The sequence below is a fragment of the Ornithinimicrobium tianjinense genome (genome assembly GCF_014636495.1).
GTDB lineage: Bacteria > Actinomycetota > Actinomycetes > Actinomycetales > Dermatophilaceae > Ornithinicoccus > Ornithinicoccus tianjinensis.
Map to the genome: position 1 here is coordinate 114,814 of NZ_BMEM01000001.1, position 56,437 is coordinate 171,250.

Annotated in this window: 52 protein-coding genes, 2 tRNA genes and 1 pseudogene; 38 read left to right on the top strand and 17 right to left on the bottom strand. The window is 73.5% G+C overall.

Annotated features, from left to right (window positions below; all coding sequences use genetic code 11):
- Nucleotides 1-43 precede the first annotated feature (43 nt).
- Nucleotides 44-1,192 (top strand): cytochrome P450, encoded by a 1,149-nt coding sequence (locus IEV65_RS00510; protein ID WP_229734754.1) that lies wholly within the window; start codon nt 44-46, stop codon nt 1,190-1,192.
- Here IEV65_RS00510 and IEV65_RS00515 read toward each other — a convergent pair.
- Entirely contained in the window at nt 1,135-1,569 is a 435-nt protein-coding gene (locus IEV65_RS00515) for a hypothetical protein (RefSeq protein ID WP_188427684.1), read from the bottom strand. The two genes, IEV65_RS00510 and IEV65_RS00515, sit on opposite strands and share 58 nt — an antisense overlap.
- Before the next feature lie 41 nt (nt 1,570-1,610).
- On the opposite strand from IEV65_RS00515, the gene IEV65_RS00520 reads away from it, so the two are divergent.
- Complete coding sequence (locus IEV65_RS00520) at nt 1,611-2,738, top strand: lycopene cyclase family protein (protein ID WP_188427685.1); 1,128 nt, start codon at nt 1,611-1,613, stop codon at nt 2,736-2,738.
- A 32-nt stretch (nt 2,739-2,770) separates the two neighbouring features.
- Here IEV65_RS00520 and idi read toward each other — a convergent pair whose 3' ends face one another.
- Together idi and IEV65_RS00530 are read right to left on the bottom strand one after the other, a co-directional pair.
- Nucleotides 2,771-4,432, bottom strand: a complete 1,662-nt coding sequence (idi, locus tag IEV65_RS00525; protein WP_188427686.1) for an isopentenyl-diphosphate Delta-isomerase — start codon at nt 4,430-4,432, stop codon at nt 2,771-2,773.
- Between the two features lie 26 nt (nt 4,433-4,458).
- Nucleotides 4,459-5,691 (bottom strand): glycosyltransferase, encoded by a 1,233-nt coding sequence (locus IEV65_RS00530; protein WP_188427687.1) that lies wholly within the window; start codon nt 5,689-5,691, stop codon nt 4,459-4,461.
- Between the two features lie 491 nt (nt 5,692-6,182).
- Here IEV65_RS00530 and IEV65_RS00535 point away from each other — a divergent pair.
- Nucleotides 6,183-7,067: pseudogene (locus IEV65_RS00535) on the top strand (integrase core domain-containing protein); the annotation flags it as partial.
- 39 nt (nt 7,068-7,106) lie between these two features.
- On the opposite strand, the gene IEV65_RS00540 reads toward IEV65_RS00535, so the two are convergent.
- A tRNA-Pro gene (locus IEV65_RS00540) sits at nt 7,107-7,183 on the bottom strand.
- A gap of 82 nt (nt 7,184-7,265) precedes the next feature.
- Nucleotides 7,266-8,225, bottom strand: a complete 960-nt coding sequence (locus tag IEV65_RS00545; RefSeq protein WP_188427689.1) for a metallophosphoesterase — start codon at nt 8,223-8,225, stop codon at nt 7,266-7,268.
- A gap of 63 nt (nt 8,226-8,288) precedes the next feature.
- On the opposite strand from IEV65_RS00545, the gene IEV65_RS00550 reads away from it, so the two are divergent.
- Nucleotides 8,289-8,753, top strand: a complete 465-nt coding sequence (locus IEV65_RS00550; RefSeq protein WP_188427690.1) for a GatB/YqeY domain-containing protein — start codon at nt 8,289-8,291, stop codon at nt 8,751-8,753.
- Between the two features lie 96 nt (nt 8,754-8,849).
- Here IEV65_RS00550 and IEV65_RS00555 read toward each other — a convergent pair whose 3' ends face one another.
- Together IEV65_RS00555 and IEV65_RS00560 are read right to left on the bottom strand one after the other, a co-directional pair.
- The gene (locus IEV65_RS00555) at nt 8,850-11,444 is read right to left on the bottom strand and encodes a transglycosylase domain-containing protein (protein ID WP_188427691.1); all 2,595 of its coding nucleotides are present in this window, start codon (nt 11,442-11,444) and stop codon (nt 8,850-8,852) included.
- A gap of 37 nt (nt 11,445-11,481) precedes the next feature.
- Nucleotides 11,482-12,246: an alpha/beta hydrolase family protein gene (locus IEV65_RS00560; RefSeq protein ID WP_188427692.1), complete on the bottom strand. Its 765-nt coding sequence runs from the start codon at nt 12,244-12,246 to the stop codon at nt 11,482-11,484.
- 48 nt (nt 12,247-12,294) lie between these two features.
- Here IEV65_RS00560 and sp36 point away from each other — a divergent pair, with 48 nt between their 5' ends.
- The 4 genes from sp36 to IEV65_RS00580 all read left to right on the top strand — a co-directional run bounded on the left by sp36 (nt 12,295) and on the right by IEV65_RS00580 (nt 14,782).
- Nucleotides 12,295-12,456 (top strand): Sp36 family protein, encoded by a 162-nt coding sequence (gene sp36 / locus IEV65_RS00565; RefSeq protein WP_188427693.1) that lies wholly within the window; start codon nt 12,295-12,297, stop codon nt 12,454-12,456.
- 73 nt (nt 12,457-12,529) lie between these two features.
- Nucleotides 12,530-13,018, top strand: a complete 489-nt coding sequence (locus tag IEV65_RS00570; protein ID WP_188427694.1) for a RidA family protein — start codon at nt 12,530-12,532, stop codon at nt 13,016-13,018.
- Nucleotides 13,019-13,022: 4 nt separating this feature from the next.
- Nucleotides 13,023-13,952 carry an NUDIX hydrolase gene (locus IEV65_RS00575; protein WP_188427695.1) on the top strand — a complete coding sequence of 310 codons (930 nt, stop codon included), beginning with the start codon at nt 13,023-13,025 and terminating at the stop codon, nt 13,950-13,952.
- Between the two features lie 2 nt (nt 13,953-13,954).
- Nucleotides 13,955-14,782: an MBL fold metallo-hydrolase gene (locus IEV65_RS00580; protein WP_371870142.1), complete on the top strand. Its 828-nt coding sequence runs from the start codon at nt 13,955-13,957 to the stop codon at nt 14,780-14,782.
- 9 nt (nt 14,783-14,791) lie between these two features.
- Here IEV65_RS00580 and IEV65_RS00585 read toward each other — a convergent pair whose 3' ends face one another.
- Nucleotides 14,792-15,469, bottom strand: coding sequence for a Crp/Fnr family transcriptional regulator (locus IEV65_RS00585; protein WP_188427696.1), 678 nt, complete (start codon nt 15,467-15,469; stop codon nt 14,792-14,794).
- 78 nt (nt 15,470-15,547) lie between these two features.
- Here IEV65_RS00585 and nth point away from each other — a divergent pair, with 78 nt between their 5' ends.
- Together nth and IEV65_RS00595 are read left to right on the top strand one after the other, a co-directional pair.
- A complete protein-coding gene (gene nth, locus IEV65_RS00590; RefSeq protein ID WP_188429314.1) occupies nt 15,548-16,288 on the top strand; it encodes an endonuclease III in 741 nt (246 codons plus the stop codon).
- Between the two features lie 11 nt (nt 16,289-16,299).
- Nucleotides 16,300-16,950 carry an NUDIX hydrolase gene (locus tag IEV65_RS00595; protein ID WP_229734755.1) on the top strand — a complete coding sequence of 217 codons (651 nt, stop codon included), beginning with the start codon at nt 16,300-16,302 and terminating at the stop codon, nt 16,948-16,950.
- A 26-nt stretch (nt 16,951-16,976) separates the two neighbouring features.
- On the opposite strand, the gene IEV65_RS00600 is transcribed toward IEV65_RS00595, so the two are convergent.
- Complete coding sequence (locus IEV65_RS00600; protein ID WP_188427698.1) at nt 16,977-17,465, bottom strand: phage holin family protein; 489 nt, start codon at nt 17,463-17,465, stop codon at nt 16,977-16,979.
- Nucleotides 17,466-17,782: 317 nt separating this feature from the next.
- On the opposite strand from IEV65_RS00600, the gene IEV65_RS00605 reads away from it, so the two are divergent.
- The 8 genes from IEV65_RS00605 to IEV65_RS00640 all read left to right on the top strand — a co-directional run bounded on the left by IEV65_RS00605 (nt 17,783) and on the right by IEV65_RS00640 (nt 23,235).
- Entirely contained in the window at nt 17,783-18,655 is an 873-nt protein-coding gene (locus tag IEV65_RS00605) for a Fic family protein (RefSeq protein WP_188427699.1), read from the top strand.
- 442 nt (nt 18,656-19,097) lie between these two features.
- Nucleotides 19,098-19,757 carry a CpaE-like family protein gene (locus IEV65_RS00610; RefSeq protein WP_188427700.1) on the top strand — a complete coding sequence of 220 codons (660 nt, stop codon included), beginning with the start codon at nt 19,098-19,100 and terminating at the stop codon, nt 19,755-19,757.
- Nucleotides 19,758-19,834: 77 nt separating this feature from the next.
- Complete coding sequence (locus IEV65_RS00615) at nt 19,835-20,914, top strand: TadA family conjugal transfer-associated ATPase (protein WP_229734756.1); 1,080 nt, start codon at nt 19,835-19,837, stop codon at nt 20,912-20,914.
- Entirely contained in the window at nt 20,911-21,555 is a 645-nt protein-coding gene (locus tag IEV65_RS00620) for a type II secretion system F family protein (protein WP_188427702.1), read from the top strand. The genes IEV65_RS00615 and IEV65_RS00620 overlap by 4 nt, the downstream gene beginning before the upstream one ends.
- Nucleotides 21,552-22,142 (top strand): type II secretion system F family protein, encoded by a 591-nt coding sequence (locus tag IEV65_RS00625; RefSeq protein ID WP_188427703.1) that lies wholly within the window; start codon nt 21,552-21,554, stop codon nt 22,140-22,142. Before IEV65_RS00620 ends, IEV65_RS00625 begins: the two co-directional genes overlap by 4 nt.
- Nucleotides 22,143-22,277: 135 nt before the next feature.
- Nucleotides 22,278-22,481 (top strand): DUF4244 domain-containing protein, encoded by a 204-nt coding sequence (locus IEV65_RS00630; RefSeq protein ID WP_188427704.1) that lies wholly within the window; start codon nt 22,278-22,280, stop codon nt 22,479-22,481.
- Complete coding sequence (locus IEV65_RS00635; protein WP_229734757.1) at nt 22,478-22,843, top strand: TadE family type IV pilus minor pilin; 366 nt, start codon at nt 22,478-22,480, stop codon at nt 22,841-22,843. Before IEV65_RS00630 ends, IEV65_RS00635 begins: the two co-directional genes overlap by 4 nt.
- Nucleotides 22,840-23,235, top strand: coding sequence for an Rv3654c family TadE-like protein (locus IEV65_RS00640; protein WP_188427706.1), 396 nt, complete (start codon nt 22,840-22,842; stop codon nt 23,233-23,235). The genes IEV65_RS00635 and IEV65_RS00640 overlap by 4 nt, the downstream gene beginning before the upstream one ends.
- A gap of 42 nt (nt 23,236-23,277) precedes the next feature.
- Here the strand turns inward: IEV65_RS00640 and IEV65_RS00645 are convergent, their stop codons facing one another.
- A complete protein-coding gene (locus IEV65_RS00645; protein WP_188427707.1) occupies nt 23,278-23,751 on the bottom strand; it encodes a hypothetical protein in 474 nt (157 codons plus the stop codon).
- A 126-nt stretch (nt 23,752-23,877) separates the two neighbouring features.
- Nucleotides 23,878-26,196 carry a DEAD/DEAH box helicase gene (locus IEV65_RS00650; protein WP_188427708.1) on the bottom strand — a complete coding sequence of 773 codons (2,319 nt, stop codon included), beginning with the start codon at nt 26,194-26,196 and terminating at the stop codon, nt 23,878-23,880.
- 150 nt (nt 26,197-26,346) lie between these two features.
- Here IEV65_RS00650 and IEV65_RS00655 point away from each other — a divergent pair, with 150 nt between their 5' ends.
- On the top strand, nt 26,347-28,677 hold the full coding sequence (locus IEV65_RS00655; RefSeq protein ID WP_188427709.1) for a sodium-translocating pyrophosphatase: 2,331 nt from the start codon (nt 26,347-26,349) through the stop codon (nt 28,675-28,677).
- A gap of 107 nt (nt 28,678-28,784) precedes the next feature.
- Nucleotides 28,785-30,386: a DUF7059 domain-containing protein gene (locus tag IEV65_RS00660; protein ID WP_308642540.1), complete on the top strand. Its 1,602-nt coding sequence runs from the start codon at nt 28,785-28,787 to the stop codon at nt 30,384-30,386.
- Between the two features lie 12 nt (nt 30,387-30,398).
- Here the strand turns inward: IEV65_RS00660 and IEV65_RS00665 are convergent, their stop codons facing one another.
- Nucleotides 30,399-31,094, bottom strand: coding sequence for a hypothetical protein (locus tag IEV65_RS00665; protein ID WP_229734758.1), 696 nt, complete (start codon nt 31,092-31,094; stop codon nt 30,399-30,401).
- A 134-nt stretch (nt 31,095-31,228) separates the two neighbouring features.
- Between IEV65_RS00665 and topA the strand changes: the two genes are divergently transcribed.
- A complete protein-coding gene (gene topA / locus IEV65_RS00670; RefSeq protein ID WP_188427711.1) occupies nt 31,229-34,057 on the top strand; it encodes a type I DNA topoisomerase in 2,829 nt (942 codons plus the stop codon).
- Between the two features lie 279 nt (nt 34,058-34,336).
- Here topA and IEV65_RS00675 read toward each other — a convergent pair whose 3' ends face one another.
- Nucleotides 34,337-35,515: a trans-sulfuration enzyme family protein gene (locus tag IEV65_RS00675; protein ID WP_188427712.1), complete on the bottom strand. Its 1,179-nt coding sequence runs from the start codon at nt 35,513-35,515 to the stop codon at nt 34,337-34,339.
- 135 nt (nt 35,516-35,650) lie between these two features.
- On the opposite strand from IEV65_RS00675, the gene IEV65_RS00680 reads away from it, so the two are divergent.
- The 6 genes from IEV65_RS00680 (at nt 35,651) to IEV65_RS00705 (ending at nt 40,670) form a co-directional block, all read left to right on the top strand.
- On the top strand, nt 35,651-36,193 hold the full coding sequence (locus IEV65_RS00680) for an Lrp/AsnC family transcriptional regulator (RefSeq protein WP_229734759.1): 543 nt from the start codon (nt 35,651-35,653) through the stop codon (nt 36,191-36,193).
- Between the two features lie 34 nt (nt 36,194-36,227).
- Nucleotides 36,228-37,007, top strand: a complete 780-nt coding sequence (locus IEV65_RS00685; RefSeq protein WP_371870143.1) for a MerR family transcriptional regulator — start codon at nt 36,228-36,230, stop codon at nt 37,005-37,007.
- A gap of 51 nt (nt 37,008-37,058) precedes the next feature.
- Nucleotides 37,059-37,724: a dTMP kinase gene (gene tmk, locus IEV65_RS00690; RefSeq protein ID WP_188427713.1), complete on the top strand. Its 666-nt coding sequence runs from the start codon at nt 37,059-37,061 to the stop codon at nt 37,722-37,724.
- Complete coding sequence (locus IEV65_RS00695) at nt 37,721-38,911, top strand: DNA polymerase III subunit delta' (RefSeq protein ID WP_188427714.1); 1,191 nt, start codon at nt 37,721-37,723, stop codon at nt 38,909-38,911. Before tmk ends, IEV65_RS00695 begins: the two co-directional genes overlap by 4 nt.
- 29 nt (nt 38,912-38,940) lie before the next feature.
- Complete coding sequence (locus IEV65_RS00700; RefSeq protein WP_229734760.1) at nt 38,941-40,524, top strand: alpha/beta hydrolase; 1,584 nt, start codon at nt 38,941-38,943, stop codon at nt 40,522-40,524.
- Nucleotides 40,525-40,596: 72 nt separating this feature from the next.
- A tRNA-Thr gene (locus tag IEV65_RS00705) sits at nt 40,597-40,670 on the top strand.
- A 53-nt stretch (nt 40,671-40,723) separates the two neighbouring features.
- Here IEV65_RS00705 and IEV65_RS00710 read toward each other — a convergent pair.
- Nucleotides 40,724-42,256 (bottom strand): DUF3352 domain-containing protein, encoded by a 1,533-nt coding sequence (locus tag IEV65_RS00710; protein WP_188427715.1) that lies wholly within the window; start codon nt 42,254-42,256, stop codon nt 40,724-40,726.
- Between the two features lie 235 nt (nt 42,257-42,491).
- Nucleotides 42,492-43,016: an inorganic diphosphatase gene (locus tag IEV65_RS00715; RefSeq protein WP_188427716.1), complete on the bottom strand. Its 525-nt coding sequence runs from the start codon at nt 43,014-43,016 to the stop codon at nt 42,492-42,494.
- A gap of 104 nt (nt 43,017-43,120) precedes the next feature.
- Between IEV65_RS00715 and IEV65_RS00720 the strand changes: the two genes are divergently transcribed.
- The 11 genes from IEV65_RS00720 to IEV65_RS00770 all read left to right on the top strand — a co-directional run bounded on the left by IEV65_RS00720 (nt 43,121) and on the right by IEV65_RS00770 (nt 54,201).
- Nucleotides 43,121-44,584: a D-alanyl-D-alanine carboxypeptidase/D-alanyl-D-alanine-endopeptidase gene (locus tag IEV65_RS00720; RefSeq protein ID WP_229734761.1), complete on the top strand. Its 1,464-nt coding sequence runs from the start codon at nt 43,121-43,123 to the stop codon at nt 44,582-44,584.
- A 48-nt stretch (nt 44,585-44,632) separates the two neighbouring features.
- Nucleotides 44,633-45,805, top strand: a complete 1,173-nt coding sequence (locus tag IEV65_RS00725) for an Rv3626c family coenzyme F420 biosynthesis-associated protein (RefSeq protein ID WP_188427718.1) — start codon at nt 44,633-44,635, stop codon at nt 45,803-45,805.
- 3 nt (nt 45,806-45,808) lie between these two features.
- Entirely contained in the window at nt 45,809-46,960 is a 1,152-nt protein-coding gene (tilS, locus tag IEV65_RS00730) for a tRNA lysidine(34) synthetase TilS (protein WP_188427719.1), read from the top strand.
- Between the two features lie 3 nt (nt 46,961-46,963).
- Entirely contained in the window at nt 46,964-47,521 is a 558-nt protein-coding gene (hpt, locus tag IEV65_RS00735) for a hypoxanthine phosphoribosyltransferase (RefSeq protein ID WP_188427720.1), read from the top strand.
- A gap of 160 nt (nt 47,522-47,681) precedes the next feature.
- Entirely contained in the window at nt 47,682-49,724 is a 2,043-nt protein-coding gene (ftsH, locus tag IEV65_RS00740; RefSeq protein ID WP_371870144.1) for an ATP-dependent zinc metalloprotease FtsH, read from the top strand.
- Nucleotide 49,725: 1 nt separating this feature from the next.
- Nucleotides 49,726-50,370, top strand: a complete 645-nt coding sequence (gene folE, locus IEV65_RS00745; protein WP_229734762.1) for a GTP cyclohydrolase I FolE — start codon at nt 49,726-49,728, stop codon at nt 50,368-50,370.
- A gap of 7 nt (nt 50,371-50,377) precedes the next feature.
- A complete protein-coding gene (gene folP, locus IEV65_RS00750; RefSeq protein WP_188427721.1) occupies nt 50,378-51,250 on the top strand; it encodes a dihydropteroate synthase in 873 nt (290 codons plus the stop codon).
- The gene (gene folB / locus IEV65_RS00755) at nt 51,234-52,151 is read left to right on the top strand and encodes a dihydroneopterin aldolase (RefSeq protein WP_188427722.1); all 918 of its coding nucleotides are present in this window, start codon (nt 51,234-51,236) and stop codon (nt 52,149-52,151) included. Before folP ends, folB begins: the two co-directional genes overlap by 17 nt.
- The gene (locus IEV65_RS00760) at nt 52,148-52,648 is read left to right on the top strand and encodes a DUF3180 domain-containing protein (protein ID WP_188427723.1); all 501 of its coding nucleotides are present in this window, start codon (nt 52,148-52,150) and stop codon (nt 52,646-52,648) included. The genes folB and IEV65_RS00760 overlap by 4 nt, the downstream gene beginning before the upstream one ends.
- 24 nt (nt 52,649-52,672) lie before the next feature.
- On the top strand, nt 52,673-53,350 hold the full coding sequence (locus IEV65_RS00765) for a class I SAM-dependent methyltransferase (RefSeq protein ID WP_188427724.1): 678 nt from the start codon (nt 52,673-52,675) through the stop codon (nt 53,348-53,350).
- Between the two features lie 77 nt (nt 53,351-53,427).
- Entirely contained in the window at nt 53,428-54,201 is a 774-nt protein-coding gene (locus tag IEV65_RS00770; protein WP_188427725.1) for a VOC family protein, read from the top strand.
- A 30-nt stretch (nt 54,202-54,231) separates the two neighbouring features.
- On the opposite strand, the gene IEV65_RS00775 is transcribed toward IEV65_RS00770, so the two are convergent.
- The gene (locus IEV65_RS00775) at nt 54,232-55,404 is read right to left on the bottom strand and encodes an NADH-quinone oxidoreductase subunit D (protein ID WP_371870145.1); all 1,173 of its coding nucleotides are present in this window, start codon (nt 55,402-55,404) and stop codon (nt 54,232-54,234) included.
- Nucleotides 55,405-55,413: 9 nt separating this feature from the next.
- A complete protein-coding gene (locus tag IEV65_RS00780; RefSeq protein WP_188427726.1) occupies nt 55,414-56,385 on the bottom strand; it encodes an SAM-dependent methyltransferase in 972 nt (323 codons plus the stop codon).
- Between the last annotated feature and the right edge of the window lie 52 nt (nt 56,386-56,437).

Consider the following 56,437-nt stretch of genomic DNA (forward strand, 5'->3'; position numbering starts at 1 on the left):
CGCACCGCGGGTGGAGCGGCAGGGTGCGGACGGCAGGACGGGGGTGAGCACCGTCTGGCGTGTGCGCTCGCTCGAGGTCGCGCGACAGGTGCTGCGCGCCCGCCACGCCACGACGCAGGCCGGGTTCACCGCCGAGGCGATCCCCAAGGGCCGGCTCAAGCACCACCCGATCCTCGTCTCGGACGGGCCGCTCCACGACGAGCAGCGCAGCAAGGTGGCGCGGTTCTTCGCGCCGGTGGTCGTGGCCGAGCGCTACACCCCGCAGATGGAGGAGTGCGCTGAGCGGCTCCTGGACGGCGCACGTGACAGGGGCCGCCTGGTGCTCGACGAGCTGGCGCTGCACTACACCGTCGAGGTGACGGCGGAGGTCGTCGGCCTCACGGCGTCGTCCGTCCCGAAGATGTCTCGCCGCCTCGTGAGCTTCTTCCGACAGCCGCCCTTCGACATCACCCGGCGCGACCTCGGCCGCACCCGGCAGCAGTGGATGGCCGCCGCCGTCAACGGGCTGCTGCCGATCGGCCGCTTCTACCTCGCGGATGTACGGCCCGCGGTCCGCGAGCGCCGCCGCGCGCGGCGGGACGACATCATCAGCCACCTCCTCGACCAGGGCTATACCGACGTCGACATCCTCGTCGAGTGCGTCACCTACGGCACGGCCGGCATGGTCACGACGCGTGAGTTCGTCACGATGGCGGCCTGGCACCTGCTGCGGGACGACGCACTGCGCTCGCGGTATGCCGTCGCCGGCCAGGAGGAGCGCTTCGCGATCCTCCACGAGATCATCCGGCTCGAGCCCGTGGTCGGTCACCTCTACCGGCGCGCGCAGGAACCCATCAGCGTCAGGGACGGCGACCGCTCCTGGACCATCGAACCAGGTGACCTGGTCGACCTGTGCATCCGCCCGGCCAACGCCGACGCCGAGGCTCTCGGTGCGGACGGTCTCGACCTGTGCCCTGGCCGGGAGCTGCCGAGGGGGGTGAACGCGGCCGGGCTGAGCTTCGGCGACGGCGCGCACAAGTGCCCTGGCCAGCCGCTGGCGATCCTCGAGTCGGACGTGCTGCTCACCCGCCTGCTGGCGCGCGAGCCGCGCATCGTGCGCGAGCCCGAGGTCGGGTGGGACGACCTGATCGAGGGCTACACCCTGCGCGGGCTGGAGCTGGAGCTGGCCTCGAGGCCCTCCGGCAGCCGGTGACGGTAGGTCCACGAGGTCAGCGCGGTGCCGAGCATCGCGAGGAGGACCCCGGTGAAGATGTGCAGCGCCCGGTCCCCGAGCTCGCCCAGCCAGACCTGCACCGTGACCAGCACGGCCACCGCCAGGGCCAGCGCGACGTTGACCGGTCCCGCCGAGCGCCGCAGCACCAGGTAGACGACCGCCGAGGCCAGGGCCGCCGCGAGTGTGACCCACGCACCGACCTGGTGGTGCACCAGGTAGCGCGGCTCGCCGCCGAGCGCCGCCGAGGCCCAGCCCGCCTGGCCGATCAGGCAGCTGAGCACCACGGTGGCGGCGCTGCGCAGCCAGATCAGGTGGGGATGCGGCATACCGGGCAGGCGTCGCGGTCCCTGGCTCATGGTTGCCTCCCGGGCACGTAGGGTCGGCGGTGGAGGTGGACATGGCTGACGTCGCGGTGGTCGGGCTCGGGCCTGCGGGACGCTCGCTGGCGGCCCGGTGCGCGGCCCGCGGTCTCTCCGTGATCGCGGTCGACCCGCGCCCCGGGGCCGTGTGGACCCCCACCTACGGCATCTGGGGCGACGAGCTCGGGGATCTGCCGGCCTCCGTGGTGCGGGGCCGGGCGGAGAACCCGGAGCTGCGGGCCACGGGCGTGCACCCGCTGCGGCGTCCCTATCTCGTCCTGGACAACGCCGCGCTGCAGGCGGCGCTGCCGCTGAACGGCGTCGACGTGCGCACCGGACGGCTGGACGACCGGGCCGTCAGTGCGCTGCGGGCGGAGGCGAGGGTCGTGGTCGACGCGCGCGGTGCCAGGCCAGAGGGGCTGCGGCCGGACGACCCGGCGCCCATGCAGACGGCCTACGGGGTGGTGGTGGCGCTGGAGGTGGCCCGGCCCGCGCTGCAGGGGGCGGAGGCGCTGCTGATGGACTGGCGCACCGACTGGTCCGAGCAGGAGCGGCCGACGTCGACGCCGACCTTCCTCTACGCCATACCGGTCGGCGACGGGCAGGTCCTGCTCGAGGAGACCTGCCTGGCGGCCGCGCCGTCCGTGCCGATCGAGGAGCTGAAGACCCGGCTCCGTCGCCGGCTCGCCGCCCGTGGTGCGGATCCGGGCGCCGTGGACGACCCGGTCGAGCGCGAGATCGTCCGGATCCCCATGCGAGGGAGGGACCGGCCGGCTCCTCCCGGCGTCCTCGCGCTCGGCACCGCAGGACGGGGGGGCCATCGGGTCACGGGCTACTCCGTCGCTCACGCGCTGCGCGTCGGTGACCGCCTCGCGGCCACCCTCGCGAGGGGCGACGCGCCGACGGTGGTCGACCAGCTGGACGTGGCGGAGCGCGTCCGAGAGGTGGGTCTGCGGGCGCTGCTGGGACTGAGCACCAGGGGCACGCTGGAGCTCTTCGAGGCCTTCGGCCGGCTCCCCGTGGCGCGCCAGCGGGCGTTCCTCTCGCGCGACGCGGGGGCTGCCGAGCTGCTGGGCGCGATGTGGGGGATGTTCGCGCAGCTGCCGGCGCGCTCCAAGGCCGAGCTGATTCGCGTCTCGGCCCTGGGCGTGCTGCCCAAGGGGTGAGGTCGGGCACGCGATGGCCGAGACGCGGCCGCTCATGAGGATCGCCACGCCACCGCGCGGGCCGTCGCGCGCAGGCCCTCGACCCCCTCGGTGGACAACACACCGTCATCGAGCGAAGCCTCCGCAGCGACCATCTCGGCGGCGATCCGGTCCTCGACCTCCTGGCGCACTCCGGCCTCGAGGAGCGCCGTCTGCAGCAGTGGCACGTCCTCCTCACGTGCGGCGTTCGTCCCGACGCGGGCCATCGCCGCCGCGGCCGCGCCCGACAGCCGCTCTGCGCCCAGCACCCAGATGAGGGTCGTCTTGCCCTCGCGCAGGTCGTCACCGGACGGCTTGCCGGTCACCGCGTGGTCACCCCAGACGCCGAGCACGTCGTCCCGCCAGGCGAACGCCCTCCCCAGGTGGTGGCCGAAGCGCGCCAGCACCTCACGCTGCCCCTGGCTCGCCCCGGCCGCCAGGGCGCCCAGCTGGAGCGGCCGCTCGATCGTGTAGGCGCCCGACTTCAGCGCCGCCACCGCCTCGGAGTGCGCCAGGTCCGTGCGGCGGGCCGCGGCGCCGGTAAGGTCGGCCCGTTGCCCGACGATCAGCTCCAGGTTGAGCTCGTACCAGTAGTCGAGCAGGGGCGCCGGCAGGTGACGCACCAGCCTGTCGGCCTCGCTGTGCGCCAGGTCGCCGAGAAGAAGCGCGAGGTTCTCCCCGAAGCGGCTGTCGTCCCCGTGGCCCTGGGCGGCGCGGTGCCGGCTGGCAGCCACGACGTGCGCGGCGGGTCGGCCGCGGCGCTCCTCCGACTGGTCCATCACGTCGTCGTGGATCAGCGCGAACTCGTGCAGCATCTCCAGCGCGGCCGCCACCCGCACCAGGTCGTCGTGCGGTGGGGTGCCAGGGCGCCCACCGCCGGCCACAAACCCCCAGTGGCACATCCGCGGCCGCAGCCGCTTGCCACCGGCAGCCAGCAGGCCCGCGAGCCACTGCGGCAGGTCGCCCGGCTCGTCCCCCAGTACGTCGGCCGGACCCGCGGGAGCGAGGGAGCTCCATACCCGGCGCGTCCACGCCAGCTCGGTGCGGAGCAGCTGCTCGACCGCCCCGAGCGTGACGTCCGCGGACGTGTCCTCAGAGCCGACCTGCCCTCCGGGGCCCGGCGTGCCGGTGTGCGGAAGCCCGGCGGGTAGGCAGGCCGCCAACCGGGGCACCTGCAGCGCTGCCCATGGGCTCCAGACGCGGGGTGCGGCGGCGACCGCCGACACCAGCTGCTGCCAGGGCAGCCAGGCGTGCTCCGCGACCTCCTCGGGGTCGGGGTGCAGCTCGCCCCTGACCTCTCCGACCAGCACGGGACACAGCTCGTGCTCGACCACGCCGCTGGCGTCGACAGCCTGGTAGCGGAAGTCGGGCAGCACCACGTCCAGGCGCTCGACCGCGACGCCGAGCTCGTCGTGAAGCCGGCGGCGCACGGCCTGCCCGAGCTCCTCACCCGGCCGCGGGTGGCCGCAGCAGGCGTTCGTCCATACGCCTGACCAGGTGGCCTTGCCCAGCGCTCGACGCGTGACGAGCACCTGACCCTCACCGTCGAAGAGGTAGAGGGAGAAGGCCTGGTGCAGCGGCGTCTCGGCGGTGTGCACGGTGGCGCGGGGCGCGGACCCGCACGGGGTCCCGGCGTCGTCGACGAGGACGACCTCGTCGTCCGCGCTCGCGCTCACGCTCACCCTGCTCCCTCCACTTCCATCTACCCTCGCACAACCCGCTCCATCAGAGCGGCACCGTCGCGGCCCGGGTCGCGGCCGGCCAGCGAGGCGGCCAGACCAGCTGCCGCCGCGCGGACGGCCGGGTCGGTGATCGCCCGCTCGAGGGCAGCGTCCAGCCGACGCAGGTCGGCCGTGGGCAGGTGCGCGCCCGCCCCGGCCCACTCCACCCGTCGTCCGATGTCGGCCTTCTCCTCGGTACGCCCCACCTGGATGACCGGCACCCCGTGGGCCAGCGCCAGCAGCACCCCGGTCCAGCCGCCGTTGGTCACCATCACGCTCGCGTGCTGCAGCACAGCCCCGTAGGGGACGAACCGCTCCACCGCGACACGGTCCGCCACCAGCCCCGGACCGCCGAGCAGGCCGGGGTCGCCGGGTCCCGTGGTGAGGATCCCCGCACCCCGGCTGCGCCGCAGCACCGTCAGCACCGGACCCAGCAGCTCGCGTGCGTCGGCGCGGAGGGTGCCCTGGGTCGCGAGGACCGGGCCGCCCGCCACCACGTCCTCCCACCAGGCGGGGGGCTCCCACCCCTGTGGTGCCGGAGGTCGGAGAGCGCCGACGAAGTGGACGTGCGGCGGCAGGGCACGGCGTGGGTACTCCAGCTCGGGGACGCCGCAGTGCAGGTGCAGCAGCGGTGACAGTGCCGCCTCGAGGACCGGCACGCCGGACGGGGGGAGCCCCGCCTCCTGGCGGAGCACGGCATACACCTGCTGTGCCCGGGCGAGGACCAGGTGACGGGTCGCGGCGCGCACGACCCTGTTGCGCCGCTGCCAGGCTGGCTCGGTGCGGTAGGGAAGGCCGGCGCCGAAGGGCGGTGTGTTCTCGTCGGGGAAGTGCAGCGGGCCGTCGCCGAAGCTGACCCACGGCAGATCGAGACGCTCGGCGACCAGCGCGCCGACGTGGCCCAGCGAGTCGGTGAGCACGACGTCGGGACGGACCTCGTGCGCCAGCGCCAGCCCCCGCGCTACCCGTGCCCTGGCGTCCTCCAGCAGCCAGGTGTAGCGGCGCGAGACCTCCCGAAGGCGACCCGACGTCGAGGGGAAGGGGGGTGCCTCGCCCGTGCCACGCAGCTCGGCGGCACTGTGGCTCACGGCGGCGACCAGGTCGTCCGCCAACCCCCAGTGCACCTCGGCCCCGCGGGCAGCCAGGCCGTCGACGAACGACGCGGCATTGACCGTGTGCGCGTAGATCGGGCTGCTCAGGACGAGAACCCGCACTCAGCGCTCCCGAGCGGTCAGCACGCGTGCCCGGGGCCACTGCTCACCGGCCAGGTCTTCATCCACGACCGCCACTGTGCCAGACCGGGACGTCAGCCCGGATGCGTCCATGATGCGTCGCCAAAGCTTTCGGATGACGTACTGGCCCGCGGCTGGGGCGCTCTTCGGCGGCCTTGATGGCGGTGGAGTGGTACAGCGACACGGAGAGTGACGGAGTAGGTGCGAGATGACGGTGGCTCTGGGGTCGGCTCGCCATGGGCTGTCGGGCTGATGCACCCAGCGGCACGAGCGGGCGTTGACCTGCGCCCTCCTGTGGCTCCACTTGTGGCTCTGACTGTGGGTGCTGCGACGGCCCACCAGGCCCTGGGCGGTCCGATGTAGTGCTCGCACACCTTGGCCAGGTCCTCGTACCGGATATTGACCGGGTTGGCTCTCATCTGAGCCAGGGTCTTCGCAACTGACGGCACAAGATGTGGGTCCTGCACGCCGAGGGCATGGTCGTGCCCGAGCCGCGCAAACGTCCCAGGTCCTCCTACATCCGCTTCGAGGCCGACCTACCCAACGGGTGCTGGCAGGCCGACATCACCCACTGCTTCCTGGCCGACGGGACCCGGGTGGAGGTGCTGGACTTCCTGGATGACCATTCCCGCTACCTGCTGTACGCCCGCGCGGCACCGGCGTTCACCGGCCCGATGGTGGTCGCGGCCCTGCAGGAGCTGATCGACGTCCACGGTGCGCCTGCCTCCACCCTGACCGACAACGGACTGGTCTTCACCGCCCGCCTGGCCGGGCGCAAGGGCGCCCGCAACGGGTTCGAGAAGTTGCTGCAGGCCCATCAGATCCAGCAGAAGAACGGCCACCCCGGCCACCCGCAGACCCAGGGCAAGATCGAACGCTTCCACCAGACCCTCAAACGCTGGCTGGCCGCCCGGGCCCGCCCGGGCACGATCAGCGCCCTGCAGGACCAGCTGGATGAGTTCACCGGCTGGTACAACCACCAGCGCCCGCACCGCTCCGTCGGGCGCCGCACCCCCGCGGTCGCCTACGCCGCGCTGCCCAAAGCCACGCCCGCCACCCCGGCCGAGCCCGAGTGGCGCACCCGCACCGACCGCGTCGCCGCCACCGGCACCGTCTCCCTGCGCTACGCCGGCAAGCTGCGCCACCTGGGCATCGGCCGCGCCCACGCCGGCAAACCCGTCCTGATCCTCATCCAGGACACCCGCGTCATCACCAGCCACGCCGACACCGGCGAGATCCTGGCCGAGCACCACCTCGACGCCGACCGCGACTACCACCCCGCGACCCGACACCACATCGACGACACCCTGAGTCGCGACATCGACGACACCCCCGCGAACCCACAAAAAAAGCCCTGAGCCGCGACACCGTGTCAACGGTGTCGCGACTCAGGACAATGGTCGGGGTGACAGGATTTGAACCTGCGACCTCTTCGTCCCGAACGAAGCGCGCTACCAAGCTGCGCCACACCCCGTGGCAATGCGGCGGCGACGACGAGCGACGCACGCAGCGTCCGCAAGAATAACGCACACCCCCGTTCCGGACCGAATCCGCTCTCAGCTCCGGGGACGCAGGGTGAGCAGCGTGGCCTCGGGCCGGCAGCTGAACCGGAACGGTGTGTAGGGGTTGCCGCCGAGACCCGCCGACACGTGCAGCCACGCGGCGCCGTCGGGTGCCTGCGATGACGGGGCCGCTCCCGCCCCTGGCCACCAGCGCGACAGTCCGCTGACCCGCCCGGTGTCGAGGTCGCAGTTGGTGACGAGCGCGCCATACCCAGGGATCTGCAGCTGCCCGCCGTGCGTGTGGCCGGCGATCACGAGGCCCGCCCCGTCGCGCGTCATGCCGTCGAGGATGCGCTGGTATGGCGCGTGCGTCACCCCGATCGTCAGGGCGGCGTCGTCCGCGGCGGGGGCGGAGACCGCGGTGTAGTCGTCGTAGTCGAGGTGCGGGTCGTCGACGCCCACGAGCTCGAGCGGCACGCCCGCCACGTCGAGGCGGGCGCGGCGGTTGGTGAGGTCGAGCCAGCCTCTCCCGGTGAAGCCGTCGACGAGCTCCTGGGTGGGCAGGCGGCTCGGGTCGAGCGCCTCGTCGTGACGGCCGTCCCCGAGGCCGACGCGCACGTGGCTGTCGTCGAAGTAGCGCAACGGGTTCTTGGCGCGTGGGGCGAAGTAGTCGTTGGAGCCGAGGACGAACGCACCGGGAGCGTCGAGCAGCCCGTCGAAGGCGTCCAGGACCGCGGGCACCGCACGCTGGTCGGCCAGGTTGTCACCGGTGTCGATCACGAGGTCCGGTTCCAGCGCGGCGAGCCCGGCGACCCAGTCGCGCTTCATCCGCTGACGCGGCACCAGGTGCAGGTCGGAGACGTGGAGGACGCGCAGGGGCCGCGTGCCCGGCGGCAGGCAGGGGACGTCGACCTCGCGCAGGGCGAACCACCGAGGCTCGACCCAGGTCGCGTAGGCCGCGGCGCCCGCCGCGAGCCCCGAGGCCAGGCCGAGGGCGCGCCATACCGAAGACATGGGGTCGATCCTCGCACGCGAAAAGCACCCGGGCCCGCCGCGACCGGATGAGAGACTGGCGGCATGACCGAGCAGACCGGACTCAAGGCCACCCTCCAGCGCGACCTGACCGACGCGATGCGCGCCCAGGACAAGGTGCGTGCCGGCACGCTGCGGATGGCGCTCACCGCGATCGCGAACGAGGAGGTCGCCGGCAAGGAGGCGCGCGTCCTGGGCGAGGACGAGGTCCTCAAGGTCCTGGCCAAGGAGGCCAAGAAGCGTCGCGAGGCGGCGGAGGCCTACACCGGGGCGGGGCGACCCGAGCTGGCCGGGGCTGAGGAGGCCGAGCTGGCGGTCCTCGAGGGCTACCTGCCGGCGCAGCTCGACGACGCCGAGATCGAGCGGATGGCGCGCGAGGTGGTCGCCGAGCTGGGGGTCAGCGGCATGGCCGGCATGGGTCAGGTCATGAAGGAGCTGACGCCGCGCATCGCCGGTCGCGCGGAGGGCGGACGCGTCGCTGCCGCGGTGCGGGCGGCGCTCCAGGGCTGAGCGCAGACCACCGAGGGCACCGGCCACCCGCACCGGCCACCCGACCCGGACACGCACGAGGCCCCCACCGTGGAGGTGGGGGCCTCGTCGCGTCGGTCAGTCGTCCTTGCCGTCCTGGCCGGGCGGGTCAGGGTTGCCCGGTCCGCCGCCTCCGCCGCCGCCGTCGTCCGGCGGGGGCTCGATGGTCGGCGGGTCGGTCGTCGGGGGCGCGCTCGGCTCGGGCTCGTCCGGCTCCGGCTCGGTCGGCCCCGGCGCGGGGCGGGGAGCCGGCGCGGGAGCGGGGGCGGGGACGCCGGTCGAGACGTGCAGGACCACCGGGGTCGCCGTGTCGATCGAGGAGCCCACACCCGGGGTGGTGAACACGACCGTGCCCTCCGGCTGGCCGGACGCCACCCGCTGGATGCTGCCGGTCAGGCCGGCGTCGCGCAGCGCCTCCTGCGCCGCGGTCTCGGTCATCCCGATCACCTGCGGGATCGTCACTCGCTTGCCGTTGAGGATCTCGGCCGACGGCTTCTCCCAGTCCTCGACCGGCAGCTCGCGGTGCGCCCAGTCCATGAACTTCTTCCACGTCGGTGCCGCCAGCGACGAGCCGAACAGCGGGCCGTCGACGTAGGTGTCGCCGATCTGCAGGTCGACCATGTCACCGTCGTAGGGCTGGGAGTTGCCGATCCGGTTGCCGACGAAGATCGCGGTCGACAGCTGCGGGGTGAAGCCGGCGAACCAGGTGTGGGAGGAGTTGTCGTTGGTGCCGGTCTTGCCGCCCGCGGGGCGGTTGCCGTCCAGGATCGCCCGCCAGCCCGAGCCGGTCGGCGCGACGACCCCCTTGAGCAGCTCGACGGTGCCGAGGGCCACCTCCTTGTCGATGACCTGCTCGCACTCGGGCTTCTCGAAGGGGATCTCCTTGCCGGCGGAGTCGATGATCTTGGTCACCGGGACCGGCGGGCAGTAGAGACCGTCGGCGGCCAGGGCCGCGTAGGAGGCCGCCACCGTGAGGGGAGCGCCGTAGTCCGAGCCGAGCACGATCGACGGCGGGAAGGGGTCCGGCTCGGCGCCGTTGCCCTGGTGAATGCCGAGCTTGATCATCGTGTCGCGGATGTCGCAGGTGCCGACCTGGGAGGCCAGCGTGGCGAAGGCGGTGTTGATGGACAGGCCGGCCGCCGTCCGCAGCTTGACCTGCTCGTCGTGGTTCTTGTCCTCAGCGTTGCGGACCGTCCAGACCGGGTCGCCCAGCGTGCAGCCCTCCTGGAAGTCCTCCTTCTTGAAAACCCCCACCGGGTGCGTCTCGCCGTCGGCCGGCATCGGCTGCGGGTTCTCGGGGTTGTCCAGCCACACACCCCTGGAGTCGGCCAGACCCGGCTTGTCGATCTTGAGCGTGGCCTCGACCGGGATGCCCTTCTCGAGCGCCTCGACCAGGGTGTAGGCCTTGGCGACCGAGCCGATCTGCATACCGCCCGGGCCGCCGTAGGCGCTGTCGACGTTCCAGTTGACCGCGGTCTTGACAACCTTGTCGCTGGACTCCTCGAAGGAGTACTTGCTCGACTGGTTGATCGCCAGCACGTGCCCGGTGCCGGGCTCGACGACTGAGCCGGCCGAGCCGACGTGGTACTTGTTCTTGGGCGTGGCCTCGCGGAGCATCTGCCCGAGGGTCTTGGACATCTCCAGGTCGAGCGTCGTCTCGACGGTCAGCCCCTTGGTGGTCAGCGTCTCCAGCCGCTCAGCCGGCGTCTTGCCCAGGGCCGGCTGCTGCATGAGCCAGGCCGTGACGTAGTCGCAGAAGTAGGGGTTCTGGGAGTTGATGCAGGAGCGCTGGCTGTCCCGCAGGTTGCCCTCGATGAGCTCCGTGACCGAGACCGCCTTGGCCTCCTTGAGCTCCTTCTTGGTGATCATCTTCTGGGCGTACATCTTGTCCAGGACCGTGTCCCGGCGCTCCTGCGCCAGCTCGGGGTTGGCCACCGGGTTGGTCGCCGTGGGCGAGCGGACGACGCCCGCGAGGGTGGCCGCCTGCGACGGCGTGAGCTTCTTGGCGCTGGTGTTGAAGTAGTGGCGGGCGGCCGCCTCGACCCCGTAGACGTTGTCGCCGTAGAAGGCCAGGTTGAGGTAGCCGACCAGGATCTCGTCCTTGGTGAGGCGCTCCTCGAGCGTCACGGCATACTTCAGCTCGCGCAGCTTGCGGACGTAACCGTCCATGCCGGAGCGGGCGTCCAGCTGGCTGAGGGCCTCGGCGTCGCGGTTCTTGAGGGCCTCCTCCTTGAGCGCCATCTTGATGTACTGCTGCGTCAGCGTCGAGCCGCCCTGGGTGTTGTCCGAGGTGGCGTTGGAGACGACCGCGCGGGCCAGCGCCTCGAGGTCCATGCCCCCGTGCTGGTAGAAGCGTTCGTCCTCGATCGCGACCTGCGCGTCCTTCATGTTCTGGGAGATGTCCTTGCTCTCCACGATGATGCGGTTCTGCTTCGCCGGCGTCGCGAGGACCTTGCCGTTGGCCGCGAGGATCTTGGACTGCTGCGCCAGGGGGTTCTGGTCCAGGTCTCCGGGGAGGCGGTCGAACATGCCCACCCCCTCACGCGCGGCGAAGCCCGCAGCACCGACCACCGGGGCCAGCAGACCCGCCCCGATGATCCCCATGAGGACGGACACGGCCAGGAAGACCCCGAGCAGGGAGGTCAGCTTGGCAGCCGTAAAAGCAGAACGCATGCCCTCCACCGTAAAGGAGAAACCTGAGGAGTCCCGGTCAGCCGCGGACGGTGAGGCGTCGCAGGTGCGCCAGCAGGGTGGGGTAGGAGGGTGCCGCCGGGTCGATGAGCGGGAAGTGCGTCGTGCCCTCCATCACGTCGAGCACGTCGCGTCCGGGCTCGGCGCAGGCCTCCCACCAGGAGCGCGCCACGCTCACCGGGACCGCCTCGTCCGCGGTCCCGTGCATCACGACGACCGGGTATGGCGCGCGCCCCAGGCGCGCAGGGTCGGCGGCGTCGTAGCGGGCCGGGTGGGTGAGCGGCGTCCCGCCGACCAGGTCGACGGCGGCGTCGTCGCCGAGGCCCAGGTCGGCGGCCAGAGCGAGGTCCAGGCACCCGCCCAGGCTCACGGCGCCGCCGACGCCCACGGCCTCCGGCTGGTGGAGCAGCCACACCGCGAGGTGGCCGCCGGCGGAGTGGCCGACCAGCGCGACCGGTGCCCCCGCGGCCTCGGCCAGCACCGCGCTGAGCGCGGCGCGCACGTCGGTGAACGTCCCGTCCCAGCCGCCGCCCGCCATGCCGGTGCGGGCGTACTCCACGAGCGCGACGGCATACCCCTCCTGCGCGAGCGCGACGGCGAGGGGGCGCTGGTGGGTGCGGTCCCACTCGGCCCGCCAGAACCCGCCGTGGACCAGCACGACCCACGCCGGCGAAGCCGGGTCGCCGAAGACCTCGTAGATCTGGTGGGGCAGCGGGCCGTAGGCCGACGTGCGGCCCGGCGGGAGCACCGGGTGGGCGAGGATGGCGCGTGGGTCGGTGGTCACGCTCTGCCTCCGTGAGGGGTGCGACGGGCGACGAGTAGGGTCGGCGGCATGACGAACCAGCAGTGGGAGTACGCCACCGTCCCCCTCATCATCCACGCGACCAAGCAGATCCTCGACCAGTGGGGTCAGGACGGCTGGGAGCTCGTCCAGGTCGTCCCCGGCCCCGACGGCACGAACCTCGTCGCCTACCTCAAGCGCCCCAAGGCCTGACGCCGCCGCGTCCGGCGCCCCCTGTTTTCCACCGTCCTTCCCCACCGTCGAACCGACAGGAGACACGAGCAGCATGTCCGAGCAGTCCCTCAGCACCGTCGAGCAGCGCCTGGCCGAGCTGGGCCACACCGTCCCCGAGGTGGCCGCGCCGGTCGCCGCCTACGTCCCCGCCATGCAGCACGGCGACCTCGTCTTCACCTCCGGCCAGCTGCCGTTCGTGGACGGTGCGCTCCCCGCGACCGGCAAGGTGGGCGAGGGTGAGGGTCTGGTCGACCCGGAGGAGGCCAAGCGTCTCGCGGCCCTGTGCGCCCTCAACGCCATCGCCGCCGTCAAGGCGGTCGTCGGTGACCTCGACAAGGTCGCGCGCGTGGTCAAGGTCGTCGGGTTCGTCGCCAGCGACCCGGCCTTCACCGGTCAGCCCGGCGTGATCAACGGGGCGTCCGAGCTCCTGGGCCACGCGTTCGGCGACGCCGGCGTGCACGCGCGCTCGGCCGTCGGTGTGGCGGTGCTCCCGCTCGACACGCCGGTCGAGGTCGAGATCACCGTCGCCGTCCAGGCCTGACCCGATGAGCGCCTCGGCCGTGCCGGACCAGCCCTACCGCGACTTCCCGATGCCGCAGATCGTCGCGGCACAGGCGCGGTCCTGGCTCGACACGGCCGAGGTCGACCGGGTGGTCGCCCCGCCCCGACCGTCGGCGACGGTCATGCTGCTGCGAGAGGTCGGCGGGAGCGGCGAGGGCGGCGGCGCGGGCCACGCCGGGAGCACCGGCGTCGAGGTCTTCGTGCTCCACCGGGCCTCGACCATGCCGTTCGCCCCCGGCATGGTGGCCTTCCCCGGCGGCGGGGTGGACGTCCGCGACGCCGATCCCGGCGTGCCGTGGGCCGGACCGTCGCCGGCCGACTGGGCCGCGCGGCTCGGCGTCGCCGAGGACAGCGCCCGCGAGCTCGTGATCGCCGCCGCGCGCGAGGTGTTCGAGGAGTGCGGCGTCCTGCTGGCCGGGCCCACGCCGGACCAGGTCGTGGCCGACCTCACCGACCCGTCCTGGGACGCCGAGCGGGCCTCCCTGCTCGACCGGACGCAGAGCTTCGGGGAGCTGCTCACCCGCCTCGGACTGGTGCTGCGCACCGACCTCATGGCCGTGCGGGCGCACTGGATCACCCCGGTCTGCGAGCCGCGGCGCTACGACACCTGGTTCTTCGCCGCCCGTATGCCGCGCGGCCAGGTCGCCGACGATCTGAGCACGGAGGCCGTGAAGGTCGCGTGGACGACCCCCGAGCGGCTGCTGGCCGCGCAGGCTGACGGCGACGCGGTCATGCTGCCACCGACGCAGACGATGATCGAGCAGCTGGGGCGGGTCGAGCAGCTGGACGGCTGGCTCGCCCGCGATGTCCCCGTGCACTCCGTGATGCCCTGGCCGGTGGAGCGCGACGGCACCCTGTGGATGCGCTCGCCCGTCGACGTCGACGGTCACGGGCTGCCGGCAGGCCAGGGCTGAGCGTGCAGGGCCCCGGTCCGGCGGACCCCTCCTGGCAGGGCGGCGCCTGGGGCGCGCGCGCCGTCTGCGTGCTCTGCCCGAACCCCTCCCCGATGACCCTCGAGGGCACCAACACCTGGGTGCTGGCCGAGCCCGGGAGCACCGACGTCGTCGTGGTGGACCCCGGCCCGCTCGACGAGGGCCACCTGCAGGGAGTGCTCGACCACGTCGCCGGTCGCGGGGCACGGGTCGCGTTGACCCTGCTCACCCACGGCCACTGGGACCACGCCGAGTCCGCCTCGCGGTGGGCCGAGATCACCGCAGCCCCGGTGCGCGCCGTCGGCCGCGGGCACGACGACCTGGCGGCCGGCGAGCTGCTGCGGGTCGGGGGGCTGGAGCTGCTGACCGTCGCCACCCCGGGACACACCGCCGACTCGGTCTCCTTCCTGCTGCCGGCCGAGCAGGTGCTGCTCACCGGCGACACGGTCCTGGGCCGCGGGACGACCGTGGTGGCCTACCCCGACGGCGACCTCACGTCATACCTCGCGTCGTTGGAGCGGCTCCAGACGCTCACGGGCTCGGGACGGGTGACGAGCATCGCGCCCGGGCACGGCCCGGTGGTGCCGGACGCGGCGGGCACGGTCGCCTACTACCTGGAGCACCGCCACGAGCGGCTCGAGCAGGTGCGCCGCGCCCTGGACGTCCTGGGTGCCGAGCCGGAGCTGCCGGGCACCGGTCAGGACCTCGCCGACCTGGTGGTCGAGACCGTCTACGCGGACGTGCCTCGTGAGGTCTGGCCCGCGGCGCGGCTCAGCGTGCTGGCGCAGCTGGACTACCTGGGCGTCCTCTGAGGGGAGGGGTCAGCGGGCGCGTCGACGCAGGCGCTGCAGGTCCAGGAGCGTGACCGCCTTGGCGCCGAGGCTGATCCAGCCACGGTGGGCGAAGTCGGCGAGCGCCTTGTTGACCGTCTCGCGGCTGGCGCCGACGAGCTGGGCCAGCTCCTCCTGGGTGAGCTCGTGTGCCACGAGCAGGCCTGCCTCCGTGCGGCGGCCGAAACGGTCGGACAGGTCCAGCAGCGCCTTGGCGACCCGGCCGGGGACGTCGGTGAAGACGAGGTCGGAGATGCCCTCGTTGGTCCGGCGCAGGCGGTGGGCCATGCCGGCGAGCATCTGCATCGCGACCTCCGGGTGCGTCTGGAGGAAGGTGCGCAGCGACTCGTTGCCCAGCGAGATCAGCTCGCTGCCGGAGACGACGTAGGCCGTGCTCAGCCGCGGGCCCGGGTCGAACAGGCTCAGCTCGCCGAACATCTCGCCGGGGCCCAGCACGGACAGGAGCGACTCACGGCCGTCGCCGGAGGCGCGCGCAAGCTTCACCTTGCCGGAGACGATGACGTAGAGGGAGTCACCCGGGTCCCCCTCCCGGAAGACGACCTCACCCCGGGCGAGGCGCTGCGGTGTCATGGAGCTGACGAGCCTCTCCGCCGTGACCTCGTCGAGGGCGGAGAACAGCGGTGCCTTCATCACGACGTGCTGGTCCACGGGCACATCGTCGCACGTCACGGCTCGCGAGGCACGGATAGGTGTGTCGTCGGTCACGTCTAGGCTGGTCGGGTGAGCATGGTGGACGCGCAGGACGGGCAGCAGACCGCGACGACGGCGACGGGGGAGAGCCCGCTGGCCCTGACCCGCCGCGCGCGGCGGATGCACCGCCTCCTGTCCGAGCGCTACCCGGACGCGCGCTGCGAGCTCGACTTCGAGGACCCCTTCCAGCTCCTCGTCGCCACCGTGCTCTCCGCGCAGACGACCGACGTGCGGGTCAACGGAGTCACGCCGACCCTGTTCGGCCGCTATCCCGACGCCCGGGCGCTGGCCGGCGCGGAGCGTCCGGACGTCGAGACCATCGTGCAGCCGACCGGCTTCTTCCGCGCCAAGACCGACAGCATCCTGCGCCTGGCGGCTGACCTCGTCGAGCGCTTCGACGGGCAGGTCCCCGGACGCCTGAAGGACCTGGTGACCCTCCCGGGGGTGGGCCGAAAGACGGCCAACGTCGTCCTCGGCAACGCCTTCGGGGTGCCCGGGATCACCGTCGACACGCACTTCGGACGTCTCGTGCGGCGTTTCGGGTGGACCGAGGAGGAGGACCCCGTCAAGGTCGAGCACGCCGTCGGCGCGCTGTTCCCCCGCAAGGACTGGACCCAGCTGTCCAACGTGCTGATCTTCCACGGTCGACGCACCTGTCACGCCCGACGACCGGCGTGCGGCGCCTGCCCCGTCACGCGCCTGTGCCCCTCCTACGGCGTCGGCGAGACGGACCCGACCAAGGCCGCCGCGCTGCTGCGCACGGCGCCGCGCGGGTGAGGGAGAGGCGCGTGACGACATACCCGCCCCCGGCCTGGCTCACCGGGCTCGCCGACCGGCTGCCCACGCTGGACCGCGAGGCGTTCAGCCGCTTCCGTCCGCCGCCGGAGGGTGGCGAGCGGCACTCGGCGGTGCTCATGCTCTTTGCGCCCGGTGACGCCGAGCCGGAGGACACCACCGTCGTCATCACCGAGCGCTCGCACTCGATGCGTCGGCACGCCGGTCAGCCGGCCTTCCCCGGCGGTGGCACCGAGCCGGGTGACGCGGACGCCGTCCACACCGCGCTGCGGGAGGCCTGGGAGGAGATAGGCCTCGAGAGCAGCGGCGTGGAGGTGCTCGGACAGCTCCCGACGCTGCACCTGTCGGTGAGCGGGTATGACGTGACGCCCGTCCTGGCCTGGTGGCGCCGCCCCGCGCCGGAGACCCTGTGGGCCAAGGACCCGCGCGAGGTGGCGCGCGTGCTGCGCCCGAGCGTGGCCTCGCTGGTGGCTCCGGAGGCGCGCTTCCAGGTCCGGCACCCGAGCGGTTTCGTCGGGCCGGCGTGGGACGTCGAGGGGCTGCTCGTGTGGGGCTTCACCGGCGGCATCCTCGACCGGGTGCTGGACCTCGGTGGCGTGGCGCAGCCGTGGGACCGCGGACGGACCCGCGAGCTGCGGCTCTGACGGGCGGACCGTCGGGACCGCGAGTTTCAGCTGCGGCGGGCGGGCTCCAGGGCGGTCGGCTGCGCCTCCGGCGCGCGCGCACCCTTGAGCTGGGCCGGCGCCTGCTTGAGCGTGGCGACGGTCTCCTGCGCGTTGCTGATCGCGCGCTCGGGCTTGCCCTTGACCTGGGTGACCTGCTTCTTGCCCACGAGGGCCAGCACACCGGCGACGACGAAGAGCAGCGCAGCCATGATGAGGATGGAGGCCCACACCGGCAGCCAGATCGCGATCACGGCGGCCATGCCGAGGAACAGCAGACCCAGCCCGTAGAGCGCGAACACCGCGGCCCCGGCGAACATGCCGGCACCCTTGCCCGCGTGGGCGACGTCCTGCTTGATCTCGGCCTTGGCGAGCTCGATCTCGCCGCGCATGATCTGCGAGACGTCGTTCGAGACGTCGCTCACGAGCTGCCCGATGGAGCGCTCGCCGGTCAGGCCGCGGAGCGGCTGGTGGCCAGGATCGACGGGAGTGGTCATGCCGTGGAGGATATCTGCCCCGCGACGTCGGCGCAGGTCGGCTGGCCGCCCAGGGGTCGTGCCTGGTCGCCCGGCATCTCCTGCCTGGCACGTCAATGGGTCCGCCCGGCACCCCCTGTGTGTGCCGGGCGGACCCGATCGACGACCGGTCCCGTGACAGCCGGTGGGGCTCTCCCCGAAGGGGGCCGCCTTGTCGACTCCTCCATGGTGTCATGCGGCGGCACCCGTTCCTAGGCCTCTTCGGTAAGGGTTTGTTAAAGATTTCGGGCGTCCGGCCGGGGCCGTGAGCCGAGACCGCGGCCCGTACAGTGGCCGCCGTGACCAGCGATCCCGCCCACGCTGCCCTGGGGCGCCTGCTCGCCCTGACCGGTGTCGAGGAGGCGGTCGGCGCGGCGCGCGAGGCGTGCACCGCCCTGCGCTGGCACGAGGCGCTGCGTCGCCGGATCCCCGAGGCGGCCGCCGAGTCCCGCGTGCGCGGCGCAGCCGCCAGCGCCATGCTCGAGGGGGCCGAGCCGGCCGGCTCGCAGGGGAGCGTCCCGCTCGTGCGCGAGCTGGTGCGCGGGGCCGTGGACTGGCAGGAGCGCGCCGATGACCCGGTATGGCGCGTGCTCGCCGGCGCGGTCCGCGCCACCTCGGCCACCGAGCAGATCGGGGGGCCGCAGCTGCGGTCGCCCGGCCAGGTCCTCGCCGGTCTGCACACGGCGGCCACCGGGGGTCTTGTCGCGCCCGGCCAGGTCGGTCGACCGCGCGTGGAGGGGGAGGACGCTCTGGAGTGGACCGAGCTCGGCCCTGCCCCGGGCGTCGGCGAGATGCACGCGCGCCTGGGTCTGGTCCACGAGCTCGTGTCGGGAGTCACCGACGGACGGCTGCCGACCCTGCTCGTGGCGGCGGTGGTGCACGCCGAGATCGTGGTGGCGCGGCCCTTCGTGCTGGGCAACGCCATCGTGGCGAGGGCCCTCGAGCGCGTCGTGATCCGCGTCGGCGGACTGGACCCCACGGGGGTGGCCGTGCCCGAGGTCGGGCACGCGGACCGGGCCGGGGCGGACTACCGAGGAGCTCTCACGGCCTACGCCTCCGGTGGGAGCGAGGGGGTGCGGCTGTGGCTGCTGCACTGCGCCGAGGCGGTCGAGAGGGCAGCCGCCGAGGGCGTGCGCATCGCCGACGCCGTCCGGGCGGGCAGGCTGGGCTGAACCCACGTCGGAGGCGCCCTGAGGAGATGACGCCGGGAGGCGTCGAGGGCCAGGGCCGCTGCTCCTCGTCGACGGCGGCGCAGGGAGGTCCGTCCGCCGGCAACTCGCCGGTCACGTAGTTGCAGCAGGGTGATCGCGGGGTGCATACTTGATGAACAGCGCTCCTCGCAAGAGTCGCAGCGCGGGTGCTCCGGACCATCCCCCCCTGGTCCTGGGCACCGACGGCCCCGGCTCCCCCCGCCGGGGCCGTCCCCGTTTCCGGCCCGTGCGGTGGTCCCGGCTGTGCGGTGAGGTCCGGGGTTGTCCACATGCCGCCGCGCACCGGGCGGTCGTCCACAGGTGCGGGCCCGTCGGTTTCCTCGAGCTCCGGCCGTGACGACCCTTGGTCGTCATGGAAGAGCGAGCGCGAATCGTCATCGGCGTCCTGAGAGCCAGCGGAGGGTTGGGGGCCAGTACCCTCGCGGCAGCCGTCGCCCGCGTGGCGGCCGACGTGGGCCGCTCGGCCCTGCTGGTCGACCTGGGTCCGCACGGGGGAGGGATCGACAGCCTCGTCGGGTGCGCGCACGAGCCAGGGGTGCGTTGGGTCTCGGGCGTGCGCCGCGGCGCCGTCGACCCCGGCACGTTGCCGCAGTGGCACGGGCTGCACGTGCTCAGCCATGGACGGCTGCTGCCGCCGGGCGAGACCCTCGGTCGGGAGGCGCTGGGCGTCGTGACGGGCCTGACGAGGTCGTTCGACGTCACGGTCCTCGACCTGCCCGTCCCGGACCACCCGCACTCCCGCACGTGGCTCGGGCTCTGTGACGCGGTCGTGCTCCTCGTGGGGTCGCGGCCGGCCCAGGTGGCTGCGGCGCTGACGGTCCACGGCATGGCCGGCCAGGTGATGGGCGTCGTGGTGCGTCCTGCCTCCGGTGGCCTGCGGTCGTCCGACGTGGCGGACGCGCTGGGGCTGGAGCTCGTGGGGGTGCTCGGTGATGACCCGCAGGCGCTGCGGGCCCACCTGTCCCAGGAGCCGCCGGGGCGGGAGGACGGGCCGCTGCGCGACGTGGCGGCCGGCATCCTGGCCAGCTGCGGCTGCCCGGGCCGGAGCGAAGGAGCGGCCTGATGGAGCGCGTGGGCCCTGCGCCCGGTGCCGCCGTCCGCGGCCATGGGCCGGACGGCAGCGCGGGGGCGGGTGGATCCATGCCGCCTGCCGCCGTGGCGGCGACCGGGTCCGTCGCGGCAGCGCTCGGTCCGCTCGCCGCGCTGCTCGAGGACCCGCTGGTCACCGACGTGCTGGTCAACGGCGACAGCGGGGTCTGGGTGGACCGGGGGCGCGGCGTCGAACCGGCTCCGGTGGTGCTCAGCGACGATCGATCCGTGCGCCGTCTTGCCGTCCGCCTGGCGGGCCTCGCCGGGCGGCGGCTCGACGACGCGAGTCCCTACGTCGACGGGTTGCTGCCGGGCGGGGTGCGTCTGCACGCAGTCCTGCCGCCGGTGGTGTCCGGTGGGCCCCACGTCAGTCTGCGCGTGCCGCGGTCGGTGGCGCCCAGCCTGCATCGGCTGGTGGCCTGGGGTGCGCTCGATGAGCGAGCACGGACGGTCCTCGAGTCCGTCGTCGCGGCTCGCGCCTCCTTCCTGGTGACGGGCGGGACGGGCTCCGGCAAGACGACGCTGCTCGCCGCGATGCTCGGCTGCGTCGAGCCTGCGGAGCGCGTGGTCGTCGTCGAGGACGTCCGTGAGCTCTCGGTCGACCATCCGCACGTGGTGCACCTCCAGGGACGCAGCAACAACGTCGAGGGGCGCGGCGAGGTCACGCTCACCTCGCTGGTGCGGCAGAGCCTGCGGATGCGGCCGGACCGCCTTGTGGTCGGCGAGGTGCGCGGCGGGGAGTGCCGGGAGCTCATGGCCGCGCTGAACACCGGTCACCGGGGTGGCTGCGGGACCGTCCACGCCAACGCGGCCTCCGACGTGGTGGCCCGCATGGAGGCCCTGGGAGCCCTGGCGTCGATGAGCCCCGATGCTGTCCACGCCCAGCTCGCCAGCGCCGTCGAGGTCGTCGTGCACGTCGCGCGGGACGACGGGCGTCGCCGGCTCACCGAGGTCGCCGTCCTCGAGCGGGGCGCCGACGGCCGGGTGCGAGCGGTGTCCGCGCTGGCAGGTGGGCCGGGCCGCTGGCAGACGGGGCCGGGCTGGGGACGGCTGAGCGGCCTCCTTGGGCTGCCCCGGGACCTGCGCGACCTCCTGCCCCGCACGCCGGACACCCGCGTCGTCGTCCGATGAGCGCGGCCGGACGCGTGACGCACCGCCCCGGTCGGCGGGACGCGCGCCGCGAGCCGTCAGGAGCGCTGCGTCTGCTGGGCCGGGGGCGCGGTCCCGCACCGGTCCTCGAGGAGGTCCACCTTCTCGACGGCCTGGCCGCCGCGCTGGAGGCCGGGATGCCCACGCACCGGGCGGTGCGGCTCGCGCTGGACGGCGCGTCGCGGGCGGGCGTGGTGCCGCCGGAGTGGGTCGAGCTGCGCCGGGCCGCCGACCTGGGGCAGTCCCTCGGGCCCGTGTGGCTCAGGCTCGCGCGCCGGACGGCCAGCCCGACCCTGGCCGCCGCCGGCCGTGCGTGGGTGGTCGCCGTCGCGACCGGCGCGCCCCTGGCGGGCGCCGTGCGCACCGCGGCTCATGCAGCGCGCGAACGACACCGTCTCGCGCGGGCACTGGAGACCGCGACCGCCGGCGCGCGTGCGACCGCGACCGTCCTCGGACTCCTTCCCCTGGCCGGGATCGGCCTGGCGGCCGTGCTGGGGGTGGGGCCGGTCACGCTCTACGGGAGCGTCCCGGCCCTGGCCTCGCTCGTGGGCGGGGCCGTCCTGCTGGCCACCGGCCACGTCGTCGTGCGGGCGATGGTGGCCCGGGTGAGCGACCTGGGATGAGCGAGAGCGTGCAGCTGCTCTGCGCCGCCGCGCTCGCCGTGGCCGGGATCCTGTCCTGGCCGTCGCCCCCGCGGCGATGGAGCGTGACGACGCGACCGCCGCCGGCGTCCGGCGGTGTCCTCGGGACCGACGCGCGACGGGGGACCGCTGGCGGGACCGGGGGTCGGCACCTCGTGCCGGAGGCCCTCGAGCTCATCGCGCTCGCGCTGGGGGGTGGGGCGTCGGTGGTGGCAGCGGTGGCGGAGGTGGCCTCGACGTTGCCCGCGCCTCTCGGGGCCGAGCTTGGGCAGGTCGCCTCAGGGCTGGCGGGTGGCGACGACCCCGTGCAGGTGTGGGAGCGCACGGGAGACCACTGGGCACCGGCCCGACGGGCGCTGGGCCTGGCCGAGGCAGCCGGCGTCGCGCCGACCGAGGCGCTCCTCGCAGCTGCCGCGGACCTGCGCCGCGACGCCGTCGCGGACGTCGAGGTCGCGACCGCCAGGCTGGCGGTGCGGCTGGTCCTGCCGCTGGGGCTCGCCTACCTGCCGGCCTTCGTGCTCACGACGGTCGTCCCGCTCGTCCTCGCGCTGGTGCGCGACCTCTCGTGACGAGTTGTCCACACCCGGCAGGGCGACCGCGCGGTCGTCCACAGATCTCGTCGGGGCACCTGACGGGCCGGCCCGCGCGACCGAGAGTTGAACCACGCCGATCCCAGTCGGGGGTCGCAACACCAGGAGGGGAACATGAAGAGAAGCACCATGTCGCTCGCGGCGGCGGTCCGCCAGCTGCGCCGCACCAAGGACGCCGGGATGACCACGGCCGAGTATGCCGTGGGCACGATCGCGGCCTGTGCGTTCGCCGCGCTGCTGCTCGCGGTCATCAAGTCGGGCTCGATCGAGACGCTGGTGGCCAACGTCATCACCACCGCCCTGTCGGTGTCGCTGTGACGCGGCGCGGGCACCGGGGCCACGACGCGGGGATGACGACGGCCGAGCTGGCCCTGGCGACCCCGGCCGTGGTCCTGGTGCTCGCGCTGTGCCTCTCGGGGATGACGTTCGCGCTGGACCAGCTCCGGTGCGAGGACGCCGCGCGGGTGGCCGCCCGCGCGGCGTCCCGCGGGGAGCAGGCCGACGCGGTCCGGGCGCTCGCGGAGACCCGGCTACCGGAGGGCGCGCGCATCTCGGTGGAGCGGGAGGACGACCTGGTCCGCGTGGAGGTCCTCGGCCCGCGTCGTGCCCGCACCCTGCCAGGTCTCCCGGCGGCGCAGGCCGAGGCGGTCGCGCAGCTCGAGCCGGGGGCCCGACCGTGAGTGTCGTCGGTGCCGGGAGGCACCACGCCGAACGGGGGAGCGGGACCGTCCTGGCCGTCGGCCTGGTGGGGGTGCTCCTCACCCTGCTGGTGGCTGGTCTGCTGATCGCCGACGTGGCGATCGCCGGTCAGCGAGCCAGGACGGCTGCCGACCTCGCCGCGCTCGCCGCAGCCGGCCGCGCGCTGGAGGGCGCCTCCGAGGGGGAGGTGTGCGCGGCAGCCTCAGCCGTCGCGGCGCGCAACGGTGCCCCGCTGACCTCGTGCTCGCTGGACGTCGCCGGACGCGTCGGATCGAGAGGTCTGCCGTCGGTCCGGGTCACCGCAGCCCGGGACACTGCCGCTGGGGGTTGGACGGTGGAGGCACGAGCCCGGGCGGGAGGCGTCGTGCCGTGAGAGCGAGCCCCAACGGTGCTGGGAGCGGGCGCGGCCGAGCTCTCAGCGGCCGTCGACGTCCCTGCCGAGGGTCCCGTCCGGGCGAGCCGGCCCGGGGGTCGGTCCGGTGGTCGTCGGCCCCTGAGTCGTCGGTCCGGTCGTCGCCCCGGGAGCGGTCGTGGTCGAGCCGGTGACCGGGGCCTGCGTCCTGGCCGGTCCCGGCACCGACGTGGGGCGGGGGACGGTCGCGTCGCCGGCCCGCTCGACGCGTCGGTCAGCCTGCTTGGCCTGGCGCTTGAGCTCACGGACCTCCTTGGCCCGACGCGCCTTCAGGCGGGCGCCCGCGCCGACCATCCAGAACCCCAGGGCCGCGACGGCGAGGGTCAGCAGGCCGGCGAGGTAGAGCCACAGCGGCGGCAGCTCGAGGTTGAGGATGCCGTAGTCCAGGCGTACGTCCGGCATCCCGGTGGTGGCGGCGACCATGTAGGCGATGACGCCCGCGGCCAGGAGGATCAGCAGGAAGCCGAAGATCAGCATGTCGGGACCTTTCCGGGGGCTGCACGCGCGACCAGGACCGCGGCCGCTGCCTGGGTGACGCGGCGCTGCCGAGGGTAACCGACCCCGCGCCGTCGCACCATGCGAGCGCGTCGAGGTCCAGGCCTGCTACCTGGCTGGGACCGTGACGCTGCGCTCGGTGAGCAGGTGCGAGAGGACCGCGACCGCGCCCGCCTTGTCCAGGGGGTCGTTGCCGCTGCCGCACTTGGGCGACTGCACGCACCGGGGGCAACCCGCGTCGCACGCGCACTCCTCGACCAGGTCGCGGGTGGCCGCGAACCAGGTCGCGGCCTCGCCGTAGCCCCGCCGCGAGAAGCCCGCGCCGCCGGCGTGGCCGTCGTAGACCATCACCGTCGGCAACCCCGTGTCGGGGTGCAGGGCGGTGGAGACGCCGCCGACGTCCCAGCGGTCGCAGGTGGCCAGGAGCGGGAGCATCCCGATCGCGGCGTGCTCGGCGGCGTGCAGGGCGCCCGGGACCGCGTCCTGGCCGATCCCGGCCAGCGCGAGCTCCTCCTCGGGGAGGGTCCACCACACCGCCTGGGTGACCAGGCAGCGCTCGGGGAGGTCGAGGGGGTGCTGGCCGATCACCTCACCCGTGGGCAGGATCCGCTGGAAGCTGGTGACCCGCGTCGTCACCTCCACCCGGCCGGTGCACAGGTGCGCCGCTCCCCAGGCGGTGGCGGACTCGGTGGACCGGATCCTGAAGGTGCTCTCGCTGCGGGCCCGGGTGGTCCAGCCGGGGTCGCCCACGACGACCATCGCCACGCCCGCCTCCAGGTCCAGCTCGGTCACCACGTGGGGTGTTCCCTGGTGCACGTACACCGCGCCCTCGTGCACGGTCGTGAGCGCGCGTTCCTCGTCCACCGTCCCGAGCACCCGGCCGCTGCGCGCGTCGACGATCTGCACCGGCTGCCCGGCGTCGCGCAGCTGCACGTGGTCGCTGGCGCGGTCCTCGCGTGCCCAGTACCACCCCGTGGGGCGGCGGCGCAGGACCCCTCCGGCCACCAGCTGCTCGGCCAGCTCCGGCACCAGCTCGCCGAACCACCTGACGTCGTCCCTGGTCAGCGGCAGCTCGGCGGCGGCCGCAGCGAGGTGCGGCGCGAGGACGTACGGGTTCTGCGGGTCCAGGACGCAGGCCTCGACGGGCGCGTCGAAGATCAGCTCGGGATGGGAGAGGAGGTAGGCGTCGAGCGGGTCGTCGGCCGCCACGAGCACGGCGAGCGAGGGAGCCCCGCGGCGTCCCGCGCGCCCGGCCTGCTGCCAGAAAGAGGCACGGGTGCCCGGCCAGCCGGCCATGACCACGGCGTCCAGACCGGCGATGTCGATCCCGAGCTCCAGCGCGCTCGTCGCCGCCAGGCCCATGATCTCCCGCTCCCGCAGCGAACGTTCGAGCGCGCGACGCTCCTCGGGCAGGTAGCCCCCGCGGTAGGCGGCCACCAGACCGTCGGCGGGCGGTGCGCCGCGGGCCTCGAGCTCCTGGCGGGTGCGGGAGGCCACGACCTCGACGCCCTGGCGGGACCGCGCGAAGGCCACGGTCTGCACCCCGGTGTCGACCAGGTCCGCCAGCACCGAGGCGGTCTCGGCGGTCGTGCCGCGGCGGGTCCCGTCCTCCGCCGTCGGGGGCTCCCACAGGGCGACCAACGTCTCCCGACGCGGCGACGCGTCCTGGGTGACCGCGACCACGGGCTGCCCCACGAGGGTCGAGGCGAGCCGCTCAGGCTCGGCCACCGTGGCCGAGGCGAGGACGACGGTGGGGTGCGCGCCATACCGCGCAGCGACCCGCAGGAGGCGACGCAGCACCGCGGAGACGTGGGCGCCGAACACGCCTCGGTAGACGTGGCACTCGTCCACCACGACGTAGCGCAGCGCCCGGAGGAAGGCCCGCCAGCGCTCATGGCCCGGCAGCAGCGTGTGGTGGAGCAGGTCCGGGTTGGTGAGGACGTAGTGCGCGTGCTCGCGCACCCAGCGCCGCTCCTCCGGCGGGGTGTCGCCGTCGAGCGTCGCGGTGCGCACCCCGGGAACGGCGAGGGTGTGCAGCCGTGCCGCCTGGTCGGCGCCAAGCGCCTTGGTGGGGGCGAGGTAGAGCGCGGTGGCGCCACGACCGCTGGCCGCGCCGGCCCCCTCGCACAGCGCGGTGAGCACCGGCAGCAGGTAACCCAGGGACTTGCCGGACGCGGTGCCGGTGGCCACGATCACGTGCCGACCCGCGCGCGCGTGCTCCGCTACCTCGGACTGGTGGCCCCACAGGGTGTGGATCCCCTCGCCGTGCAGCGCCGCGGTGACCTCGGGAGCGACCCAGGCCGGCCACGGGACGGTCCGTCCCTCGCGCGCCGGGACCGTGCGGGCATGCACCAGCCGCCCGGCGCGTGGGCCACGGGTCAGGTGGGCCAGCGCCGTCTGCGGGTCGAAGGGTGCGGGCTGCGTCATCGTCGTCCCACCGTACGTCCGTGCGACGACATACCATGCCCGCGACCCGGCACCGTCCGTCAGGTCGCTACAGTGACCGCATCCACACAGCGGGGAGGACCCCCGCGCCGCTGCCCGCAGAGCCGCGGGCCACCTCAGGAAGGTGTACCTATGACACCCGTCCGTGCCGTGACCGAGGTGACGCTGTCCAGCGCCGACACCTCGATCGTCGTCGTGGTGCTCTGCATCGCGCTCGTCGCCCTGGTGATGGGCTTCGTCTACCGGCGCGAGGTGCTCGCCGCCTCGCCGGGGACCGAGTCCATGCAGGAGATCGGCGGCGCCGTGCAGGAGGGTGCCTCCGCCTACCTGGGCCGCCAGTTCCGCACCCTGGGCATCTTCGCCGTCGTGGCCTTCTTCCTCCTGATGGCCCTGCCCGCCGACGACCTGGGGGTCCGGATCGGCCGTTCGGTCGCCTTCCTCTTCGGCGCGGCGTTCTCGGCGAGCATCGGCTATCTGGGCATGAACCTCGCCACCGCCGCCAACATGCGCGTGGCCGAGGCGGCCCGCCACGGCGACCGGGACGCGGGCATGCGCATCGCCTTCCGCACCGGCGGCACCGTCGGCATGGCCACGGTCGGCCTGGGGCTGCTCGGTGCGGCACTGGTCGTGCTCATCTACCGCGGTGACGCCCCGAAGGTGCTCGAGGGCTTCGGCTTCGGCGCCGCGCTGCTCGCGATGTTCATGCGGGTCGGCGGCGGCATCTTCACCAAGGCCGCCGACGTCGGCGCCGACCTGGTCGGCAAGGTCGAGGCGGGCATCCCCGAGGACGACCCGCGCAACGCGGCCACCATCGCCGACAACGTCGGCGACAACGTGGGTGACTGCGCCGGCATGGCCGCGGACCTGTTCGAGTCGTATGCCGTCACGCTCGTCGCGGCGCTCATTCTCGGCACCGCGGCGCTCGGCAACGAGGGCGGTCTGACCTTCCCCCTCATCATCCCGGCGATCGGTGTCGTCACCGCCATCCTGGGCGTCTACATCACCCGCGCGCGCAACGGCGAGAACGCCCTGCGCGCCATCAACCGCAGCTTCTACATCTCCGCCGGTGTCGCCGCGGTCGCCTCGGTCATCGCCGCGTTCGTCGTCCTGCCGGACGACGCCTCGCAGCTGGGCGGGATCACCGACGAGGGCCTGCTGGCCGGCGGCGCGGCGAGCGTCGTGGACGTCAACCCCGCGCTCGGCGCGGCGGCCGCCGTGGTCATCGGCATCGTGCTGGCGGCCTTCATCCTCTGGCTGACCGGCTACTTCACCGGCACCGAGAGCAAGCCCACCAACGACGTGGCCCGCACCTCGCTGACCGGGCCGGCCACCGTGGTCCTCTCGGGCATCGGCGTGGGCCTGGAGTCCGCCGTCTACACCGCGGTGACGATCGCGATCGCCATCTTCGCGCTGTTCACGCTCGGCGGCGGGTCGCTCATCCTCTCGCTCTTCTTCGTCGCGCTCGCCGGCTGCGGCCTGCTGACGACCGTCGGCGTCATCGTCGCGATGGACACCTTCGGCCCGGTCTCCGACAACGCGCAGGGCATCGCCGAGATGTCCGGCGACGTCGACGGGGAGGGCGCGCAGATCCTCACCGAGCTGGACGCGGTCGGCAACACCACCAAGGCCATCACCAAGGGCATCGCTATCGCGACCGCCGTGCTCGCGGCGACCGCGCTCTTCGGCTCCTACCTCGACGCCATCGTCCAGGCCGTGCGCACGGCCGTCGGCGACGACACCGGGGCGGTCTGGGACCAGTTCCTCGTCTTCGACCCGCGCGCCCTCGTCGGCATGCTCATCGGTGGCGCCGTCGTCTTCCTCTTCTCCGGCCTGGCGATCAACGCCGTCACCCGCGCCGCCGGGGCGATCGTCTTCGAGGTCCGCCGCCAGTTCCGCGAGAAGCCCGGCATCATGGACTACACCGAGAAGCCGGAGTACGCCCGCGTCGTCGACATCTGCACCCGCGACTCGTTGCGCGAGCTGGCCACACCGGGTCTGCTCGCGGTCTTCGCCCCGATCGCCGTCGGCTTCGGCCTGGGCGTGGGCGCGCTCGCGGGCTACCTGGCGGGCGCCATCGTCACCGGTGTGCTCATGGCCATCTTCCTGGCCAACTCCGGCGGCGCCTGGGACAACGCCAAGAAGATCGTCGAGGACGGCCACTACGGCGGCAAGGGCACGGACGCCCACGCCGCGACCGTCATCGGCGACACCGTCGGCGACCCCTTCAAGGACACCGCCGGCCCGGCCATCAACCCCCTCATCAAGGTGATGAACCTCGTCGCGCTGCTGATCGCCCCGGCGATCATCGGCCTGACCTACGGCGACGGCGCCAGCGCGCCGATCCGCTGGGGCATCGCGCTCGTCGCCCTCGTGGTGATCGTCGCGGCCGTCGTGGTCTCCAAGCGCCGCGACATCGCGATCGGCGACGCCCCCGAGAGGGCCGGGGTCCTCACCGAGAGCTGACACCTCAGCCTCGCGGCACCGCACCGCAGCAGCGACCGCCCGTCCACCGGCTCTGGCCGTGGGGCGGGCGGTCGCTGTTCGCGACGGTCGTGTGACAACCTCGTGCCGTGCCGACCCGCCACGAGCCCTCGTCCCACGACGCGCCCCTGACCGACGACGCGCCCCTGACCGACGACACCTCACCCACCGCGGACCGCACCGCGCCCCCTGCGCCCGTCGTCGTCCCCGACCTCGTGGCCGCGCTGCGCGAGGACCTGGCAGCCGCCGTGTACACCGTGGACCGGGTCCAGGAGGTGCTGGGCGAGCGAGCGGCAGCGGCTCTGTGGCGCGAGCAGCCCCTCCCGGCCGACCTCGCCACCCGTGACGAGCCCGACCCGGTGGCCGTGCTCGTCCGCTGCTTCGTCCTCGGCCGACCCGTGCCGACCGCCACGCTGCAGGCGACGCTCCCGCGGACCGGGATCGCCGGCCTGCTCGCCCTGCGCCTGGTCACCCATCCTGACGGCGACGACGCGACGGCGGTCGCGACGAGCGACCTGCGTCCCTACGGCGACGAGGAGCACACCTGGTGGGTCTCCTCCGACCTGTCCGAGATCGCCCTCGGCGGTGCCCTGCCGACCGACCACGTCCTCGGGGTCGGGGGCGCCTCGACCACCCTCGCCTCCTGGACCCCGCGTCCCCAGGTCGAGCGGGCCCTCGACCTGGGCACAGGCTGCGGGGTGCAGGCGCTGCACCTGGCCGGGCACACGGCATACCCGGTGGTCGCGACCGACCTGTCGGGGCGCGCGCTGGAGCACGCGCTCTTCACGGCGGCCCTCAACGACGTCCCGCTGCACCTGCGCCGCGGCAGCCTGCTCGAGCCCGTCGCGGGGGAGCGGTTCGACCTCGTCGTGAGCAACCCGCCGTTCGTCATCACGCCGCGCTCCGCGGACGTGCCGGTCTACGAGTACCGCGACGGCGGTGTCGCGGGCGACGCGCTGGTCGCGGATCTGGTCCGGGGCATCGGTGAGCACCTCAACCCCGGCGGCATCGCGCAGCTGCTGGCCAACTGGGAGCTCGCGGAGGGGGAGGACTGGCGCGAGCGTGTCGGCCGCTGGTTGGACGGCACGGGGCTGGACGCCTGGGTGGTCCAGCGGGAGGTCCAGGACGTCGCCGAGTATGCCGAGACCTGGGCCCGGGACGGCGGTCACCGCCCCGGGACGGCCCGGTTCGACGCGCTGTATGCCGCGTGGCTGCGCGACTTCGACGCGCGCGGCGTGGCGGCGGTCGGGTTCGGGGTGGTCACGCTGCAGAGGCCGGTCGGCGAGCGCGATCCCTGGCGCGACATGGACGAGGTGCGCACCCCGGTCGCCTCGCCCATGGGGCCGACCGTGCTCGCCGGGCTGCGGGCCCGCACCTGGCTGGCTGAGCACACCGAGGACGAGCTGCTCGACGTGCCCTGGCAGGTGGCCGACGACGTGACGGAGGAGCGGGTCGGCCGACCGGGTGCGCCGGACCCGCAGGTCATCCAGCTGCGCCAGGGCGGCGGTCTGCGCAGGGTGGTGCGGCTCGACACCCTCGGCGCCGGCTTCGTCGGTGCTTGCGACGGGGAGCTCACCGCCCGGCAGCTGTGCGCGGGCCTGGCCGTGCTCACGGGGTCGGAGGTCGCCGACGTCCAGCAGGCGCTGGTGCCGCTGGTGCGCGACCTCGTCAAGGACGGGTTGCTGCGCTGAGGAGCCGCCGGCTCAGCCGTAGGTGTAGCCGCCGCGGGAGAGGAAGAAGCTGCGGCCGGTGGAGGCGTTGCTGCACCGCACGCCGTCCTCCGCGGAGGAGCAGGTCACGTCGCCCACGGTCAGCGTGGAGCCGTAGTCCAGCACCGCCATCGTGCGGTTGCCGACCTTGGTGGTCGCCGACCCGTTGGCCTTGGCCCACCAGCCGCCCTGGGCCACCCAGGCCTGGGGCTTGATCGGGTCCTCGACGCAGGTCCAGGCGCCCTGGCCGTCGTTGATCATGATCGCGTTGGCGTTGCCGGCGCTGCAGTCGCCGAGGGCGTCGTCGACCAGGTGCCCGCCCTGCACCGAGAAGCCCTGGGCGTCGGCGTCGAGCTGGCAGACCGCAGTCGCGGCGCTGACCGTGCAGGCCGCGTTGGCGCTGGGCAGGACGAACGCGGCGCGGTCGCCGGTGACGACGACCGACGTGCCGCCCGCGGCGGAGCGCTCACCGGGTGCAGGCCGGATGTCGCCCGGCTCGGTGGGCGGGCCGGTGTACGCGGCCGCCCCCGTCTCCTCGCCGGCGTCGCCGCCGCTGGGCGCCTGGCTGTCGGTGCCCGCGCCCGTCGTGGAGGTGGCCCCGCCCTCGTCCTCCCCGCTGCAGCCCGCGAGCGCCAGGGCGGAGGCGAGCAGCACGGTCACGAGGGGGCGCACCCGGGCGCCCCTCGACATACCTGCTCCTGTGCGGACCGTCATGGGGGACCAGCCTAGACGCAACCGCGGCATCGGCTACGGTGACGCCCGAAGGTCCCGTGTCGGAGCCGCGACGAATCCGCGGCACACGGGTGCCGCAGAAGGAGCAGACCGTGACTGCTGGGCGCAAGCTGGTGATCGTCGAGTCACCCGCCAAGGCGAAGAAGATCGGGGAGTACCTGGGGGCCGACTACCGCGTCGACGCGAGCGTGGGGCACATCCGTGACCTCCCGCAGCCGCGGGACCTGCCCGCCGAGCTGAAGAAGGGCCCGTTCGGCAAGTTCGCCATCAACGTCGAGGACAACTTCGACCCCTACTACGTCGTCGACGCCGACAAGAAGAAGAAGGTCACCGAGCTGCGCCGGGCGCTCAAGGATGCCGACGAGCTCTTCCTGGCGACCGATGAGGACCGTGAGGGCGAGGCGATCGCCTGGCACCTGCTCGAGGTGCTCAAGCCCAAGGTGCCGGTCCGTCGGATGGTCTTCCACGAGATCACCAAGGAGGCCATCCAGCGCGCCGTCAACGAGACCCGTGACCTGGACACCGACCTGGTGGACGCCCAGGAGACGCGGCGCGTCCTCGACCGGCTCTACGGCTACGAGGTCTCCCCGGTGCTGTGGCGCAAGGTCAAGCAGGGTCTGTCGGCCGGCCGCGTGCAGTCCGTCGCCACCCGGATGGTCGTCGAGCGGGAGCGGGAGCGTATGGCGTTCCGCTCGGCCTCGTACTGGGACGTCGAGGGCGACTTCGCCCAGGCGGGCAAGGGGGCCTCGGCCAGCGAGTCGTTCACCGCGCGGCTGAGCGGGCTGGACGGCCGCCGGGTCGCCACCGGCCGCGACTTCGCCGACGACGGGACGCTGCGCACCAAGGCCGCCGTGCACCTGGACGCGGCCGGGGCGCAGGCCGTGGCCGAGGGTGCCCGCGAGGCCGACGTCGTCGTCAGCGACGTCGCCGAGAAGCCCTACACGCGCCGGCCGTCGGCGCCATTCACCACCTCCACGCTTCAGCAGGAGGCCTCCCGCAAGCTGCGGATGAACAGCCAGACGACGATGCGCACCGCGCAGCGGCTCTACGAGAACGGCTACATCACCTACATGCGGACCGACTCGACGACGCTGTCGAGCTCGGCGATCACCGCGGCGCGCTCGCAGGCCCGGGACATGTACGGCGCGGAGTACGTCCCGGACAGCCCCCGCGTCTACGGCAGGAAGGCCAAGAACGCCCAGGAGGCGCACGAGGCGATCCGCCCGGCCGGTGACCGCTTCCGCACCCCGGCCCAGGTCGCCGGCGAGCTGCGCGGGCAGGAGTACGCCCTTTACGAGCTGATCTGGAAGCGCACCGTCGCCTCGCAGATGGCGGACGCCAAGGGCTCGACCGCCACCGTCCGGCTGACCGCGACGCTCCCCGAGGGGACGCGCGGGGGCGACGGCACGGCATACCGGTCCGCGGAGTTCTCCGCCAGCGGCACGGTCATCACCTTCCGCGGCTTCCTCGCGGCCTACGAGGAGGGCCGCGACGAGAGCCGGTTCGGCGGCGACGAGGCCGACGGCATGGGTCGGCGGCTGCCGCGGCTCAGCGAGGGGGTCGCGCTGGAGACGCTGCGCGCCGAGGCGCAGGGCCACCAGACCAGCCCCCCCGCGCGCTACACCGAGGCGACGCTGGTCAAGGCGCTGGAGGAGAAGGGCATCGGGCGCCCCTCGACGTATGCCGCGACCGTCGGCACGATCCAGGACCGCGGCTACGTCCGCTCGCGCGGGTCGGCGCTCATCCCGACGTGGCTGGCGTTCGCCGTGACCCAGCTGCTCGAGCGCCACTTCCCGACGCTGGTCGACTACGACTTCACGGCCTCCATGGAGGAGGACCTGGACCGCATCGCCCGCGGCGACGAGCAGCGGGTGGCGTGGCTGCGCCGCTTCTACTTCGGCGACGAGGCGCGCTCGGTCGAGGGCCTGCGCGACCTGGTCGAGGACCTCGGCGAGATCGACGCACGGGGTGTCTCGACCATCCCGATCGGCGACGGCGTGGTCGTGCGCGTCGGCCGCTACGGCCCCTATGTCGAGGTCGAGGGCGAGGACGGCGCCGAGCCGCGTCGCGCGACCGTCAACGACGAGGTCGCCCCGGACGAGATGACGCCGGAGAAGGCCCGCGAGCTGCTCGAGGCCGCGGCCGACGACGGGCGCGTGCTGGGCACGGACCCGGAGACCGGTCACGAGATCGTCGCCCGGGCGGGACGCTACGGGCCCTATGTCACCGAGGTGCTCCCCGAGCCGGAGGAGGCGCCCAAGCGGGGCGCCAGGAAGGTCAAGCCGCGCACGGGGTCGCTCTTCGCCAGCATGGACCTGGCCACCATCGACCTGGAGACCGCGCTGCGGCTGATGTCGCTGCCGCGCGTGGTCGGGGTCGACGCCGAGGGCGTGGAGATCACCGCGCAGAACGGCCGCTACGGGCCCTACCTGAAGAAGGGCACCGACTCGCGCTCGCTGACCTCCGAGGAGCAGATCTTCGACATCACCCTCGACGAGGCGCTGGAGATCTACTCCCAGCCCAAGCAGCGCGGCCGGGCTGCGGCCAAGCCGCCGCTGAAGGAGTTCGGCGAGGACCCGGTCTCCGGCAGGAAGGTCACGGTCAAGGACGGCCGCTTCGGTCCCTACGTCACCGACGGCGAGACCAACGCGACGCTGCGCAAGGGCGACGAGCCGGAGGAGCTGACCCAGGAGCGGGCCTTCGAGCTGCTCGCCGAGAAGCGCGCCAAGGGCCCGACGACCCGCAAGCGCGCGGCCCGGAAGACGACCGCGAAGAAGACCACGGCGAAGAAGGCCACGGCGAAGAACGCGACGGCGACGAAGGCCACCGCGACGAAGACCACCGCCACGAAGACGGCCGCGAAGACCACCGCGACGAAGACTTCCGCGACGAGGACGACCCGGGCGGCCAAGAAGGCCTGAGGCCCCAGCCAGAGCGTCCCGCGAAGATCGTCACGCGGAAGTCGGGTACGTCCCCGACTTCCACGTGACGATCCTCGCGGGACGGCCTGCCGGACGCGGCGGCGGGGTGGGCTGCAGGGCGCGATCAGGCCAGGTCGGCGGGGAGGGCTGCGGAACACGGCTGCTGCAGGGCGCGATCAGGCCAGGTCGTGCGGGGAGGGCTGCGGAACGCGGTTGCTGCAGGGCGCGATCAGGCCAGGTCGTGCGGGGAGGGCTGCGGGCGTTTGCTGCAGGGCGCGGTCACGCCCCGGCGGCGGCCAGCGCGTTCCCCAGGTCGGCGATGAGGTCCTCGGGCGACTCGAGACCCACCGAGAGGCGCAGGATGCCGGCTCCCGGCTTGGCGTCGCCGCTCACCGGCCGGTGGGTCAGGGCGGCGGGGTGCTGGATGAGCGAGTCGACGCCACCCAGCGACACCGCGTGCGAGATGAGCTCGCACCCCTGGGCGACCGCCGCGGCGCGCTCGTAGGAGCCCAGGTCGAAGGCCAGCACCGCACCCGGACCGGCCATCTGCTCGCCGATCAGGCCCAGCGGGTCGCCGCCCTCGAGGCCGGGGTAGAACACCTTCTCGACGTGCGCGTGCTCGGCCAGCCAGTGCGCGACGACCTGGGCCGAGTCCTGCTGCGCGGCCACCCGCACCGGCAGCGTCTGCAGCCCGCGGTGCGCGAGGTAGGCCGCCAGCGGGTGCAGGCTGCCACCGGTGATCGCGCGCACCGACCGGATGCGGGTGGCGAGCTCCTCGGACGTGGCGACGACGCCGCCGAGCACGTCGCCGTGGCCGGCGAGGAACTTCGTCACCGAGTGCAGCACGATGCTGGCGCCGAGCTCGAGCGGGCGCTGCAGCACCGGGGTCGCGAACGTGTTGTCGACCAGCACCGGCACCTCGCCCGCCTGCTCGCACAGGGCCCGCAGGTCGACGAGGTCCAGGGTCGGGTTGGCCGGGCTCTCGACGATGACCAGGCCGGTGTCCGCCTCGATCGCGTCGGCCACGCCCGAGGCGTCGGCCCAGGTCACCCGGGTGCCCAGCAGCCCCGTCGCGAGCAGGTGGTCGCTGCCGCCGTAGAGCGGGCGGACCGCGACGACGTGGGGCCTGCCCGCGGCCACGCAGCTGAGCAGGGTCGCGGTCAGCGCGGCCATGCCGGAGGCGAACGCCACGGAGGTCTGCGCCCCCTCCAGGGTCGCGAGCGCCTCCTCGAAGCGCGCGACCGTGGGGTTCCACAGCCGCTGGTAGACCGCTGACTGGCCCTCCTGGCGGGCGTGGCCGGTCGCCAGCGTCTCGTAGGCCTCACCGCCCGCCTCCACGTCCGGCAACGGGTAGGTGCTCGACAGGTCGATCGGGGGGACATGGACGCCGAGCGCCGTCAGATCAGCACGTCCTGCGTGCACGGCCCGGGTCTCTACGCTGAATCGCTCGGCATCCATAGGCATATGGTGCAGAGTCTGCGCTTCAAGAGCAAGATCGCCGAAGTATGCGGTGCGCGCTCGGGTCACGCTCGGCACCTCTGGCCTCGCGCGCCGGGTGCAGAAAGGGCGGCGCTGCACGGCATACTCGAGCCCATGCCGAAGAATCCTCGCGACGACAAGCCGCTCGACCCGACCGACCTCGCGCTCGTCCGTCTGCTGGAGCAGGACGGTCGGATGAGCAACGCGATGCTCGCCCGCGAGGTGGGCATCGCCGAGTCCACCTGCCTGGTCCGCGTCCGGTCGCTGCGCGAGCGCGGGGTGGTGCGCGGGATCCACGCGGACATCGACCCGGTGGCGGTCGGCCGACCGGTCGAGGCGATGATCGCGGTCCGCTTCGGCGGTCACCGGCGCAGCCACTTCGAGGAGTTCACGGACGAGGTGCCCCAGCTGCCCGGCGTGCTGGGGGCCTACCACGTCTCCGGCGCGATCGACTACTACGTCCACGTGGCGTGCGAGTCGGCCGACGCCCTGCGCGACTTCGTGCTCGACCACCTCACCAACCGCCCCGGCGTCCTGCACGCCGAGACGAGCCTGATCTTCAACAGCCTCCGCGGTCGCGGCACGATCACGCTGCCGACGCCGCCTCCGGGCGGCTCGGCGGACGAGGCGCCGATCGAGGACGCGAACCCGGCTTGACCCTCACGCCGCGTGAGGCCCCACAGTCGATGACGTGACCGCGAACCCGCTGATGGACGAGACGCTGCTGACGGTGGGCCAGGTGGCCGAGGAGCTCGGCGTGACGGTGCGCACCCTGCACCACTACGACGAGATCGGCCTCGTGGTGCCGTCGGAGCGCAGCCATGCCGGCTACCGCCTCTACACCGAGGAGGACCTGCGCCGGCTGCAGCACGTCGTCGTCTACCGGCGGCTGGGCTTCCCGCTGGAGGAGATCGGGCAGCTGCTCACCGGCGGGGCTGATGTCGTCGCGCACCTGCGGCGGCAGCGGGCTGCGGTCACGGACAGGCTGGCCGAGCTCACCGGGCTCGTCAGCGCCATCGACAGGGCCTTGGAGGCAGAGATGAACGACTACCAGATCACCCGTGAGGAGCAGAAGGAGCTCTTCGGCGACACCTTCGACGAGCGCTACGCCCAGGAGGCGGAGGAGCGCTGGGGCGGCACCGACGCGTGGGCGCAGTCCCAGCGCCGGGCCAAGAGCTACAGCAAGGAGCAGTGGCAGCAGATCAAGGACGAGGGCGCCGCCACCAACGCGCGTTTCGTCGAGCTGCTCGAGGCCGGGACGCCGGCCGACTCCGAGGCGGCCATGGACGCCGCCGAGGAGGCCAGGCAGCACATCTGTCGCTGGTTCTACGACTGCCCGCGGCAGATGCACGCCGGCATCGCCGAGATGTACGTCGCCGACCCGCGCTTCACCAAGACCTACGAGGACGTCCACGAGGGGCTGGCCCGGTACGTCCGCGACGCGGTCGTCGCCAACGCCGCCCGCGGCTGAGCCGTCCACAGACGGGACGGGCACGTCATACCCGTCCCGTAGGCTCCTGCCATGACCTCGCAGACCCCGCCCGAGCCCGGTGCGCCCGGCCTCGGGCGGGGTCTGTTCGTCGCCTTCGAGGGGGGTGACGGGGCCGGCAAGTCCACCCAGTCCGGTCTGCTCGGGGCCTGGCTCGAGCGGCAGGGGTATGCCGTGCGCCACACCCGCGAGCCCGGTGGCACGGAGCTCGGTCGGCAGATCCGCGAGCTGCTGCTCCACGGGGAGGACGGCTCGGTGAGCCCCCGCGCCGAGGCGCTGCTGTTCGCCGCGGACCGGGCCCACCACGTCGCCTCGCTCGTGCGACCTGCGCTGGAGCAGGGCGAGGTCGTGCTCACCGACCGCTACCTCGACTCCTCGGTCGCCTACCAGGGCGCCGCCCGGGCCCTGGGCCACGAGGAGGTGCGCGAGCTGTCGCTGTGGGCGGTGGAGGGTCTGGTCCCCGACCTGACCGTGCTGCTCGACGTCCCCGCCGAGCTCGGGCGGGAGCGGCGCGGCGAGGTCCACGACCGGCTCGAGCGCGAGGCCGACGACTTCCACGACCGGGTCCGGCGGGGTTTCCTCGACCTGGCTGCGCGCGAGCCGGGTCGCTACCTCGTGGTCGACGCCACCCGGCCCGCGGAGGAGATCGCGGCCACCGTCGCCGCCCGCGTGGGTGAGCTGCTGGGGGCGCTGCGATGAGCGTCTTCGACCAGCTGGTGGGCCAGCAGCAGGTCGTCGCGACGCTGCGACGGACCCTCACCACCCCGGGCGCCATGACGCACGCGTGGCTCGTCACCGGGCCGCCCGGCTCCGGTCGCTCGGTGGCGGCGCGGGCGTTCGCCGCAGCGCTGCAGTGCGAGCGGGTCGACGACCCCGGCTGCGGGCAGTGCCAGGCGTGCCGCACCGCCATGGCCGGCAGCCATCCCGACGTGCAGGTGGTCACGACGACCGAGACCTTCATCAAGGTCGAGGCGGCCCGGGACCTGGCGGTCGACGCGCAGGCACGGCCGACCCTGGGGCGCTGGCGGGTCATCGTCGTCGAGGACGCCGACCGCTTCACCGAGCAGGCGGCCGACGCCCTCCTGAAGTCGCTCGAGGAGCCGCCGCCGCGGACGGTCTGGATCCTCTGCGCACCCTCCCTCGAGGACCTCATCGTGACCGTGCGCTCCCGCTGCCGGCACCTGCGGCTGGGCACACCGCCGGTCTCGGCGGTGGCCGACCTGCTCATCGAGCGTGACGGCATCGACCCGTCGATGGCCTACCACGCCGCGCGGGCGGCCCAGAGCCACATCGGCATCGCGCGTCGGCTCGCCACCGACGAGCACGCCCGGGCCCGGCGGCGCGAGGTGACCTCGATCCCGCTGCGCCTCACGAGCCTCGGGGCCGCGCTCAACGCCGCCCAGGATCTCGTGAGCGAGGCCGGTGAGGGGGCCGAGTCGGTCTCCTCCGACCGCCACGAGGCCGAGCGGAGGGCGCTGCTGGAGCAGCTCGGGGCCGACCCCGCCGCCCGTGTCCAGCCGCCCGCGGTCCGCACGCACCTGCGCGACCTGGAGGCCCGCCAGAAGCGCCAGACCAAGCGCCAGCAGCACGACAGCATCGACGCGGCGCTGACGGACCTCGCCTCGGTCTACCGCGACGCCCTGCTCGTCTCCTCCGGCGCGCGGGTCGAGCTGGTCAACGCCAGCGAGCCGGACGCGATCGGCCGGCTGGCGCGCGCCTTCAGCCAGGACGGTCTGCTGGAGGCGCTGGAGACCATCGGGCTGGCCCGCCAGCGCCTCATCGCCAACGGCGCGCCGCTCCTCGTCCTCGAGGCCATGATGATCGGCCTCACGATCCCGACCTCCGGACCCGGCGTGGGGCACGCCCGGCCCGGCCTGCACGCCTGACGACCTCCCACCGAAAGGGGGCCACCCACGTGGCCACACTGCATACCCTCAGGGCGCCGGCGGCGGCCGCCACGCTGCTGTCCCTGACGCTGCTCGCCGGCTGCTCGCTCGGCGGGTCGGACGGCGACGACGCAGACGGTGCCTCGAGCACCACGACCGACGGATGGGCCGGGGGGACCGCCGTGGCGACCTCGACCCCGGTCGCCGAGGAGGCTCCTGAAGGCCTCGAGAGGTTCTACTCCCAGGAGCTGGAGTGGACCAGCTGCGAGAGCCTCTTCGAGTGCACGACGCTGGAGGTGCCGATCGACTACGCCGAGCCGGACGGGGCGACCATCGAGATCGCCGTGCTGCGCTCGGCGGCCAAGGGCGAGAGCCGCGGCGCGCTGCTGGTCAACCCCGGCGGGCCCGGCGCCAGCGGTGTCGACTACGCGATGTCCGCCGGCGCGGTGTTCTCCAAGGACGTGCGCGCGGCCTACGACATCGTCGGCTTCGACCCGCGCGGAGTGGGGCGCTCGGCGCCGATCGACTGCCTGAGCGACGACGACCTGAGCACCTTCCTCGGCCACGACCTCACTCCGGACGACCCGGCCGAGACCGCCGCCGAGGAGGAGATCCTCAAGGGCTTCGGCAAGGGCTGCGTGACCAACGCCCCCGAGCTGGCCCCGCACCTGTCCACCATCGAGGCGGCCCGCGACATGGACGTCCTGCGTGCCGCCCTGGGTGAGGAGACGATGACCTACGTGGGCGCCTCCTACGGCACCTACCTCGGCACCGTCTACGCCAACCTCTTCCCCGACAAGGTCGGCCGCTTCGTGCTCGACGGCGCGGTGGACCCGACCCTCCAGGGCGCCGAGGGCGCCAAGGGCCAGGCCGAGGGGTTCGAGCGCGCGACCCGCGCCTACGTCGAGGACTGCGTGGCCCAGGGCAGCTGCCCGCTCGGTGACGACCTCGACTCCGGGCTGGCCCGGATCAGCGGCCTGCTGGAGGAGCTGGACGCCGACCCGCTCCCGGTGCAGGGTGACGAGGTCACCGAGCTCACCGAGGGCTGGGCGTCCTACGGCATCGCCGTCGCGATGTATGACGAGTCCAGCTGGCCGGTCCTCACCCAGGCCCTGGAGGCGGCCTTCGACGGCAACGGGACCGTGCTGATGTTCCTCGCCAACGCCTACGCGAGCCGGCACAGCGACGGCACCTACGGGTCGAACATGATGGAGGCCTTCCAGGCGATCGGCTGCCTGGTGCCCGAGAGCGAGCGCGCCGAGCAACCCACGCCGCAGGAGCGTCTCGCCGAGATCACGGAGGTCGCCCCCACGTGGGGTCGCTTCCTCGGCGGCGCGAGCCCGTGCGACTACTGGCCGGTGACCGCCTCGGAGGAGCTGGACGACTTCTCGGCCGAGGGCGCGGCGCCGATCCTCGTCATCGGCACCACCCGCGACCCGGCCACGCCCTACGAGTGGGCGGAGAGCCTGGCCGAGGTGCTGGACTCCGGCGTGCTGCTGACCTACGACGGTGACGGGCACACGGCCTACGGCCGCTCCAACGACTGCATCGACTCGACCGTGGACGCCTATCTCGTCGACGGGACCGTCCCCGAGGACGGCCGGCGCTGCTAGGCCCGCGCGGGTTTGGGGCCGCTGTCGCGGATCGGGTATCCTCGCTGAGGTTGTCTGCCCCGCAGGCAGCACGCCGCCTTAGCTCAGTCGGCCAGAGCGATTCACTCGTAATGAATAGGTCAAGGGTTCGATTCCCTTAGGCGGCTCCGACAAGGCCCCAGCCACCCTCTCGGTGGCTGGGGCCTCGTGCGTGCTCGGCCTACTCCTCGTCGGCGACGAAGCGCATCGTGAACCGGCTCTCGTCCGCGCCGGTCACGACCGTCGACCAGCCCACGGCGCGCAGCTTCTCCAGCGCGGCGCGGGCCTTCTCGTCGGTGACCTCGGGCAGGTAGAGGTCCTCGTACTCCGACACGTCGACGAAGAGCAGCTGGTCGGCCTCGTCGGCGTCGGCGACGGTGGCCGTGAAGGCCTCCTGGTCGGCGAGGCGCCCCTCCGTCTCGACGAGGCCGTCGACGAAGGCCTGGTAGAGGCCGACGGTGAGCACGCCCTCGTCGGTGCGCTGCGCGAGCATCGTGGGCGGCAGGCCGAAGCCCTCCAGCAGGGTGTTGACCGCGGTCGTGTCCGTCTGGACGCGGTAGGCCACGGGGAGCTCGGGCAGGGCGATGGCCTCGGTCCCGCTCATCGCGTCGACCGCCTCCACCATGCCCGGGCCCACGGCGAGCGCCATCGAGTCACCGAGGACGGTCTTGAGGTCGTCCGGCAGCGTGAAGCCCTGCTCGGAGGCCTGCGCGGACAGCTCCTGGGTGATCTGCGGGTCGATCGAGTCGTAGAGGTCCCACGCCGCCTGCACCCAGTCCGCGCCGTTCTCCAGGGAGAACGCCGCCTTGGTGTCGGCCGGCAGGTCGAGCACCAGGTGGGCGGACTCGCCCGTGGGCATCGTCATCGCGTCGTTGCCGCGCGAGAGACCGTGGATCTCCACGGCGTCCGCGCTCAGCCGCAGCGCGCCCGCGGTCCGGCCGGAGAGCAGCGCCTTCTGCTCGTCGGTCAGCTCGCTCGTGACTGCGGAGGGTGCGCCACCGGCGGCGGCGGCCGCCTCCTCCAGGGCACCCGTGTCGATCTCGGCGGCCTTGGCCATGTCGACCCAGAAGGACGCGACGCCCGGGTCGCCGAGCTCGTCCATGTCGTCGGTGAAGGCGTCCTGCTCGTCCAGGGTGCCCTGCTCGGCAGCAGCCTTGACCTTGTCCGCCTGGCCCACCTGGGTCAGGATCACGTAGTCGCCGTCGAGGTAGTACTCGACCTGCTCATCCTCGGGCTGGTCAGCCTGGGACGCCGTGATCTTGTCGAGGGAGGCGAGCGCCTTGTCCCCGTCCTTGACCTGCAGGGCGATGGCCACGAGCGGCTTCTCGTCGCCGTCGGGCACGACGGCCACCCCGGCCCGGTCACCCAGCCAGGGCTCCACGTCCGTGGCGTAGTCGAGCCCTGCGGGCGCCTTGCCGTCCTTCTCCAGGGTGTCCCAGACGTACTCCCGCCACTCCCCGGACTCCAGCGCCGCCTGCAGCTCCGGGTCCAGGCCCTGGAAGAAGCGCACCGCCGCGACCTTCTGACCCACCGAGGGGTCCACGTCGACCCGCAGGTAGACCGCGGCGCTCGCCGGCAGCACCGACTCCGGCTGCGCCTCGTCAGAGCCCAGGAACTGGACCGCGGCATACGCGCCGCCGCCGATGACCAGCGCCGCGCCGACCCCCAGCCCGGCCATCAGCCAGCCCTTCCCCCCGCGCCCGGGCTCGGTCACGTCTCCACCCGGTGCCTGTTCCACAGTTGTCATCACCATGCCCCGATCTGGCGGGCCCTACCCCGCACCTCGTGCGTCGCCCGACGGCGACGTCTGTGCCACACAGTAGTCCTCCCGTCTGACAGGACCACGCGCCTGCTCGGCAGCATGGCCGACGCCCCGGACCGCGCGGTTCCGGGGCGTCGTGAGGTTTCTGTGTCGCGGGGGCGCCCGGTGTTGCGGCTCCCGCGCGGGGTCAGTGACCCTGGTGCGGCATCGGCCAGCGGGCCGTGGTGACGCCGGCGTCCTTGGCACGCTGCACGGCCTCGCGGTAGACGCGCTCGGCGTCCTCGCGACCGGCCCAGTGGGCGCCCTCGACGGACTTGCCCGGCTCGAGGTCCTTGTAGACCTCGAAGAAGTGCTGGATCTCCAGGCGGGTGTGCTCGCCGATGTGCTCCAGGTCGCGGATGCCGCCCTTGCGCGGGTCGTCGGCGGGCACGCAGATGATCTTGTCGTCACCGCCGGCCTCGTCACGCATGTGGAACATGCCGATCGGGCGGGCCGCCACCAGGCAGCCGGGCCAGGTGGGCTCGTCGAGCAGGACCAGGGCGTCCAGGGGGTCGCCGTCCTCGCCGAGGGTCTCCTCGATGTAGCCGTAGTCGGCCGGGTAGCGCGTCGCGGTGAACAGCATCCGGTCCAGGCGGATGCGCCCGGTGGCGTGGTCGACCTCGTACTTGTTGCGGCTGCCCTGGGGGATCTCGATGGTGACGTCGAACTGCATGCTGGTCTCTCCTCGTCGGCGGACGGCTAGGCTCTGGGACCCAGTGTTCCATTATTTCCGACCCGATCCGTGACGGAGGTCTGCACGACGTGGTGCGTGAACCCGTGCCGTGCAGGCGCGCCCGCCCCTTCAGGTATGCCGTGGCGCCCCTGGCGCTGTCCGCCCTTCTCCTCGCCGGAGCACCTGGTGCGCTGGCCACGTCGGCCGTCACCGAGGACGCCGCGACCGCGACCGCGACCGCGACTGCGACCGCGACTCCCACGAGCCAGGCCGACGCCCGCCCCAAGATCCGCGGCCTGACGTCTCCGTTGGGGCAGGTGGCCGACGGGGTGACGCCCTCGGCGGCGTCGGTCACCGAGGCGGTCTCCGACGAGCTCGCGAGCGACTGGCTCGGCCCGGCGGACCGGCGCGCGGTCGAGATCCGCGACGCGCTGACCGGTGAGGTGCTGGTGGAGCGCAACGCCGACCTCCGCGTGACCCCTGCCTCGACGACCAAGCTGCTCTCGGCCGCCGCGATCGTGACCGGTCTCCCGCCCGAGACGACCTTCACCACCCGCGTGGTGGCGGGCGCCAGCCCGCAGGAGGTGGTGGTGGTCGCCGGCGGCGACATGCTGCTGGCCAGGGGCGAGGGGGACCCCGAGGCGGTCGCCGGCCGGGTCGGGGTCGCCGACCTGGCGTCCCAGGCCGCCCGGGCGCTGCAGGAGCAGGGCGTCACGGGGCCGGTCTCCGTCCAGCTCGACCTCGACCACGTCGCGGGGCCTGACGTCCTCGACAGCTGGACCGACTTCTGGGTCTCCGAGGGCTACACCGGCCGGGTCGTCCAGCTCGGGCTGGCGGAGGACGTCGCGCTTCCCCAGGCGCCGTCGCCCGCGGACCCGCCGCAGGAGGTGGCCCGCGCGTTCCGGGCCGCCCTCGAGGAGCGCGGGGTCGAGGTCACCGGCAGCGCCAAGGCGGAGGCCGAGGTCGTGAGCGTCCCGGCCGACGCCGCCGAGCTCGCCTCGGGCACGTCCGCGCCGCTGCGCGACGTCCTCGCGCTCGCCCTGGCCACGAGCGACAACGCGATGGTCGAGCAGCTGGCGCGTCAGGCCGCCGCCGCGCAGGGCCGGCCCGTGGACCGCAGCTCCGTCTCCACCTGGATCCTGGGGGTCCTCGAGAGCGGCTACGCGATCGACACCACGGGTGTGGAGCTGGCCGACGCGAGCGGCCTGTCGGAAGGCACGCGCATCCCCGTCTCCGTCGTCGCCGACGTGCTGGTCGCCGGAGCCGACGGGTCCCACCCGGCCCTGCAGTCGGTGCTGGCTGCGGGCGGGCTCCCCATCGCCGGACTCACCGGCACGCTCGAGGAACGCTTCCACCTGCCGGTCCACGACGCCGCCGTGGGCAACGCCCGGGCCAAGACCGGCTCCCTGCCCAACGTCACCTCCCTCGCCGGGACGGTGGTGACCGAGGACGGGCGGCTGCTCGTCTACGCCATGACCGCCGACCGGATCGGCGAGGACGGCGCCGTCCTCGAGGCTCGTTCCTCGCTCGACGAGGTCGTGGCCCAGCTCGCGCGCTGCGGCTGCTGAGGGGGCCGCAGCAGGCACGGCCGGGCGACACGGCATACCGTCGGGGTCATGACGCAGACGCCCGGGACCACGGACGACGCACCCGACCCCACGACCGACCGGCCCGACCCCACGACCGACCGGCCCGACCCCCTGCGCGGGAGCGGCCTCGTCGACTGGCGGCTGGCGGCGACAGCGGCGAGCCGCCTGGTGCCCCCGGGGCCGCGCGCCGCCCGCGGCGAGGTGGAGGGCCTGGTGGCCGAGCTCCGCACGGCGGCCGGGCGGGCGGTCCAGCCCGTCGCCGAGACCGCCCGCATGGAGACTCCCCCGGGCACCCCGCCGGCCATGATCGTCGACCGTCCCGGGTGGATCCGCGCCAACGCGGCCTCCATGGGCGCGATGCTCGGTCCCGTCCTGGACGACGTCGTCGCGAAGAAGCGCGAGGCCGACCGGGCAAGGGCGCAGGCGCGCGGCAAGGAGCTGCCGGAGCTCGGCGCGACCGCGCAGCGGGTCGGCTCGACCATCACCGGGACCGAGGTCGCGGGCATGCTCTCGTGGGTGTCGACCAAGGTGCTCGGCCAGTACGACCTCGCGCCGCAGGGCACCCCGCGCCTGATGTTCGTGGCGCCGAACATCCTCCACGCCGAGCGTGAGCTGGACGTCGACCCGACCGACTTCCGCCTCTGGGTGGCCATGCACGAGGAGACGCACCGCGTGCAGTTCACGGCGGTGCCGTGGCTGCGCGAGCATGTGATCGCCCAGGCTCGCGCGGTCGGCACGCAGATCCTGCCCGAGCCCGACCAGATGTCGCAGCGGCTGCTCGACATCGTCAGCCAGCTGCCCGGCGTCCTGCGCGGCGAGACCGACATCACCCAGGTCGTCGCCACGCCGGAGCAGCGCGCGCAGCTCGCCGAGGTCACCGCCGTGATGTCCCTTCTCGAGGGGCATGCGGACGTCGTCATGGACGAGGTCGGCCCGCAGGTGATCCCCTCGGTCGCCGAGATCCGCCGCCGCTTCACCGAGCGCCGCAAGGGGGCCGGCAACGTCGACAAGATCCTGCGGCGCCTGCTCGGGATGGAGGCCAAGATGCGGCAGTACCGCGACGGTGCCGTCTTCGTCCGCGCCGTCGTCGACCGCGTGGGCGTGGACGGGTTCAACGCGGTGTGGACCTCGCCCGAGACCCTGCCGCGCCCAACCGAGATCACCGACCCGCAGACGTGGGTCGCCCGCGTGCACGGCTGACCCGTGCCCGGTCCTCCGGCAGCTGTCGCGCACGTCCGGTCCGCGGTGCGCGACGCCCTCGTGGCGGCCGGCGTCGCGGACGCGCGCACCTGGCGCCCCGGGGAGTCCCCCGGGGCGGACGCCGCGCTGCTGCTCGTCGCCTGCTCCGGCGGCGCGGACTCCCTGGCGCTCGCGGCCGCGACGGCGTTCGTCGCCCCGCGCCTCGGGCTGCGGGCCGGCGCGGTCGTCGTCGACCACGGGCTCCAGCCCGGCTCGGCCCAGGTCGCGTCGGAGGCGGCCCGTGCGTGCCGAGACCTCGGGCTGAGCCCCGTCGACGTGGTCCCCGTCTCCGTGGCCGCCTCGGCCGAGGGCCCGGAGGGCGCTGCGCGCGAGGCCCGGTATGCCGCGCTCGTCGCCCGCGCGCACCACCTCGGCGCGGCTGCGGTCCTGCTCGGGCACACCCGCGACGACCAGGCCGAGCAGGTGCTCCTGGGGCTCGTCCGGGGGTCCGGGGCGCGCTCGCTGGCGGGGATGCCACCACGTCGCGCGCTCGGTGGTGCTGAGGACGACCCCTTCACGCGTCCGGTGGGGGAGGGGGCGGTCGCGGCGGAGGGCGCCGCAGGTGGGGTGCTGCTGGTGCGGCCGCTGCTGGGCACGCCCCGGGCCCAGACCGCCCGCGCCTGCGCGGACCTGGGGCTCACGCCGTGGCAGGACCCGCACAACGAGGACCCGAGGTTCACCCGGGTCCGCGCCCGGCGGGCCCTCTCCGACCTCGAGGCCGACCTCGGGCCGGGGCTCGCCGCCGGTCTCGCGCGGAGCGCGGACCTGCTGCGCGACGACGCCGACGCCCTCGACGAGGTGAGCGGGACGGCATACCGCGAGCTCGGGGACGGACCGTGGGAGGTGACGGAGGTGCTGCGGCACCCGCGTGCGGTGCGGACGCGGCTCTGGCGCCGCCTGGCGCTCGCGGCCGGCAGCCCCGGCACCGACCTGACCTCGGAGCACCTGCTCGGGGTGGACGCCCTCGTCACGGCCTGGCGCGGGCAGGGGCCCGTGCACCTGCCCGGCGGTGTCCGGGCGGGCCGCACGCAGGGGCGCGTGTGGCTCTCCGGGCCGCGGATGAGCACAATGGGTCCGCGGGCCGAGACGGACCTGACCCCCAACACCGAGGAGTAGCGCGTGGACGCCGAGCACATGGGTGCCGACCTGGAGAACGTCCTGTTCACCGAGGAGCAGATCCAGCAGCGGCTGGGCGAGCTGGCGCAGCAGGTCTGGGCCGACTACGACGGCAAGCACGACGACCTGCTCCTCGTCGGGGTGCTCAAGGGCGCCGTCATGGTGATGGCCGACTTCATGCGGGCGCTGCCCGGCTCCGCCGCGATGGACTGGATGGCGGTGTCCAGCTACGGCTCGGGGACCAAGTCCAGCGGCGTCGTCCGGATCCTCAAGGATCTCGACACCGACATCACGGACAAGCACGTGCTCATCGTCGAGGACATCATCGACTCGGGCCTGACCCTCAACTGGATCCGGACCAACCTGGAGTCACGCGGCGCGAGGTCGGTCGAGATCTGCACGCTGCTGCGCAAGCCCGAGGCGGCCAAGGTCGAGGTCGACACCAGGTACGTCGGCTTCGACATCCCGCCGGCGTTCGTCGTCGGCTACGGGCTGGACTACGACGAGAAGTACCGCAACCTGCGCGTCATCGGCACCCTGGCGCCCCACGTCTACAGCTGAGCCGATCGCTGCGGCCGGCGCAGGGAGCGCAGCGCGGCCACGGCATACCCTGGAACACTGAATCTCTGCCGGACGTTGTCGGGCAGGAAGACCCAGCCCTAAGAACGATCAGGAGGAGCGGGGCAGCGCCGTCGCCGGTGCCGCCCCCGACGCGCCAGACATGAGCAATACCAAGACGGGCCGCGCCCGGCCCAAGCCCAGTCCGTGGATGTGGATCTTTGTCTTCCTCGGCCTGGGCATCCTGTGGTTCTCGCTGCTGAACTCCTCCGGCTACAGCCGCATCGACACCGCCGACGCCCTCGAGCTCATCCGGAGCGACAAGGTCGCCGAGGCGACGATCACCGACGACCGGATGGACCTCACCCTCAAGGAGGGGGAGACCTACTCCTCCGAGGGCGTGCGCGAGACGAGCAAGGTGCAGGCCTACTACGTCAGCGCCCGCGGTCCGCAGATCATCGAGACGCTCGACCAGAACCCGCCCACCGACGGCTGGACCGACGACACCTCCGGCCCCAACTTCTTCGTCTCGCTGCTCGCGAACTTCCTGCCGCTCCTGCTGGTGCTCGGGCTCTTCCTGTGGCTGATGACCCGGATGCAGGGCGGCGGTCGCGGGGTCATGCAGTTCGGCAAGTCCAAGGCCAAGCTGGCCAGCAAGGACATGCCGAAGGTCACCTTCGCTGACGTCGCCGGCGCGGACGAGGCCGTCGAGGAGCTGCAGGAGATCAAGGAGTTCCTCGCCGAGCCGCGCAAGTTTCTCGAGGTCGGTGCCAAGATCCCCAAGGGCGTGCTGCTCTACGGCCCGCCCGGCACCGGCAAGACGCTGCTCGCGCGCGCCGTCGCCGGTGAGGCGGGCGTGCCGTTCTACTCGATCTCCGGCTCGGACTTCGTCGAGATGTTCGTCGGTGTCGGCGCCTCGCGTGTGCGCGACCTCTTCGAGCAGGCCAAGGAGAACGCCCCGGCGATCATCTTCGTCGACGAGATCGACGCCGTGGGCCGGCACCGGGGGGCGGGGCTCGGCGGTGGCCACGACGAGCGCGAGCAGACGCTCAACCAGCTCCTCGTCGAGATGGACGGCTTCGACGTCAAGACCAACGTCATCCTCATCGCGGCGACCAACCGCCCCGACATTCTCGACCCGGCGCTGCTGCGGCCCGGCCGCTTCGACCGGCAGATCGCCGTGGAGGCTCCCGACATGCTGGGCCGCCTGCACATCCTGCAGGTGCACGGCAAGGGCAAGCCGCTCGCCGAGGGCGTCGACCTGATGGCGATCGCCCGCCGCACCCCCGGCTTCTCCGGCGCCGACCTGGCCAACGTCCTCAACGAGGCCGCGCTGCTGGCGGCGCGCAAGAACGAGCGCGTCATCACCGACGTCGACCTCGACGAGGCGATCGACCGCGTCATGGCCGGACCGCAGAAGCGGACCCGCGTGATGAGCGCCAAGGAGAAGAAGATCACCGCCTACCACGAGGGCGGTCACGCGCTCGTCGCCGCGGCGATGAACCACACCGACCCGGTGAGCAAGGTGACGATCCTGCCGCGGGGGCGCGCGCTCGGCTACACCATGGTGCTGCCGGCGGACGACAAGTACTCCACCACCCGCAACGAGCTGCTCGACCAGCTCTCCTACGCCCTCGGCGGACGGGTGGCCGAGGAGATGGTCTTCCACGACCCGACCACGGGCGCGGCCAACGACATCGAGAAGGCCACCAACCTGGCCCGCAAGATGGTCACCCAGTTCGGTATGTCGGAGCGCGTCGGCGCGGTCAAGCTCGGCTCGGGCGGGGGCGAGGTCTTCCTCGGCCGCGACATGGGCCACGAGCGGGACTACTCCGAGAACCTCGCGGGCGTCGTGGACCAGGAGGTGCGCCGCCTGATCGAGGCCGCGCACGACGAGGCGTGGCACGCCCTCAACGACAACCGGGACATCCTCGACGCGCTGGTGCTGGAGCTGCTCGAGAAGGAGACGCTCAACGCCGAGGCGATCGCCGAGATCTTCAAGGACGTGCGCCGGCGCCCGGTCCGGCCGGTGTGGCTCTCCTCGGACGCGCGCGGCATCCACGACTCCGGCCCGGTGCTGACCGAGGCGGAGAAGCGGGCGATGGCCAACGGGCACAACCCGCTCGAGGACGACGGTGAGGAGCACCCGCCCGTCAAGACGATCGAGGTGCCGGACGGTGGGTATGTCGAGCCGGACAACCACTGAGATGGCCGGCCCCGAGGAGCCCGACGAGCGACCGGTGCCCGACGAGGGCGACGCCCCGGGATCCCCGGCGCGCGGCCCGGTCGACCACGCGCGCATCGAGGCCGCGGTCCGCGAGCTGCTGATCGCGGTCGGTGAGGACCCCGACCGCGACGGCCTGCTGGACACGCCCGCGCGCGTCGCCCGGTCCTACGCGGAGATCTTCTCCGGGCTCAGCCAGGACCCGGCGGCCGTGCTCGGCACCACCTTCGACGTCGACCACGACGAGATGATCCTCGTCAAGGACATCGAGATGTTCAGCGTGTGCGAGCACCACCTGGTGCCCTTCCACGGGCTGGCCCACGTGGGCTACATCCCGGGCCGGGACGGCCGTGTGGTCGGCCTGTCCAAGCTGGCCCGGCTCGTCGACGTCTACGCCCGTCGCCCCCAGGTCCAGGAGCGGCTGACCACCCAGATCGCCGACGCGCTCGAGCGCCACCTGGCCCCGCGCGGTGTGATCGTGGTGGTGGAGGCGGAGCACCTGTGCATGTCGATGCGCGGCATCCGCCGCCCCGGCGCCCGCACGATCACCTCGACGGTCCGCGGGCAGCTGCGCAACCCCGCCACGCGTGCGGAGGCGATGAGCCTCATGACGCGCCCGACCTCCTGACCGACGGATGACCGAGCCCCTCTCCCTCCTCGCGCCGGGTCCCACCCGGATCATGGGCATCCTCAACGTGACGCCCGACAGCTTCAGCGACGGCGGCCGCTGGTTCGACCGCGGCGCGGCGCTGGCGCACGGTCGGCGGCTCGTCGCGCTCGGGGCGGACATCGTGGACGTGGGCGGCGAGTCGACCCGACCCGGCAGCGAGCGCCCCTCCGAGCAGGAGGAGCTGGACCGCGTCGTGCCGGTGGTCGAGGCGCTCGTGGCCGAGGGGACGGTCGTCTCGGTGGACACCATGCGCGCCTCGGTGGCCCGCGCGAGCATCGACGTGGGCGCCCGCATCATCAACGACGTCTCCGGAGGGCTGGCCGACGAGGACATGCCGGCGGCGGTCGCGGGCACCGGGGTGCCGTTCGTCGCGATGCACTGGCGGGGCCTGCTCACCGACCCCCACGAGCAGCCCCACTACGACGACGTGGTCGCCGAGGTGTGCCGCGAGCTCACGGCCCGGGTCGACGCGCTGGTGGCGCAGGGGCTCACGCGCGAGCAGATCGTGCTCGACCCGGGCTTCGGCTTCTCCAAGGACGCCGGCCACAACTGGACGCTGCTGGCCGGGCTGCAGGCGGTCACCGGGCTGGGTCACCCCGTGCTCTTCGGCACCTCCCGGAAGCGGTTCCTCGGCCGGCTGCCGCGCCGACCCGGGGCCGGTGCCGAGGTCGACGAGACGGCCGAGCCGACCCCGCCGCTGGAGCGCGACGCCGCGACCGCGGCGACCAGCCTGCTGGCCGCGCAGGCCGGGTGCTGGGCGGTGCGCGTCCACGACGTCCCGGCGACCCGCGACGCGCTCGCGGTGTGGGAGATGGTGCGCGGTGCCCGGGCGCGCTGACGAGATCCGTCTGCTGGGCGTCGCCGCGCGCGGCCACCACGGCGTGCTCGACTTCGAGAAGCGCGACGGGCAGGACTTCGTCGTCGACGTGGTCATGCAGGTCGACCTCACCGCCGCCGGCCGCACCGACGACCTCGCGCGCACGGTCAACTACGCCGAGGTCGCTGCCGACGTGGTCGACGTCGTCACCGGAGAGCCGTACGACCTCATCGAGACCGTGGCCTCCGTCATCGCGGACCGGGTCCTCGCCCGCCCGCTGGTCGAGCACGTCGAGGTCACCGTCCACAAGCCGCAGGCGCCGGTGGGCGTGCCCTTCGGCGACGTCCAGGTCGTCGTCCGGCGGGCCAAGGACGTCCCCGTGGTCATCGCGCTGGGCGCCAACCTCCAGGGCGTCGACGGAGCCGACCCCGACGAGACCGTCCGGGAGGCCGCCCGCCGGCTGCACCGGGTGCGCGGCCTGCGCGGGGTGCGGGTGTCCCGGCTCTTCGTCACGGCGCCGGTCGGCGGGGAGGCGGTCGTGGGCCAGCCTGACTACGTCAACGCGGTGGCGGTCGGGCGCACCCGCCTCGCGCCCGCGGGCCTGCTCGCCCAGCTGCACCGGATCGAGGACGAGCACGGCCGGACGCGCCAGGTGCGCTGGGGTGCCAGGACCCTGGACCTCGACCTGGTCCAGTATGGCGATCCGCGCGCGGGCGCGGACGTCACCTCGAGCGTGCCCGAGCTGCTGCTGCCGCACCCGCGGGCGCACGAGCGGGCCTTCGTGCTCCAGCCCTGGCTCGACGTGGACCCCGACGCCGCGCTGCGCGTGGGTGAGGAGGTCGTGGCGGTGCCCGACCTCCTGCGGGCGACCGCGGACCAGGTGGTCCGCCCCCTGGACGTCACCCGGGCGGCGGACCGGTGAACCGCCTCGACGGCGTGCGTCCCGGCCGGGCGGTGCTGGTGGCGGTGCTCTCGGGGATGGCCAGCTGGCTCCTCCTCCAGCTGGTGGTCGCCCTGGACGGGCAGCCCCCGGTCATCTCCTGGCTGGGGCTCGTCCCTCTGGTCGCCGTCACCCTCCTGGTCCTGGTGATGGGGTGGCAGATCCGGCGCTACGTGCTGGGCAGGTCGACGGTGCGACCCAGCCCGCAACGGGGCCGCGGGACCCTGGTGGGCGCCCAGGCGGCCGCCCTCGGCGGGGCGGCGCTGCTGGGGTGGTACCTCGCCAACGCCCTCGTCCACCTGCCGGTCGTCGACGTCCCGAGCCACCGCACCCAGCTCGTCTGGGGCCTCGTCCACGCCGGCGCCGCCCTGCTGCTCTCGCTCGTGGGTTTCCTGGCGCAGCACTGGTGCCGGATCCCGCCGGAGGACGACGACGACCGCGGCGAGGGCGTGACCGACGGGGGCCTGGCCTACTCCTGACCGGGCACGGGTAGCGTGCCGGGCATGTCCCAGCCTCCGTCCGACGACCGCGACGCCGAAGCCGCCGACGACGCCGGTCTCGTCGACCCGACGACCACCGCCAGCCCGACGTCATACTGGCCCGGACTGCAGGACACCGAGCACTCGGCCTGGTACGTCCAGCGCTTCCGGGTGATGGCCACCCTCGGCGAGGACATGCACGGGGAGTCCCGGCTGATGGACGTCCTCGCCCCGCGGGGCGCCCGGCTGCTCGACGCCGGCAGCGGCCCCGGCCGCCACGGCGGCCATCTGGCCCGGCTGGGCCACCGCGTGGTCGGTGTCGACATCGACCCGGTCCTCATTGCCGCAGCGCGGGAGGACCACCCGGACGCCACCTGGCTGGTCGGCGACCTCGTGACGCTCGACCTCGCAGCGCAGGGGGAGCGGGAGCCGTTCGACGGGGTGCTCCTGGCCGGCAACGTCATGGACTTCATCCCCCAGGAGCACCGGGCCACGGCGCTCGCGCGGGTGGCGGCCCACGTGCGTCCGGGCGGGTTCGTCCTGGTCGGGTGCCGGACCGTGCGCGGCTTCACGCCGGAGGAGCTCGACGCGGCGCTGCCGGCGGCGGGGCTGCGGCTTGAGCACCGGTTCGGCACGTGGGACCTGGCCCCCTGGGACCCCGCGTCGACCTACTTTGTCAGTGTGCTGCGCAAGGATGGGTGACGCAGGCCGATGAAGCCCGCACGCGGCTGAGGTCTGTCCATCGTCATCGTTCGTCCATCACGTCCAAGGAGCACGACATGACCGAGCGCAACACCCCCTGGCCCGTCGGCGCACCCGCCTGGGTCGACATCTCCGTGACCGACCTCGAGCGCAGCAAGCAGTTCTACACCGCGGTCCTCGGCTGGGACTACACCGGCGGCGACGAGGCCTTCGGCGGCTATGTCAACGCCACCGTGCACGGCCGGGCGGTCGCGGGGATGGCACCGCCGATGCCGGGTGTCGAGGAGGCTCCGCACGTGTGGACCACCTACCTCGCCGTCGAGGACAGCGCCGCGACCCAGACGGCGATCGAGGCCGCGGGCGGCACCACCGCCATGGGGCCCATGGAGGTCGGCCCGTTCGGCACCATGGGGATCTTCGCCGACCCGATGGGAGCCGTCTTCGGCACCTGGCAGGCGGGTTCGCACACCGGGTTCGAGCTGTATGGCGTGACCGGCGCCGTCGGCTGGTGCGAGGCGATGGTCGCCGACTTCGAGCGGGGCAAGGAGTTCTACACCCAGGTCTTCGGGTGGAGCTACACCGACCTGTCGTCCGAGGAGATGCAGTACGCCACCTTCGGACCGCCCGGGGACGACTCGAACATGTCCGGTGGGATCGGGACGGAGCCGGGTCGGCCGCCGTACTGGGCGGTGAACTTCGGGGTCGACGGCACCGACGAGGCGGTGGAGCGCGTCACGGAGGCCGGCGGCGGCATCCTCGTGGAGCCCTTCGACTTCGAGTACGGCCGGCTGGCGGTCGTCACCGGCCCCGACGGCGAGCCGTTCGGTCTGCTCACCGGCACCGGGAGCTAAGCACCGGCAGCTGGGCGTCGGGCCGGAGACCTACCGGTCGACGTCGCCCACGACGAAGAACATCGACCCCAGGATGGCGACCATGTCGGCCACCACCGTGCCCGGCAGCATCTCGCGCAGCACCTGCACGTTGCTGAAGGAGGCCGAGCGCAGCTTGAGCCGGTGCGGTGCCTTGTCCCCGCGGCTGACCAGGTAGTAGCCGTTGAGGCCGAGCGGGTTCTCCCCGGCGACGTAGTGCGCGCCCTCGGGGACCTTGAGGACCTTCGGCAGCTTGGTGTCGAAGGGTCCGGGCCCCAGCTCGCGCAGCCGCTCGGTGCAGGCCCGCGCCAGGTCGAGCGAGACGTGGACCTGCTCGGCCAGCACCTCCAGCCGGGCCAGGCAGTCGCCGGTCTCGCGGGTGACGACCCGGCCGGGACCACCCTCGGTGAACAGCTCGGCATACGCCAGGTAGGGCTCGTCGCGGCGCAGGTCGAGGTCGAGGCCGGAGGCGCGCGCGATGGGACCGGACACGCCGTACGCCAGGACCTGGTCGAGCCCGAGCACGCCCACCCCCTTGGCGCGCGCGGTGACGATCTCGTTGCCGAGGATCATCCCCTCGAGCTCGGGGAGGCGGCTGCGGACCTTCTCCACGGCGGCGTCCACCCGGTCCAGCCAGCCGTCGGGGATGTCGTGCAGCAGCCCGCCGACCCGGGTCGCCATGTAGTGCATGCGTCCGCCGCTGAACTCCTCCATCACCGCCTGCAGCTCCTCGCGCTCGCGGAAGCTGTAGAACATCGGCGTGATGGCGCCCAGCTCGAGCGGGTAGGACCCCAGGAACATCAGGTGGTTGAGGACCCGGCTGAGCTCGGAGAGCAGGGTGCGCGTCCAGGTGGCGCGCTCGGGGACCTCCATGCCGAGCATGTGCTCGACCGTGAGCGCGACGCCCACCTCGTTGTTGAACGCGGACAGCCAGTCGTGGCGGTTGGCGAGCACCATGATCTGGCGGTAGTCCCGCACCTCGAAGAGCTTCTCCGCGCCGCGGTGCATGTAGCCGATGACCGGCTCGGCCGCGACGATCCGCTCGCCGTCGACGGTGATCCGCAGGCGCAGCACGCCGTGGGTGGCCGGGTGCTGCGGGCCGATGTTGAGCACCATCTCGGTGGTGCTCAGCCCGCTCACGCCGGTGGCGGTGCCGAGGGAGACGTCCAGGTCGCGGGTGCTCACCGCTCCACCCTAGCCACGCGTCGCGAACACCCACCGGAAGCCGCCCAGCCCGCCGGCGGCGGTGAGCGCCGTGAAGGCGCCCCTGCGCGCCAGCGCCTCGAGGTATGCCGTGGGCCGGGTCCGCGCGAGCGCCGGGTCGGGCGCGCGGCCGGCGGCGTCGCCGAGGACGTCCCGCAGGGCATCGGCCTGGGTGAGCACGGTCGGTGCGAGCCCCGGGGTCGCGGCCGCGAGCGAGTCGACGGCGACGTGGGCGGTGAGGTCGCAGGACCCGTCGGGCACGGGGTCGACCTCGCGTCCCGCGCGGAATCCGGTGAGGGTGCCGTGGCGTGGTCGGTCGGCCCTCGTGTGGCCGTAGTCCACGGCGAGCACGACACCGCTGTCCACCCGACACACCAGGTCGGCCCACGCCTGGTCGCGAGGCCTGCCGATCTCGGCCCGCCGGACGTCCTCCGTCAGCCAACGGTCGGCCCAGGCGAGGTCGGCCCCGGCGAGGTCCGCCCCGCCGAGGACCGGTCCGAGGCTCTCGGTGCCGTCGGGCGCGACGGTGACCACGCGCCATACCCCCAGGTCGTCGCGCTCCACGACCGGGGCGGGCACGACGTCCAGCCACTCGTGGGCGACGACGAGGGTGTCGCGCAGGCTGCGGAGCGTGGCCGGCAGCTCGGCGCCGCCGGGGGAGGTGATCCAGTCAGCGTCGAGACCCGGCGGGGCAGCGACGACGTCCACCCCCGCGAGGGCCAGGTCAGGGTCGAGCGTGCGCAGCGCGGCGAGCAGCTCGCCGCGGCCCGCACCCACGTCGACCACCCTCGTGCAGCGGTGCCGGCGCGCGAGCGCCAGCAGCGCCTCCGCGAGGAGCCGGCCTGCGCCGGGCACGCCCTGGACAGAGGTGGCGAAGTGGTCGGCGGGGGCGTGGCGGCGGTAGAACCCCGCGCTCCCGTAGAGCGCCTCGTGCCAGGCGTCCTCCCAGGTCAGCGTGGCCACGGGGTGAGTCTAGGAGGTCGGCGCGACGCGGCCCGGCGTCCGGAGGGTCGCA

Excerpts from the sequence above, each read along its gene's own strand:
- IEV65_RS00515 (WP_188427684.1), bottom strand. The coding sequence starts at position 1,569 with ATGAGCCAGGGACCGCGACGCCTGCCCGGTATGCCGCATCCCCACCTG.
- IEV65_RS00675 (WP_188427712.1), bottom strand. The coding sequence starts at position 35,515 with ATGGATGCCGAGCGATTCAGCGTAGAGACCCGGGCCGTGCACGCAGGA.
- IEV65_RS00555 (WP_188427691.1), bottom strand. The coding sequence starts at position 11,444 with ATGCGTTCTGCTTTTACGGCTGCCAAGCTGACCTCCCTGCTCGGGGTC.
- IEV65_RS00615 (WP_229734756.1), top strand. The coding sequence starts at position 19,835 with ATGCCGCCTGCCGCCGTGGCGGCGACCGGGTCCGTCGCGGCAGCGCTC.
- IEV65_RS00620 (WP_188427702.1), top strand. The coding sequence starts at position 20,911 with ATGAGCGCGGCCGGACGCGTGACGCACCGCCCCGGTCGGCGGGACGCG.
- IEV65_RS00570 (WP_188427694.1), top strand. The coding sequence starts at position 12,530 with ATGTCCGAGCAGTCCCTCAGCACCGTCGAGCAGCGCCTGGCCGAGCTG.
- IEV65_RS00520 (WP_188427685.1), top strand. The coding sequence starts at position 1,611 with ATGGCTGACGTCGCGGTGGTCGGGCTCGGGCCTGCGGGACGCTCGCTG.
- IEV65_RS00655 (WP_188427709.1), top strand. The coding sequence starts at position 26,347 with ATGACACCCGTCCGTGCCGTGACCGAGGTGACGCTGTCCAGCGCCGAC.
- IEV65_RS00550 (WP_188427690.1), top strand. The coding sequence starts at position 8,289 with ATGACCGAGCAGACCGGACTCAAGGCCACCCTCCAGCGCGACCTGACC.
- sp36 (WP_188427693.1), top strand. The coding sequence starts at position 12,295 with ATGACGAACCAGCAGTGGGAGTACGCCACCGTCCCCCTCATCATCCAC.
- folP (WP_188427721.1), top strand. The coding sequence starts at position 50,378 with ATGACCGAGCCCCTCTCCCTCCTCGCGCCGGGTCCCACCCGGATCATG.
- IEV65_RS00650 (WP_188427708.1), bottom strand. The coding sequence starts at position 26,196 with ATGACGCAGCCCGCACCCTTCGACCCGCAGACGGCGCTGGCCCACCTG.
- IEV65_RS00695 (WP_188427714.1), top strand. The coding sequence starts at position 37,721 with ATGAGCGTCTTCGACCAGCTGGTGGGCCAGCAGCAGGTCGTCGCGACG.
- IEV65_RS00770 (WP_188427725.1), top strand. The coding sequence starts at position 53,428 with ATGACCGAGCGCAACACCCCCTGGCCCGTCGGCGCACCCGCCTGGGTC.
- tmk (WP_188427713.1), top strand. The coding sequence starts at position 37,059 with ATGACCTCGCAGACCCCGCCCGAGCCCGGTGCGCCCGGCCTCGGGCGG.
- IEV65_RS00765 (WP_188427724.1), top strand. The coding sequence starts at position 52,673 with ATGTCCCAGCCTCCGTCCGACGACCGCGACGCCGAAGCCGCCGACGAC.
- IEV65_RS00680 (WP_229734759.1), top strand. The coding sequence starts at position 35,651 with ATGCCGAAGAATCCTCGCGACGACAAGCCGCTCGACCCGACCGACCTC.
- IEV65_RS00625 (WP_188427703.1), top strand. The coding sequence starts at position 21,552 with ATGAGCGAGAGCGTGCAGCTGCTCTGCGCCGCCGCGCTCGCCGTGGCC.
- nth (WP_188429314.1), top strand. The coding sequence starts at position 15,548 with ATGGTGGACGCGCAGGACGGGCAGCAGACCGCGACGACGGCGACGGGG.
- IEV65_RS00715 (WP_188427716.1), bottom strand. The coding sequence starts at position 43,016 with ATGCAGTTCGACGTCACCATCGAGATCCCCCAGGGCAGCCGCAACAAG.
- IEV65_RS00725 (WP_188427718.1), top strand. The coding sequence starts at position 44,633 with ATGACGCAGACGCCCGGGACCACGGACGACGCACCCGACCCCACGACC.
- ftsH (WP_371870144.1), top strand. The coding sequence starts at position 47,682 with ATGAGCAATACCAAGACGGGCCGCGCCCGGCCCAAGCCCAGTCCGTGG.
- IEV65_RS00545 (WP_188427689.1), bottom strand. The coding sequence starts at position 8,225 with ATGTCTTCGGTATGGCGCGCCCTCGGCCTGGCCTCGGGGCTCGCGGCG.
- IEV65_RS00600 (WP_188427698.1), bottom strand. The coding sequence starts at position 17,465 with ATGACCACTCCCGTCGATCCTGGCCACCAGCCGCTCCGCGGCCTGACC.
- folE (WP_229734762.1), top strand. The coding sequence starts at position 49,726 with ATGGCCGGCCCCGAGGAGCCCGACGAGCGACCGGTGCCCGACGAGGGC.
- IEV65_RS00630 (WP_188427704.1), top strand. The coding sequence starts at position 22,278 with ATGAAGAGAAGCACCATGTCGCTCGCGGCGGCGGTCCGCCAGCTGCGC.
- IEV65_RS00665 (WP_229734758.1), bottom strand. The coding sequence starts at position 31,094 with ATGTCGAGGGGCGCCCGGGTGCGCCCCCTCGTGACCGTGCTGCTCGCC.
- IEV65_RS00575 (WP_188427695.1), top strand. The coding sequence starts at position 13,023 with ATGAGCGCCTCGGCCGTGCCGGACCAGCCCTACCGCGACTTCCCGATG.
- IEV65_RS00645 (WP_188427707.1), bottom strand. The coding sequence starts at position 23,751 with ATGCTGATCTTCGGCTTCCTGCTGATCCTCCTGGCCGCGGGCGTCATC.